Below are 57,671 nucleotides of genomic sequence, written 5' to 3'. Positions count from 1 at the left end.
GAGCGATGGATTTTGCCAGTGAGGTTTTACCCACACCCGGTGGTCCCACAAAACAGAGAATCGGACCCTTCATCTTCCGCACAAGGCGCAAAACGGCCAGATACTCCAGAACACGTTCTTTCACCTTTTCCAGACCATAATGATCTTCATCCAGAATTGTCTCAGCAGCAGAAATATCCCGGCTGATCTTGGAACGCTTTTTCCATGGAATATCAATCAACCAGTCCAGGTAATTGCGTACGACAGTTGCTTCAGCACTCATCGCAGGCATCATTTTCAAACGTTTGAATTCAGCATCGGCTTTTTCTTTAGCTTCTTTGCTCAGACCCACGCCCTGGATTTTCTCTTCCAGCTTTTGCAGATCTGATTCCGCATCTTCATCACCAAGCTCTTTCTGGATGGCTTTCATCTGCTCGGAGAGATAATACTCACGCTGGGATTTTTCCATCTGCCGTTTCACACGGCCGCGAATACGTTTATCTACCTGCAGCAGTTCCATCTCATCGTCCATATGAGCATACAAACGCTCAAGACGACCAATCACATCAGGCAGTTCAAGCAGTTCCTGCTTCTCTTCAACTTTGAGATTTAAATGCGCAGCAATGGTATCGGCCAGTTTATCAACTTCATCAACGGCAGATACGGAAACCATCACTTCAGGTGGTAATTTTTTATTCAGTTTAACATATGACTCAAACTTCTGGACCAATGAGCGCGACACAACATCCAGTTCCTGCTCATCTTCACTCTGAGATTGCATGACCGAGAAATGTGCGCGCAGATAATCTTCGCCGACCAGAATCTTTTCTACCCTGATACGCTCGCCGCCTTCAACCAGCACTTTAATCGTGCCATCAGGAAGTTTCAGTAACTGCAGGATATTACCGATGGTACCAACCCTATACAGGTCTTTTGCGGCCGGATCGTCATTGCCGGCATCCTTCTGGGCAACAAGTAAAATTTTCTTGCCGGAGGCCATGACCTCTTCCAGTGCTTTTACAGACTTCTCGCGACCGACAAATAGCGGCACAATCATATGTGGAAAAACAACGATATCTCTGAGCGGCAGGACAGGAAGTAGTGCTTCCACATTATCTTCACTCATCTTTTCCGCTTCATCTTTGGTCCATTCCGCCACCAAATACTCCTTCAACTACAATACAAAAAGATAGCGCAGCAATCGCGCCAGTCAGACAATTAATGTTTACGAGACAGATCAGGAAGCAGCTGCTTCTGTTTGAGGTTCCTGCTCACCCTGATCACCTGTAAGTACCAATACGGGTTTGCTCGCACCTTCAACAGCCTCGCGGTTAACCACGCATTTCTCAACATTGGTCATCGTCGGAATATCATACATGACATCCAGCATCACCGACTCCATGATCGCACGCAGACCACGTGCACCGGTCTTACGCAGTATTGCCTTCTCGGCAATCGCTTCCAGTGCATCATCGGTGAAAGAGAGCTCCACATCATCATATTTCATCAGTGCTGCATACTGTTTCACCAGCGCATTCTTGGGCTCGGTCAAAATGCGGAACAGGGCCTCTTTATCAAGCTGGCTCAAAGTTGCTACAGCCGGCAAACGACCAACCAGTTCCGGAATCAGACCGAACTTGATCAAATCTTCAGGTTCCACCTGACTGAGGATTGCGCCGATATCTTTCTCATCATCAGTCACGACTTCAGCACCAAAACCAATAGAACGCGGCTTACCTTTGACCTCGATCACTTTTTCAAGACCTGCGAATGCTCCACCGAGAATAAACAGGATATTGGTAGTATCCACAGGCATAAATTCCTGCTGCGGATGTTTACGTCCACCCTGAGGCGGTACAGCAGCAACCGTACCTTCAATCAGCTTGAGCAGCGCCTGCTGAACACCTTCACCGGACACATCACGAGTAATCGACGGACCTTCAGCTTTGCGTGAAAGTTTATCAACTTCATCAATATAGATAATACCACGCTGGGCTTTTTCCACATCGTAGTCAGCAGCCTGCAACAACTTGAGAATGATGTTTTCAACATCTTCACCCACATAACCGGCTTCAGTCAGCGTTGTTGCATCAGCCATGACAAACGGCACATCGAATACACGCGCCAGTGTCTGTGCCAGAAGTGTTTTACCGCAGCCTGTAGGCCCGAGCAGCAATACATTGGACTTGGAAATTTCCACATCCGAAGTTTCATTATGGGCGATACGCTTGTAATGATTGTAAACAGCAACTGAGAGCAGACGCTTTGATGACTCCTGTCCAATGACATATTCATCCAGAAAGGCTTTAATCTCGGAAGGTTTTGGCAGCCCGCCCGCTTCTTCTTTAGCGCCCTCTTTCTGATCACCTGCAGAAAGCTCTTCAACGATAATTTCGTTGCACAACTCAATACATTCATCGCAGATAAATACAGTCGGACCGGCAATCAGCTTCTTAACGTCGTGCTGCGATTTCCCACAGAACGAGCAATATAAAGTATTGTCCCCACCATCTTTACTCTGCGTTGTCATCAGCACCTCCAGTCACTACTTCCGCACGGGAAGAAAGCACCTTATCCACGATACCGTAGTCTTTTGCTTCATCAGCGGTCAAGAAATAATCCCTTTCCACATCATCGGCGAGCTTCTCCAGTGGTTGCCCGGTATTCTCGGCCATCATCGCATTCAGACTGTCTTTCAACTTCAGAATTTCACGCGCATGGATTTCAATATCGGTAGCCTGCCCCTGAAAACCACCCAGCGGCTGATGGATCATGACACGTGCATTGGGCAGCGCATAACGCTTACCTTTGGTGCCGGCAGCAAGCAGATGTGCTCCCATACTGGCAGCCTGCCCCACGCATAGCGTCGACACATCGCAACGGATATATTGCATCGTATCATAGATCGCCATTCCGGCAGTCACCAGACCACCGGGGCTATTGATATATATATAAATATCCTTGTCAGGACCTTCTGACTCAAGGAACAAGAGTTGGGCAATAATCAGATTCGACATATGATCATCAACCTGACCATTGAGGAAAATGATCCGCTCTTTTAACAAGCGTGAATAGATATCGTAGGAGCGCTCACCGCGCGCAGTTTGCTCGACTACAACAGGAACCAGATTCATGTACTCTCCTTTTTAGACCATCTACTGATCAGTTCAAGACCCTTTGCGGCTCACCATAAAGATTTATGTCGCAAAAGTCATACCAGAGCGTATCCGGGTATTACTGTTCTTGCTCGCCCTGCCACTCTGACAACGGTTTACTGACTGCACCTGTTTTAGCCTGATCAACAATATACTGTACGCATTTGCGCTCCAGCAATCCGTCTTTCATGGATGCAACCTGCTCCTGCTGGCTCTTGATCCACGTTTTGAACTGATCACGCTGCTCTTCAGGATACTGCTGCGACTGACGATCGATCTCTGCATCCAGTTCGGCATCTTCAACATTCAGGTCAGACAATGCACGCACCTGCTGCAGCAGAAGCGACAATTTAAGACCACGCTCGGAACGACTGCGGATTTCCTTGTTAAAGCCTTCGTCCTTCAGCATTTCATCAGGAACTTCAACACCCTGCTGTTTCATATTCTGCAATACACGCTTGGTAGTTTCCTGCATGTCCTGCTGAACCAGCGTTTCCGGCAATTCCATATCATTTGCAGCAATCAATGCATCAAGAGCCGCATCACGTGTGGTAGAGAAGGAAGCCTGTTCAGCTTCCTCAGTCAGACGGTTCTGTGCATCTGCTCGCAGGGCAGCACCATCATCAAAACCAACCATCTTCGCCAGATCATCTTCGTTTTCAGCCGTGACCGGTTTACCAACAGATTTCACATTGGTTGCAAAACTTGCGTCTTTGCCTGCCAGATGTGCGGCCTGATAATTTTCAGGGAAACTTACTTCTACAGTCACATCATCGCCGGCTTTTTTACCGATCAGCTGCTCTTCAAAGCCTGGAATGAAACGACCCTCGCCGAGCACCAGCGGTACGTCTTCGCCTTTACCGCCGTCAAACTCTTCACCATCGATGGAACCGACAAAGTCGATGTGCAACTGATCACCATTTTCAGACACACGCTCAGCTTCAGCTTCAAACTTCACCTGCGACTTCATCAAACGCTCGATCACCTGATCGATATCTGATTCTTCTACATTTACAGTAGTTTCATCAAACGCAAGTTCGGAGAGATCATTCAGCTTCACTTCCGGCATCGTTGTCACCTTCATGGTGAACTCAAAACCTTCAGATGGCTGAGTGGCTGGAATATCAAGCATTGGCTGAACAGCAGGATTCAGGCCGGAAGATTCAATAGCAGCAACATAATGGGACTGGATCAGCTCGGAAACCGTATCTTCATGCAGTTTGGCGCCAAACTGTTTCTTAATCACATGTGTCGGAGTTTTACCCGGACGGAAACCTGGCAGCTTGGCCTGTGCAACCAGCTTGTTCATCTGTGCTGCGTAAATACGATCATATTCACCCTGAGCTACAGTCACATGTACCTGGTGTTCATTGCTGCCAAGGGCTTTCACTTCAGTCTGAATCATTTGTTTCTCCATCGGGACACTATGAGATGTATGGTACGAGAGGGGGGAGTCGAACCCCCACACCAAAGGTACTGGAACCTAAATCCAGCGCGTCTACCAGTTCCGCCACCCTCGCATATGGTTGGAATATCATCATATTCCACGCAACCTTCCTAACAGGCTGCCAATAAAAAGGAGCAAGGCTATGCCTCACCCCTCGCAAAACGGAGGCGAATGATGCCATCGCCCAAACTGAAATCAAGAACTGCCTCATGAATAATCATTCATAAACAGATGCCTTTGGAAATATGTATTGATCCGGTGTACATTTCGCGGCGAAAAAATCTTCCTAATCAATCATAAACACCCTGGAGTTTTATATGCAGGTTTCACCTCTCACCGCACTGTCACCACTGGATGGCCGTTACGCCGGAAAAACAGCCGACCTTCGCCCTATATTCAGTGAGTACGGCCTGATCAAGGCACGCGTAACTGTTGAAGTACGCTGGTTGCAGATGCTGGCCGCCAATGCCGACATCTCTGAAGTGCCTGCTTTCTCCGCTGCAGCCGATGCATTCCTTGATGCAATAGTCACAGACTTCTGTGAAGAAGATGCGAACCGGGTTAAAACGATCGAGGCAACCACCAACCACGATGTCAAAGCTGTCGAATACTTTCTAAAAGAGAAAGTCGCTGATAATACCGAATTGGCAGCCATCTCCGAATTCTTCCATTTCGCCTGCACATCTGAAGACATCAACAACCTCTCCTATGCCCTGATGCTCAAGGAAGCACGTGAAACGGTACTACTGCCTGCCATGCAGGGTATTGTGGATAGTCTGATTGCCGGAGCCAAAGCTCACGCAGAACAACCGCTACTGGCACGCACGCACGGACAAACTGCCAGCCCGACCACTATGGGCAAGGAGTGGGCCAATGTGGCTTACCGCATGCAGCGCACACTGGACCAGATCACCGCCGTTCCGTTCATGGGTAAAATCAATGGCGCAGTAGGCAACTACAATGCTCATCTGGCCGCCTATCCTGACCTGGACTGGGCCGCTATTGCTAAAGGTTTTGTAGAGTCTCTCGGCATCACCTGGAATCCATACACTATTCAGATTGAGCCTCACGATTACATTGCCGAGATCAATGATGCAGTCGCCCGCTTCAACACCATTCTGATCGATTTCAGCCGTGATATCTGGGGTTATATTTCACTCGGTTATTTCAAACAAAAGGTTATTGCAGGCGAAGTCGGTTCTTCCACCATGCCGCATAAAGTCAATCCTATCGACTTTGAAAATGCCGAGGGCAACCTGGGACTGGCCAATGCGGTACTGCGTCATCTGGCTGAAAAGCTGCCAATTTCACGCTGGCAGCGTGATCTGACCGATTCCACCGTGCTGCGTAATCTGGGTGTGGGCTTCGGTTATTCAATTCTGGCCTACAGCTCGGCGCAGAGAGGTTTCTCCAAACTGGAAATCAATGCTGATAAGATCAATGCCGATCTTGATGCAAGCTGGGAAGTACTCGGTGAAGCTGTACAGACAGTGATGCGCCGTTATGGGCTGGAAAATCCGTACGAACAGATGAAGGCATTAACGCGTGGCATCGGCGTCACACCAGAGCGTTTAAGAGAATTTATTGGAACGCTGGAAATTCCGGATGAAGCCAAACAGCAGCTGATGGAAATGACTCCTGCCACTTATATTGGCAATGCTGTAGAGCAGGCTAAAAACATCTAAAGGGTATAGCTCTAGCACTGAGTCTGGCAATGATGTCAGACTCAGTGTCTGCTTAAGCTTAAGGACGCAACTCTTCCGGAAGCACGAAAGTTATGTTTTCCTGCCCGACTGAAAGAAGCTCAGGATTGGAAAAACCATGCCCCTTCAACCAGTCGGCAACCTGCTCAACCAGCACTTCCGGTGCAGATGCGCCGGCGGTCAAGCCAATACGATCATCAGATTTAAACCAGCCGACCTCAATATCATCAGCCCCGTCAATCAAAAAGGCTTTTGCCCCGCAGCGCTCAGCCACTTCGCGTAAACGGTTGGAGTTAGAAGAGTTTTTTGAGCCGATGACCAGAACCACATCGGATTTTGACGCCAGCGCTTTGACTGCCGCCTGACGATTACTTGTGGCATAACAGATATCTTCTCGTTTCGGCCCCTGAACATTGGGGAAACGCGCCTGAAGTGCTGCAATCACATCCTTTGTATCATCCACACTGAGGGTGGTCTGAGTAACATAAGCAATTTTTTCAGGGTCTTTCACCTGCAACAGCTCCACGTCATCAGGCGTAGAAATTAATAGCACGGCGCCATCGGGAGCCTGTCCCATCGTACCTTCCACCTCAGGGTGTCCGGCATGTCCGATCAGAATCACCTGATCACCATTTTTATAATGCCTGAGTAATTCAAGATGTACTTTGGTTACCAGCGGGCAGGTGGCATCAATTACACGCAAGCTACGTTTTGCGGCATGTTGCCGCACTGCTTTACTCACACCGTGCGCGGAAAATATCAGCAGTGAATCATCCGGCGCATCATCCACTTCATTCACAAATACGGCACCCTTGGCCTTCAGTGACTCCACCACAAAGCGGTTATGCACGATTTCGTGGCGCACATAAACCGGTGCACCGTAGACCTCCAGCGCCTTCTCCACGATCTCAATGGCGCGGTCCACCCCCGCACAAAAACCTCTCGGCTCTGCCAATAGCACCTGATTTTTCATGCTTAACTCCCGCTTGCAGCGATTTGGAAACATTGTAGTCAAACTTCGCCTACAGGTTTCCTCAACTGTGGCGAAGGCTAGCATCGTTCCCTATGCTTGCGCATCCGTAAAGCCGATATGGGAATCTAGGAGTCATACATGTCCGAATACAAAATTAATCCAACAGATGCAGCACCCGCTGATATTGAACTGCAAACATGGCCTGAAGGCACATTAAAACTGGCTGACCTGAGCGGACAGTGGATTATCCTCTATTTTTATCCCAAGGATAGTACGTCCGGATGCACCACCGAATCGTGTGGGTTCCGTGATGCCCTGCCCGATTTTTCTGCAGCAGATGCAGCTATCGTCGGCGTCAGCCGCGATTCAGTAAAATCACATGCCAACTTTACCGCCAAACAGTCGCTGAACTTTCCGCTGATTTCAGATCCTGATGAGACTTTATGCAACGCTTTCGATGTCATGCAGCTTAAAAAGAATTATGGCAAAGAGTACCTGGGGGTTGAACGCTCCACCTTCATCATCAATCCTGAAGGTGATATTGCTTATGCTTGGCGCAAAGTGAGAGTACCCGGCCATGTCGAAGAGGTGTTGAACACCCTGAAGGAACTGCAAGGCGCATGAACCTGCTCGGCAAACGCATACTCATCGGTATCGGTGGCGGCATAGCCGTTTACCGTGTGGCCGAATTGACCCGTTTGCTGAAAAAATCCGGCATGGAAGTTCGCTGCGTCATGACACGGTCAGCCTGCGAATTTGTCTCCCCGCTGACCTTTGAAGCCTTGACCGGTGAAGAGGTTCACACCGAGCTGTTTGACCTGACCGGTGAAAGAGAGATGGGACATATTCAACTGGCCCGCTGGGCCGATGCAGTCATTATTGCACCGGCCACATCCAATCTGATTGCCCGCTTTGCCCACGGCATCGCTGATGACCTGCTCACCACTATCATGCAGGTATGTGACAAGCCGGTACTGCTCGCACCCGCCATGAACAGCTCCATGTGGGATGCAACTGCCACACAACACAATATCAACACACTGCTACAAAACGGCATTTCAGTTGTCGGACCGGAAGCCGGTGAACTGGCCTGTGGCGAATCAGGTGCTGGCCGCCTGAGCGAGCCACGCGCCATCATTTCAGCCCTGCTACCACTATTAACAAAGCAGAACCTGAACGGTCAGCATTGGGTCATTAATGCCGGCCCTACTGTTGAGGCGTGGGATGATGTGCGCCTGTTAACCAACAGGGCCAGCGGCATGCTCGGCGCCATGTTGGCTGATCTGGCAGTCATTAAAGGCGCAGAGGTTTCACTGATCGCTGGTCCCGGCACCCCGGAAACCCATCCCGACATTAAGCGCTTCGATGTTGAATCCGCCAAGCAGATGCATACAGCATGCAAACATGAAGCGGCAGAAGCTGATGTCTTCATTGCCACAGCAGCAGTATCCGATTTCAGATTTGACAAGGTATGCCAGGGCAAACTCAAGCGTGGTGATACAACCAGCATGAGTGTCAACATGATCGCCAATCCGGACATCGTGGCTGAGATTGCTGCCATGCAAAAGCGCCCGACCAAAGTGATTGCTTTTGCAGCCGAAGCATCAGATCACATCGAGCATGCCCGGGCCAAACTCGTCAAAAAAGGTGTTGATGCCATCATTGCCAATGACATCAGCAATATGGGTAGTGACAAGTCCAATGGCTGGTGGATCAGCGACACAGAAACCTTTGCCATCGAAAGTGTCACTAAATTCGAATTTGCCCAGAGTATTATCAACCATATTATGGAGAACTAGATGAGCCTTAATCCTGTCGTTCACATTCAAAAACTACCACACGGGGAAGGCATAGACCTTCCATTTTATGCCACCACTCATGCAGCGGGTGCAGATCTTCGCGCTGCCGTTGATGCGGATGTAATCATTCAACCGGGTGAAACCAGGCTGATTAAAACAGGTTTTGCCATGGCCCTGCCGGATAACTATGAAGCGCAGGTTCGCCCCCGCTCTGGTCTTGCCCTGAAAAACGGTATCACAGTACTCAACAGCCCAGGCACTGTTGATGCTGACTATCGCGGGGAAGTGGGCGTCATACTGATTAACCACGGTAAAGAAGCATTTACTGTCAGCCGCGGAGATCGTATCGCCCAGATGATTATTGCTCCGTTTGTACAGGCAGATTTCAGTGAAGTAAGTGAACTCTCGGAAACCGCGCGCGGTACCGGTGGCTTTGGAAGTTCCGGACAAAAATAAATAATCAGAACACACATCTGGCATGTATTGTGCTTTGCAGAAGTCATCAGTTCTGCTGTAATTGATATCTGCAAGGCGCAGGGAGGAAATCATGAGACATCTGATATGGCTGATTTCGACAATGATGATCGGGGTTCCCCTGGCATCTGCTGCGCCTGCCTCAGACTCAAGCGAAGACATCCCTGATGCCATGCAGCATATGGTGACCGCTCCTGTCATTGATTTTGCCAATCTGCGTGATCCTTTTGCCTCCTATCTGGAAAGCGTTGCAAGGCGTGGGCGCACGGCACTGATAGAAAACCAGCTTCGCCTGACTAATCGCAGCCGTGAAAAGCTGGAAGATTATGATCTCAGCACATTGAGCCTGGTCGCCATATTCAGCATGGGTGGTGAGCGCGTGGCCATGGTTCAGGACAGTACTGCCAAAGGTTTTATCGTGCGCCGTGGTAATTATCTTGGTAAAAACAATGGAAAAATCGAGAAAATCACTGACGACACTGTGTTTCTGGTTGAGCAGGTTTTAAACCCTGCCGGAGAAATCACTGATCGACAGGTCAGCCTGACCATGAAAGAAGTGAACGACTAAACGTTCTATGCCCAAGCGAATGAATGCTGCCCAGATCAGGCGGTTTTTTGAACATCTGCAATCCATAGACCCTGAACCTGTTACCGAACTGAACTATACCAATGAGTTCGAACTGCTGGCTGCTGTCATGCTCTCAGCTCAATCCACCGATGTCGGCGTCAACAAGGCCACAGCCAAACTCTATCCGGTTGCCAATACACCTGCGGCTATCCTGAAACTGGGCGAAGCGAAACTGAAAAAATATATCGCCACGCTCGGCCTGTATAATAGTAAAGCCAAACATCTGATCGGTGCCTGCGAGATTCTGGTTTCACAGCATGGCGGAGAGATACCACGCACACGCAAAGAACTGGAAGCACTGCCCGGCGTGGGCAGGAAAACTGCCAATGTCGTGCTCAACGTACTATTTGGTGAACCGACCATGGCCGTGGATACACACATCTTCCGCGTTGGTAACCGCACGGGACTGGCTCCGGGTAAAACACCGCTCGACGTAGAAAAGGGATTGTTAAAAGTGATCCCGAAAGAATTCATGCAGCATGCCCACCACTGGCTCATTCTGCATGGTCGCTACACCTGTATCGCCCGCAAACCTCGTTGCCCGACCTGCGCTGTCTCTGCTGAATGCCAGTGGCCCGAAAAATCCAGCGCGATTTAACTGGCCTAATCCAAACAAACTGACTGACTGTTTCCGCCCAAAATCGGACACTCAAGAATCAGGAGGTGGACGCTTCCATGGTGGAGTTGACTTCAATGATTCTCTGTACTCATCATCCTCTGCTATGATTTCTTTTCTTCTTAAAATCGGTGTCACTATCAAATAAAGCCATATAATGGCTGCTATTAACCAGCCACCATAAAACATTACTTCTCTTATTAATTGGTCAGCTATTATGCTGGATGAAAAGCAAATCAACACACAAAGGGCTCCAATCAAAATAAGTAGCCAGTCCCTAAAAGCATATTTTTTCATATTTATTTGCCAAACATCCTTTTCAAGTATTTATTTATCATTTGAGTGTCCGTTTTGGGCCCAGAGTGTGCGAAAACACAGGGCTGGGGTTAAGGCTGCATTTCAACCGAGCAACAAGGCCAAGATAGAGTGGTTTATTTGTGTTTGCTGATTCCTGTCGATCTAAAGAGGGATATGGGACTTTCCATACTCGATTAAGGCGGATTCTGGCAGATATGAGGGCTAAGAAGAGGCTCAGGCGCGGATCGCCTGTACCAATCCCCTGACGCCCATCATGTTGATGACTCGTTTCAGATTGTAAGCAAGCACATGCATACTCATTTCCGTACTGACTCGATCAATCGTCCTGGTCAGAAAGTGAGTTGCACCCATCCATGCTTTGATGGTTCCAAAGGGGTGCTCAACCGTTTGCCTTCGTATACGCATGGCATCGCCTTTCAGCTTTAGCCTGAGTTTCATTGCTTCCAGAATATTCTCATGCTCCCATCGTTTTATGCGTCGCGGTTGGGGTGATGTGGTGCATTGCTGTTTTACTGAACACACACTACAGGCGGCAAAGCTCCAATAGCAATGCAGATCCATACCGTTTTCATTGGTTGTGAAGTGCCATTGCAACCGCTCTCCGGATGGACAGAGATACTCATTAGTATCTGGTAGATAGCGGAAGTCCTGCTTGGTGAATCTGCCTGCCTTTCGGCCTTGCGATGTAATCGCTTCTGGGAGATATGTGATGATACCAACATCGTCGCACGCTTTGATCTCGATACTCTTGTAGTACCCACGGTCTGCAACTATCTCGAGCTTATCCGAACCCATACTCTGACGAGCCTTCTTTGCCATGGATGAAAGCTGTCCTCTGTCACTGCCATTGTTCGTGACCTCATGCTCCACAATCAGGTGGTTCTTAACATCAACTGCTGTCTGGACGTTATAGCCTACAATGCCAATGCCTCTGGTTTTCATGGAGCGGGCATCGGGATCAGTTAGAGATATTTGTTTATCTGGCTGTTTCAGCATCTCTGCATTCAGTTTCTTCAGCCGCTTCATCTCGTCTTTCAGCTTGGCAATCTTATCTTTCAGCCTGCCTGTATCGGCTTGGCGTATCCGTTCTTCCTGTCGATCTGCCGTATCAAGCTGACGCATATATTCGTCGATGCTTTTATCAATATCATCCATCCGACGTTTCATTTTGGCCTGGGTAAAGTTCTTGTCTCTGGCATTCACTGCTTTGAATTTACTGCCATCAATGGCAACCATCGATTCAGTGAGAAGCTTCAGCTTCCGGCATAACACCACAAACTCGCGGCAGACGTTTTGTATCGCCTTACCATTATCTTTGCGGAAGTCTGCTATCGTTTTGAAATCCGGCATCAGCCGACCGGTCAGCCACATCACCTCAACATTGCGATGACTTTCGCGCTCAAGGCGACGGCTTGATTGGGTTCGGTTCAGGTATCCGTAAACATACAGCTTCAACAACATCGCAGGATGATATGCGGGGCGGCCTGTTGCTTGCGGGTCGACGCCAGTAAAACCAAGCTCTCGCATATCTAACTCATCAACAAATACATCAATCACGCGAACTGGATTGTCTTCATTTACATAGTCATCAAGCAACTCAGGAAGCAGCGTGCTCTGACTTCGACTTTCTCCAACTACAAATCGTTTCATGAAAACACCCCACAAGACGTTGTGAGATAATTATACCATTAATGATCAGCGTTTTCACACACTCTGGGCCGCAAGCAGACGTTCGTCAGATCTGTTTTTCGGGTGAATCAGCTTTGGCTTGAGGTTCGGGTCGGGTTTCTTCTTTGACAATACGAATGTCTTCACCAAGCAGCATGTCGATAAACATCTGCCGCGTCTGCTTGGATGTATCATGAAACTGATTGAAAGGTGTATGACGATGCTGATCGGCAAGGTCCAGTTCAATACCCCAGATCGGTTTCGTGGAAGTGGGCAGCATGGAATAACGGGCATCACCTATCACAGGTTTGTCGCCTGGAACCAGAGCTACGTATCCATCTGAGAAAAATTCGAAACGTTTGATATCTTCAGCAAGCACGCTGCTTTCTGATAACTCTGGCAAATCTTCCAGCTCAAAGCGTTTAACCGACTCACCAATGTACTGTTTCTCTTGCCCCGGAAGTCCGACCCTCAGGGCATCAACATGGAAATAGCCTCCGGATTCGTAAACAGAACGCCACAACACCAGATTTCCCATTGTCGGTTTGATTTCGATTCGCTCCACCTGATGGCCGCGTGATTCTGCCAGCGCCATAGCCATAGCTTCTACCCGTTCATGTTGGGCAACTCCAACCATGAGATAGGAGATGGCAAAGCAGACGCCAAAGGCAGCATAACGCGGTGTACGTTTAACAGCAGCCAATACAATGGCTAAAATCAGAGCAATGGAAAATAGTGGATCCAGAATAGAGATGATATTCCAGGAAATTCGTTCATCGCTTAACGGCCAAAGCAGGGAGGTGCCATAAGAGGTACATGCGTCAATCAAACCCGAAGTAGCATACCCGGCAGTAGTGAACAGCAGGGCGCGTTTAAACGGCAGGTGTTTTTTCAGCACAGGCCACATCAGCAGTGCAGCAATCAGACCCCCGAACGGGATAAAAAATATCGAGTGGGTAAAGTGCCGGTGAAAATCAAGCTGAAGCAGAGGGTCCGTTTCAGCCAATGTGAATATCGCATCAATATCTGCCAGCAAACCAGCCAGGAAGCCGATCACCATTGCCAGACGGGTTTCGTGCTTGTTCGAGAAGCTCTGGGCCAAAACAGCACCGGCCAAGCCTTGCGTTACTATATCCATAGTTCGCAATCGTGCCGACTCTGATGAGCCAGCTCAAGCCCTGCTGCTCCATCACACCGCTCTATCTGTTTAATTGAGACACAAAACGATAGGATTCAGCCATGCAGGTTTTTCATACATGGGAAGAGGCCACGGCGGCCAGTGACATTAAAGGTGGTGCTATCACTGTCGGTAACTTTGATGGTGTACACATGGGCCATGAACAGGTGTTGGCTGAAACCAATGGTCACGCCAGTGCAGCTGACGGCCCTACCATTGTCGTAACATTCGAACCGCATCCGCGCGCAGTCCTCTATCCTGAAGAAGCACCGCGTCGTCTCTGCCATGTGCAGGAACGCATGCAATATCTGCAAGCAGCCGGTGTTGATGCAGTACTGTTGCTTGAGTTCACCAAAGAACTGGCCACCTGGTCTGCAGAAAAATTCTCCAAGACCCTGCACGATACATTTGCATTTAAACACATCCACGTCGGTTACGATTTTGCGTTTGGTCGCGACAGGCAAGGCCATGTTGATGATCTGCGCACATTAGGCGAAACACATGACTTTAATGTCACAGAAGCCGCGGCCTTTGAAATGCTCGGCGCAGTCGTCTCTTCCTCACGTATCCGCTCGGCAGTTGAAGCCGCCGATTTCGAGCTGGCCAGGAAATTATTGGGCCGCGATTACTCGATTGCCGGCACTGTACTGCACGGAGATAAACGCGGCAGGGAAATGAACTTCCCCACTGCCAACGTTGACGTCGCCGACCTTGCTCACCCGCCTGTCGGCATATATGCCGTTCGCGCCAATAGCCACGGCAAACAGTGGAATGGGGCTGCCTATCTCGGTTATCGTCCCACCTTCAACGGCCGCACCCTGCTCTTGGAAACCCATCTACTTGATGACTCTCCTGACCTGTACGATCAGTGCCTGAATGTCAGTTTTATCAAACGCATCAGGGAAGATCGCAAATTCACCGGCCACGCCGATCTGGCCCAACAGATCGCCAAAGACTGTGAGGCTGCAAGAGTCATACTTGACTGATATTTCAGCACTCCAAATTCAACTGGCAAAGCATCTCTCCAGCTACTGAACAGACGGGTGAGACAAAAGCGTATGTTTTGCCTATCATGCGCAACCTTTAAGCATTCCTTTGGAGTTTTGCCGTGGCTGACCAAGAAACTTTTGATTATCGACCAACCGTTTTTCTACCGAAAACAGACTTTCCAATGCGTGGCAACCTGCCGCAAAATGAACCGAAACGTCTGGCAAAGTGGGAAGATGAAGACCTGTATGCCCAGATTCGTGAAGCGCGCAAGGATGCACCGAAATTCATCCTGCATGATGGCCCTCCCTACGCCAATGGCAGCATCCATATCGGTCATGCAGTTAATAAAGTTCTCAAAGATATCGTTATTCGCTCACGCTCCATGCTGGGCTTTGATGCGCCCTACGTGCCTGGCTGGGATTGTCATGGCCTGCCAATCGAACTGAAAGTTGAAGAAAAATTCAAAAAGAAAAAGCGTAAGAAAGAAGATATCTCTGATTCTGAATTCCGCACTGAATGTCGTGAATATGCCAAAGGCCAGATTGATGTTCAGCGCGAAGAATTCAAACGCCTGGGTATCACCGGCGACTGGGAAAACCCCTATGTCACCATGGACTATAAATTTGAAGCTAATACCGTTCGCGAGATCGGTAAATTTCTCGGCAATGGTGGTCTGTATAAGGGTGCGAAACCTGTGCATTGGTGCGTCTCTTGCGCCACAGCCCTGGCTGAAGCAGAAGTGGAATATGAAGATCACACATCACACTCCATTTATGTAAAATTCACTGCCGGTGAAGACCTCTCTGATATCGCGGCAGAACTCACAGGTGATGTTTCCATCGTTATCTGGACCACAACACCCTGGACCATTCCGGCCAACCTTGCCGTCTCTGTTGGCCCTGACATCGAATACTCAGCCGTACAAATCACTGATGCAGGTGATAACGCTAATCTGAAAGCCGGAGAGATTCTGATCCTTGCTGAAGATCTGCGTGAAAGTGTTATGCAGGCGATCGGAGCCGAGGGCAATGTACTGACAACCTTTGCCGGCAACAGGATGGATCGCCGTCGTTTCCGTCATCCGTATCTGAATCAGGATGCTCCGATTCTGATCGGCGATCATGTAACACTTGAAGCTGGTACAGGCTCAGTTCATACGGCTCCCGGACATGGTCAGGAAGATTACGAAATCGGTATGAAATACGGTCTGAAAGCCTTTAATCCGGTGGGAGATACCGGTGTGTTTGAAGAAGCCACACCTGTCGTAGCCGGGCGCCATGTCTATCAGGCCAATGCGATTATGGTTGAGCACCTGCTTGCGTGCGGTGCCCTGCTGGAAACCTCTCAGGTTAAACACTCATATCCACATTGCTGGCGCTGCCATAAGCCACTGATTTTCCGTGCTACACCACAATGGTTTATCTCCATGGACGCCAATGGTCTGCGTGATAAAGCGCTGGAAGAAATCAAAAAAACCCTTTGGACACCCGAATGGGGAGAAAACCGTATTCGTTCCATGGTAGAGGGACGTCCGGACTGGTGCGTATCACGCCAACGCAACTGGGGTGTGCCAATCACCGCCATTCGCTGTGCCTGCGGTTCTCACAAGGTTACCAGCCCCGAGGTTGTTGAAGGCATCGCCAAACAGGTCGAGCAAGGCGGAGCTGATATCTGGTTTGCCAAAGATGTGAGCGCGTTCCTGCCGGCAGATGCATCTTGCCCTGACTGTGGTGGTTCCGACTTTGAAAAAGAAACCGACATCCTTGATGTCTGGTTTGATTCCGGCAGTACACATGCCTGTGTACTGGAACATCGGGATGATCTAGCAAGCCCTGCTGATCTATATCTGGAAGGCTCCGATCAGCATCGCGGCTGGTTTCAATCCTCATTACTGGAGAGTGTTGGCACACGTGGAGTTGCGCCGTTCAAGGGCGTACTCACGCACGGTTTCGTTGTGGATAAAAACGGCAACAAGATGTCCAAATCCAAGGGTAACGTCATTGCACCTCAGAAGATCATCCAGCAAATGGGCTCTGATATCCTGCGCCTGTGGATCGCATCGGCTGATTATTCAGCAGATATTCGCATCTCCGATGAAATACTGAAACAGTTGGCTGAAGCTTATCGCCGTATCCGTAACACGATTCGCTTCCTGCTGGGTAATCTGGATGGCTTTGATCCGCTTCGCGATGCTGTTCCTGTCACCGAACGCACGCCTCTGGATCAGTGGGCAAGCCACAGGCTTTCACAGGTTGAACATGCTGTACATGATGCCTATGAACATTATCAGTTCCACCGTATCCATCAGGAAGTCCATAACTTCTGTTCTGTTGATCTGGGTGGTTTCTATCTCGATATCATCAAGGACCGTCTCTACTGCGATGCGACTGACTCCAGTCGTCGCGCCTCAGCACGTGCAACGCTGTTTGATCTCTCCGATACCCTGATCAGACTGATTGCACCGATTGTGCCGTTTACCGCTGATGAGGCGTGGGACTATCTGCCGGGCTCTGATGATAAGAGTATCCACCTGCAGAATTTCCATCCCGTTGCCGACATCAAAGTGGATGAAAAAGCATGGGAGGCCTTCTTTGCGCAACGTGAGCAGGTGAATATCGCGCTGGATCAAGCCAAAAAAGAGAAGATCGTAGGCTCATCCATTGCAGCAACCGTTACCGTACCAAACCTGGATCAGGCATTCGCCGAATCTCTGGGGGAAACCTGGGAACAGTTGTTCATTGTCGCAAAAGTAGAAGCCGGTGATGTTATAACTGTAAAAGCGGCTGATGGTGTGAAATGCCCGCGCTGCTGGAATTTCGGTAAAGCTGCCGAGCCAACGCACGAGATACATAACGAACTATGCCCACGCTGCTTTGGAGTAGTTGTGGACTAGGCTATGCGGTCCATTAAAGTTTCCATTCGGTCTGGGAGGGGCGAATGGCTTTGCTGCATGGAAGCAGCAGTGATATCAGGATGATAAACAAAAGGCCCCGCTTTCGCGGGGCCTTTTTTATGATTCTCGATGCATGATATTAATCGTTCAGATCTTCCGGATCCCGAGATAAGGTCTTCTTGCCGGAGAACATGGCAGAAACCAGCGATCCCCCTTCTCTGATCTCGGTTCGCACAACAACCAGAATATGCAATAGAATCAGGAACATCAGAAAATATGAAGTGTAAATATGCACTGAACCAAATGGCCCCTTGAACGCCTTCAACTCTTTATAGGCCTCGGCATCAGTTCCTGTTTTGTCATAAGGTTTAATCGTGGATGGATCAACGCCATCAGCTGCAATCTGCTGCGCAAAGGATGCACCGAATGGAGGATAATAGATGTCGGTGCCTGCACGAATGATGCCGGTCACAGCCATAATAATCAGTGAAATCATAATCACCACAACGGCCAGTCGCCCCAGCGGGTTATGCCCGAGAAACTGCTGGGGTTCGCCACTTTTCAGACTGGCATGATAGCTGGAGAGTGTAGCGCCATAACCTTTACCGGGAACAATATTGCTCCAACGGGCAAAGCGGTTGCCGATAAAGCCCCACACGAGCCTGATAGCAAGGTTGATGACAAACACATAACCGATCAGCACATGAATCGTTTTCAGTGTAATTTTTGCTTCCAGACTGGTAATGCCCATATCTTTCTTGAACAGCATCATCAGGCCCATAAATATCAGCAGAATCACAGTCGTGAAATTTACCCAATGAAATATACGTGTTGGTGCATCCCACACCCGATACTGTTTTAATAACTTTTCTTTCACCATCAACTCCAATAACCACTATTTAATTAATGAGAAACGAAAAATAAACGGCCCATATTACAGCAAAATGAAATGGCCTCCCGAAGGAGGCCACGAGTATTATTTCGCTGCTGGTTTGTCTGCAGCTTCTTGAATTGCCTTGGCAGCTGCTTCTGCAGGTGTCATGTCTGCTGCAGGCTTCGCTGCTTCAGCAGGTTTGGCGTCGCCGATGGCCAGCAGTTCAACTTCGAAAACCAACACGGAATTAGGACCGATTTTTGGACCTGCACCACGCTCGCCATATGCCAGATCAGATGGCAGCACCAGTTTATATTTGGAGCCAACACTCATCAGTTGAACACCTTCCTGCCAACCCTTGATTACACCATTGAGCGGGAAGCTGATCGGTTCACCACGAGCAACAGATGAGTCAAATTCAGTACCATCAATCAGGGTACCTACGTAATGTACTGTCACCTTGTCGGTTGCAGCAGGTTTGGCACCTTCAGCTGCCTTGATAACACTGTACTGCAAACCGCTCGCAGTTACGCTCACGCCCTCTTTCTTGGCATTTTCAGCAAGGAATGCTTCACCTGCAGTTTTATTCTTTTCACCGAGAGCTTTCTGTTCAGCTGCTTTTTTCTCGGCCTGTTTTACAAAGAAAGCCTGTTTGACTTTGCTGGCATCTTCCATGCTCATTTTAGCTTCAGCGTTGTCCAGACGATCATTGATAGCAGCTATCATTGCTGCGCGATCCAGATCAGTCCCCAGAGTTTTCAATGATTGACCGATATCCATACCGATAGCATAACCCAGTTTGGCATCATCGGAATCCAGAGACAGAGCCGGTGCTTTTTTCTCTTCCTGCTGACCGCATGCCGCAAGCATTACGACACAGGCAAGAATAAATACTTTTTTCATTGTAACTCCCTTCATATTATTTCAATAACAGCCTTATAAAAGCCTAGATTCCGACATAAGACAAGGTAAATAGGTTCGCTTTGGCCTATTCCCACTCGATCGTGGCCGGGGGTTTACCCGACACATCGTATACCACGCGATTAATGCCGCGTACTTCATTGATAATACGATTTGATACTTTAGCCAGAAGTGCATGCGGCAGTTCCGCCCAGTGTGCAGTCATAAAGTCTTGCGTTTCAACTGCACGCAGGGCAACCACCCACTCATAGGTACGACCATCACCCATCACACCAACTGATTTCACAGGCAGGAACACTACAAAAGCCTGAGACGTTTTGTCATACCAGCCTGATGCACGCAGTTCATCAATAAAAATCGCATCGGCTCGGCGTAATAGATCAGCATACTCTTTCTTCACTTCACCCAGGATTCGAACACCCAATCCCGGCCCCGGGAATGGATGTCGATAAACCATTTCACGTGGCAGTCCCAGTGCCACACCAAGCTCACGCACTTCGTCTTTGAACAGATCACGCAGAGGTTCCAGCAACTTCAGATGCAGGGTGTCCGGCAATCCGCCCACATTATGATGGCTTTTGATTGTATGTGCTTTTTTGGTTTTCGAACCGGCAGATTCAATAACATCAGGATAGATGGTTCCCTGTGCCAGCCACTTGGCATTTGGCATTCTTTCGGCTTCATCCTGGAATACATGCACGAACTCACGGCCGATAATCTTGCGTTTGGCTTCCGGGTCGGAAACACCGGCCAACTCGCTCAAGAACTTCTCTGATGCATCGACATGATCCACTTTCACACCAAGGTTACCGGCGAACATCTCCATCACCTGCTCAGCTTCGTTCAAGCGCAACAGACCATTATCTACAAAGATACAGGTCAGCTGTGCACCAATCGCGCGCTGTAAAAGTGCTGCCGCAACCGAAGAATCGACGCCTCCGGAGAGGCCCAGAATCACTTCTTCATCACCCACCTGCTCACGGATATGGGCTACAGCTTCATCGATATAGTGCGGCATAGTCCATTCACGTGCACATCCGCAAATATCATGCACAAAACGGGAAAGCATGGCTTTGCCCTGATGTGTGTGGGTAACTTCAGGATGGAACTGCAGCGCATAGAAGTGACGATTCTCATCAGCCATGCCTGCAATCGGAGTGGATTCATTGCTGCAGATAACATGGAAGCCTTCCGGCAAACCGGAGACCTTATCACCGTGGCTCATCCATACATCGAGAACTCCACCTTCCTTGTCTTCGATACCGCGCAATAGAGGGGAGTCACCACAAGACTGAATCTCAGCGTAGCCAAATTCACGCACATGGCCGGTTTCAACCGCCCCGCCCAGCTGTGCAGCCATGGTCTGCATGCCGTAACAGATACCGAGTACAGGTATGCCCAACTCAAACACACAATCCGGCGCTTTGGGCGTTTCATCTTCATATACTGAGTTCGGGCCACCGGAAAGGACGATGCCTGATGGGTTAAAAGCGCGAATTTCCGCCTCTGTCATATCCCATGGATGCAGTTCGGAATAAACCTGAGCTTCACGTACACGACGCGCGATCAGCTGTGTGTATTGCGATCCAAAATCAAGAATTAATATTTTTTCCATTAGATAAAATCCTCAGACGCAGATGAACAGAGATGCACACAGATCAAGAGATCTGCAGAACATATACATCCATCATACTCATTCTCCACCAGTCATTTGTCTTCAAAGTCATAGACAGACATCAGTGAACATCTGCGTTCATCTGTGTCTTAAATATCAGGACTCGAAGCGGTAGTTCGGGGCTTCTTCAGTTATGGTCACATCATGCACATGAGACTCACGCAGTCCCGCACCTGTAATGCGAACGAACCTGGCACGTTTATGCATCTCATCAATACTGGCTGCACCGGTGTAACCCATCGCGGCACGTAAACCACCTACCAGTTGATGCAGAATATCATTAAGCTGACCTTTATAAGCCACACGACCTTCAATACCCTCTGGAACCAGTTTCATCGCTTCATCTACATCACCCTGGAAATAACGATCCTTACTGCCCTGCTTCATGGCACCGATTGAACCCATGCCACGGTATGCTTTATAGGTGCGGCCCTGATACAGGATCTTATCGCCGGGTGCCTCTTCAGTGCCGGCAAACATGGAACCGAACATGCAGGTTGATGCACCTGCCGCCATAGCCTTGGCAAAGTCTCCCGAGAACTTGATACCACCATCCGCAATCACCGGAACACCGGCAGCTCTGCCAGCCTCTGCACACTGCATCACTGCAGTCAGCTGCGGCACACCTACACCCGCAACAATACGCGTTGTGCAAATAGACCCCGGACCAATACCAACCTTCACTGCATCCGCACCAGCATCAGCCAGATCACGAACAGCTTCCGGAGTAGCGATATTGCCGCCAATCACCTGAATCTTGTCACCATACTCACGTTTGATTTCACGTACCTGATTAATCACACCCTGTGAATGACCATGTGCAGTATCAACAATAATTGCATCTATGCCCGCCGCATACAGTGCTTCAAAACGCTGCATTTCAGCATCACCAACACCAATCGCCGCTGCAGCCAGCAGACGACCGAGGTCATCGCGCACCGCATTCGGATTGGCAGAAGATTTTTCAATATCACGTACAGTAACCATGCCCTGCAGGCGACCTACAGCATCTACAACCGGTAATTTTTCAATGCGATGCAAGCGAAACAGATCCTTGCAGGTATCAAGATCAACGCCATGTTCAACTGACACCAGACGATCCTTTGGTGTCATCATATCCACAACCTTGCTGTTAGGATCACGTTCAAACCGGATGTCCCGGTTGGTAATGATGCCACAGACTTTGCCATCATTATCCAGCACAGGGAATCCAGAGAAACCATGTTCGGCAGCCAGAGCATGCATCTGCGCCAGTGTAGTATCAGGTGTTACGGTCAATGGTTCCTGCACCACACCTGCTTCGAAACGTTTTACGCGTCTGACTTCAGCAGCCTGTTCGACAGGGGTCATATTTTTATGGATAACGCCGATGCCACCTTCCTGAGCCAGCGCAATAGCAGTTCCGGATTCAGTCACTGTATCCATTGCTGCAGAAATCACAGGGATATTCAGGCGAATGTTTTTGGTAAGTTGTGCTGAGGTATCAACCCCTCGCGGCATTACGCTGCTTGCCTGAGGCACCAGCAACACATCATCAAAGGTCAGGCCTTCTCCAAGCAGTTGATCGTTCATGCAGTCTACCTCCAGCGTATCCTATATCAGGGAGGGCGGCATGATAGCGGAACAACCCGCTTCCCGAAAGACGCTTTACTATCTAGCCAGAATTAGTCCATAACCGTGTTGTCGTGCCCGTGTCAGAACAAGCACTTCAGCATTCCATATACATGTACTGATGGGAGCCCCCTCTTCAGAACTCGCTGCAAATAAATATTCGGCACAATGATCTCAGCGATCAAATCGTAAATGGCCTAGCCAGATACATCCGCCTGGAGAGTTCATGATATTAGTGAAACAGGCTAGGCATCATCCTCCTCAAACAGCTCCGGCTGTGCCTGCTCCTGCTCAGTAGCGCAATGCGGGCAATAGAGATAATCAGGGGCAATGCCATGATTACAAGATACGCATTTGGCAGAGTTATTGATCATTCGACCGACTTTGACTGATATGACAGCGGTTACCATCGCAAACATGCAGATACCAGACATGATCAAGCTCGCAGCGAGCATCTTGCCAGCCGCAGTTTGCGGCACAAAATCACCATAACCAACGGTACTCATGGTTACCAGCGACCACCACGTCCCTTCAAATGCATTGGAATACGTTTGTGGTTCAAGAATATAAATCAGATTACCGACCATCACAGAAATCAGACCAATCGTCCCCAATACACCCATAAGTAATTTAAGAGAACCCTTCAGGGATGCAAACAACGAACGAACAACCGGAAACGAAATAGCCACCCTGATCACACGTGCAAGGCGCAGTAAACGCACGAGAACAAAAGAATCGCCAACAATAAACAGAGGTAATACGGTGATTAAATCTACGATACCATTAAAACTCAGCAGATAATGTCTGCGGTTGCGAGCGGCATAAACTCTCAAAACATACTCAACCGCAAAAGCATAAAGGACCCAGCGCTCAAACTGGTGAATTTCCTCACCCCACTTTTCATTGTAAACATCGACTGTGTTAACCATGGAGCCAATCACTACGACCATGATCAGAGAAAGCATACCCCAATTGGTTACACGGCCAGCCAATGTCCTGGTATCAAAAAGAAGTTCATTGAGATATTTTCTAGGTACACTCAAATGCAGATGATGGTCAGATTCCAATTTCACATCTTTCATATACGCCCACTCTCACTGGTTTAGTCTTCGAACAACCAATGGGGATAGCAAGATAGCGGCCAGATTTAGTCACACATCAAGGCTGAGTAATAATTGATAAGCAAAGAGATCAATCTTGTACTGTTTAGGCAATTGACAACAACCTGACCCCACTTATAATGCGCCGCCCCTGCAGGACAGACCCCGATATTATGGCCTGTCAGAATGACCGTAAATATGGAGAAAAATAAATGAGTACTTGGACTGTTCGCCCTGGCGATGTTGAGCGCAAATGGTACATTGTTGATGCCACTGACCTTATTCTTGGCCGCCTGTCTACTCAGATCGCAACTGTTCTGCGCGGTAAACACCGTCCAGAGTACACACCACACGCTGATTGTGGTGACCACGTAATCGTGATCAATGCAGACAAAATTGCAGTAACCGGCAACAAAGAAGCCGATAAAATCTATTATCGCCACTCGGGTTATGCCGGTGGTATTAAAAGCATTACGCTTGAAAAACAGCGTGAAAAACATCCAGAGCGTATCATCGAAGCTGCCGTTAAAGGCATGATGCCAAAAGGCCCGTTGGGCCGCGCTATGCTGAAGAAGCTGAAAGTATATGCAGGTGGAGATCACCCGCACACTGCTCAGCAGCCTGAAGCAATGAAACTGAACTAAGCAAAAGCAGACAGAGGAACTAACGATGGCAGAAACAACTTATCGCGGCACTGGCCGCCGCAAGCGCAGCGTAGCCCGTGTAATCATTCAGCCTGGTAAGGGTGAAATTCAGGTTAACGGTCGCGAACTGGATAATTACTTCCCGGTCGAAATCATTCGTCAGCAGGCGATTTTGCCTTTGACTGAAACCCAGCTTACCGGTCGCATTGACGTTCGCGTGAATGTATTCGGCGGTGGTGTGTCCGGTCAGGCCGGTGCGATCCGTCACGGTATTGCACGTGCACTGATTGAATACGATTCAGGTCTTCGTCCTGCATTGAAAGCATTAGGCTTCCTGACTCGTGACTCACGTAAGGTTGAACGTAAGAAAGCTGGTCTGAAAAAAGCACGTCGTGCTCCGCAGTTCTCAAAACGTTAAGATTCTATCTGTTCATCAAAAAGGGAGGGCTTTGGCCCTCCCTTTTTTTATGTCTTTTCACATGAGATTTGCGGGTTAGCTTGAGCCTCGCTAAAACGAATGAAGCGACAGCCCAAAACCGGAGCAATCACGTGACTACCCCAGCTTACGAACCTGAACGATTCACCAGCCCAGAATATTTGGCAGTGATTGATGAAGAAACATCACCATCACAGTTCAATATCCCCGCCTCATGCCTGAAAGCGATTCAACTACAGGGAGAAGCCGGATTCCCGCATGAAATCTGCGGCCTTCTAGTCGGCAATATTTCAGACAACAGCTGGAACATCTGTGAAGTTCATCAGGTAGCCAACCTTAACGATGAACGCGCAGCCGACCGCTTTATGCTTGATCCTGCCGGCTATCAAGCTGTAGACAAAGCATTGCGCGGCTCAGGCATGGAGATTGTCGGTGTTTATCATTCACATCCAAACTGCCCTGCCAAACCATCTCCCACTGATCTGGAAAGTGCCTGGGATGGATTCGCATACCCGATTGTTAGTATCTGCGACGGCACAGCTGCCGACTTCAAGTGCTGGAGCCTGAATAGCGCAGCCACGGCTTTTCAGAACATTGCAGTTGTGGAACTGTAATATGTTCAGAACCCCAGGTATTTCTATCCTTGCAATACTCTGTGCCCTTGTTTTGTCTGCCTGCGGCAGCAGCATGCAAAAAACGGCAACAGAGCAAGTAAGCGAAAAAACAAGCTCAAGCCGTGCTGACATCATGCAGATGGATACCCAGTTCCTCTATCTGGCATCGCAGGATGCATTGAAAGAGGGCGACCACCAACTCGCTATTGAATTGCTTTCCGCACTGGTAGAAAAAGATGCAACGGCCATCACCCCTCGCATACAACTGGCCGCACTGCTGTTGCAATCAGGCAGACAAGCTGATGCCGAGCAACACGTCACAGATCTGTTAGTTGAGCCTGCCCTCTCAGCCGAACAGTTTGAACAACTCAAATTGACGCAGATCAAAATGCTTGTTGCAAAAAACAAGATGGATCTAGCCCTCACCGAACTCGACGGATTCCTCAAAACCCGCCCTGCCCATCTTGCAGCACGTGAAATTCAGGCCCGCATATTTGCCAATCAGGACCGTCTGGATGAAGCACTGACTGCGATGGATGCAGCCATTGCAGCAGAGGAGTTACCTGAATTTCGCCTGCTACAGGCTCAACTGTTATTAAAGAACAATGATTTGATGGCAGCCAGAGTTTCATTAAGACGCATGCTGAAGCTGGAACCGGCCAGTGATACGGCTGCCATTATGCTCAGTGGCATTGCATTGAAAGAAAACAAAGCCGATCAAGCTGAAGACATTCTGCGTCAGTTTTTGGCAAATTATCCCGAGGCAGTACGCATCAGCCATGTGTTGGGACAACTACTGCTCGAACAGAACCGTATTGCAGAAGCCATCCTGATTTACCGGGATGCTGAAGTGGCTTCAGGCGGTGGCAATCCCGACATTCTCAGATCACTGGGTATGCTCTACTTCCGCCATCAGGATTTCGGCAAGGCTGAAGAAACATTCAGCAAACTGGTTGAACTGGTTCCGACAGATCAATCCCGCTTCTACTATGCAACCAGTCTGGAAGCCCTGCTGAAGACTCAGAAAGCCAGGGAGATCTATGCCGCCATCGATATAAATGGTCCGATGGGTCGCGATGCGCAGATTCGTCTGGCCGGCATTGATTTTGGTGATGGTAAACTCAATCAGGCTGAAGCACGGCTACTTCATATTGTAAAAGAACAACCCGAGAATATGGAAGCATTCATGATGCTGACAGGCATCTGGCTGGCACAGAAACAATTCAAAAAAGTCATTTCAAAAACGCTGCCATTGCTCGCCAACAACAAGCTTCATCCGCAGATTCTATTTAACCGCGCAGTCGCTTACGAACACCTGAAGCAATATGAAGGTGTTGAGGCCATGCTCACCAGAGTGATCACGAAATTTCCCAAACATAGTGAAGCGTTGAATTTCCTGGGATATACCTATGCCATTCAGGGTATCAATCTGAATAAGGCTGAGTCCCTGATCAAACGCGCACTACAGAAGAAACCGGGGGATGGTTATTACCTGGACTCTCTGGCATGGGTCTATTTCCGCATGGGTAATTATGCCAAAGCGCTGGAAACCCAGAAAATGGCACTCCAGAGTATTTCTGATGATGCAGTCATGTTCGAACACTATGGCGACATACTATGGAAAAATGGTGAATTTGATCCGGCACGCAAAGCATGGCAAAAAGCCATCGATCTGGACTCAGAAAACCACAACGATTTGAAAAACAAAATTGCCGACGGACCTGGACTCAATCAGTGAGAGCATTGATGCGACGCCTGTATGCACCCGCACTGTTACTGCTGCTGGGCCTGCTTGTCGCCGGCTGCGCAAAAAAAATCGATACTGAGACAGCCACCGGTATCGGCCCCTACCCTGAGTTCTCCGGTCGTTTGATTGTTATTGAACCCAAACGCCGCTGGCAGGTTTCGGTAAACTGGCAATCATCATCTCCCGAAAAAGGCTGGTTACGGCTGACACATGCAGTGAGCGGCACTGTGGTGGATTTCCGCTGGTCGCACGACTTCATGGAAGTCAGAGACAACAACAACGGCTACTGGAAAAACATAAGCCAACAACAACTGGGCAAGCAGGGCATCGTGCTGCCACCGCAACAACTGGCCAGTGTACTGCTTGATGAAATGCCCTCGCACTTCAAAAAGAAAAACGGCAACACATGGGAAAGCACAGCATCGGGCAGCCTGATCCGGCTTGAGTGGAAGGCTGAAAAACAACAGCTGATCATGACCGATATGTTGCATGGCCGTCGTGCAACACTGATTATTCAACCATCATGATTCATCTCGCTGCCCCCGCCAAGATCAACCTGCATCTCTACGTCACAGCCATACGGCCAGATGGCATGCACGAACTGGATACCAGCTTTGCCTTTACCGAAGCATCTGACCTGCTGAGTATCGAAAGATCAGAGCTCATCCAGGTTGGCTGTTCAAATGAACAGCTCAGCGGTGAAAAGAATCTGGTGTTCAAAATTCTGCGAGCCTTCAAAGAGCAATACGCAGTTGAGCAGGGCCTGAGCGTTTTTATTGAAAAGAATATCCCCGAGCAGGCAGGGCTTGGCGGCGGTTCATCCGATGCAGCAACCGCACTGTTAGCCGCCAATAAACTATGGGGCATCCATGCAAGCATGGATCAGCTGATCGCTTTCGCTACTCCATTTGGCGCCGATATCCCATGCTTCCTGTTTGGCCAGGCCAGCATTGCACATGGCATTGGTGAAAAACTACAGGAATACCCGCAAAAACTGCCTGCCAAACAACTACTGCTGGCCTGGCCTGGAACGGGTCTATCCACAGCGGAAGTATTTCATCACTTTGATCAATCTGTTGCGAGTGGCGATCACACGTTGACCAGTCCAAAGGGGGTGGATACCATCCGCCGCGACTCAGGCAGCCTTGGAGAAAATGATCTTGAAGGCAGTGCTTGCAGCTTGAGTCCTGAGGTTTCGCAACTATTGCAACACCTGCGAAATCACTCGGAAAAAGCATGGATGAGTGGAAGCGGCTCAACCTGTGTAGCCCTGTTTGACGATCTACGTCAGGCCAATGCAATGGCTGATACGTTGAAACAGCTGGGTCTTGCGACCTGGACACATGTTGGAAATATTCACAGTCGGCATCCATTGCAGGCGGAACATATTGGGACGTAGCCAAGCGGTAAGGCAGCGGGTTTTGATCCCGTCATGCGCAGGTTCGAATCCTGCCGTCCCAGCCAGTTTGTTGAACAGATGCTGATCAATGCTATCCGGCTATTTAGTCAGCACGTAAAAGCAAAATCCGGTTTGTCGAACAGGCGGACCGGGCGTTACACGGAGGTGTAATTCATGTATCACGAAAAACTTCGGCTCTTTTCGGGCACCTCCAATCCACCTTTGGCTCAAAGTATCTGTGACCATATTGATCATCCGATGGGTGATCTCTACTTCCAGCGTTTTTCAGACGGCGAAATTTTTCTTCAGGTTCGTGAAACCATTCGAGGGCTGGATGCATTTTTCATCCAGAGCACCAGCAAACCATGTAATGCCAATCTGATGGAGCTGCTGATTTTCATTGATGCAGCCAAGCGTGCATCAGCCCGCAATATCTGCGTTGTCATCCCCTACTTCGGTTATGCGCGCCAGGATCGTAAAAGTGCGGGCCGCACTCCGATTTCAGCCAAACTGGTCGCCGATCTGATTTCACGTGCCGGTGCAACCCGCGTACTGACTCTCGATCTGCATGCCACCCAGATTCAGGGTTTCTTCGATATCCCGGTTGATAACATTTTCGCTATCCCGCTCTTCTCTAAAGACATTGAAGAGAAAAATAACCTCGATGATATTATGATTGTCTCACCCGATGTTGGTGGTGTGGTGCGTGCACGTGCTCTGGCTAACCGCCTGCATGTGGATATGGCTATCGTGGATAAGCGACGCCCTGCCCCGAATGTGGCAAAAGTGATGAATATCATCGGTGATGTTGCCGGCAAACACTGTATCCTGATTGATGATATGGTGGATACCGCAGGTACTCTGTGCGGTGCTGCCGAAGCACTGCTTGAACAGGGGGCCACGAAAGTGTCCGCATACTGTTCACATGGTGTTCTCTCAGGCCCTGCTGCGGAAAGACTGGCTGATTCCTGTCTGAATGAGCTGGTGATCACCGACAGCATCCTGCAACCGGACAGAATCATGGATACCGGCAAGGTGCGCATCATTTCTATCGCACCCCTCATGGGTGAGGCCGTAACGCGCATCTATGATGCCCGTTCTATTTCCAGCCTCTACGAGTAATCAAGGGCTCATAGCCCTCTCATGGCTTCTGCATCACTAATACATATTGATACAGCGGCCATTGCAGCCCACTATGACCGCCTTCACAGCATGGGCGGTGATATTGCGAACGGTTTTGATCGTCCCGCCTACTCGAATGAAGAGAGCATGGTGATGCAGTATTTCGCAGAACAGGCTGAACTCTCCTCCTTAAACCATCACTACGATAGCGTTGGCAATCTTGTTATTGAAAGTACGGGTGCATTCGATCACTGGATTGAAACAGGTTCGCATGTAGATACTGTACCCGGTGGCGGCAATTTTGATGGCCTTGCCGGTGTTGTCGCTGGCTTTGTCGCTCTGCACAGCATCATCAAATCAAACAGAGAACTTCATCGTGGTCTGCGCTTACGTATCTGGCGTGCAGAAGAGTCCGCCGCATTCGGCATTGCCTCTATCGGCTCACTCGCTGCATTCGGACAACTTCCAGCTTCATCTCTTGGCATGGATTACCGGAGCAAAACCCTGCGTCAAGCCATGTCCGATCATGATGTTGATCCGGCAGTCATAGAAACCAACACGCCATCGATCACAACCGAAGAGAAAGAGCACATCACCGCCTATATCGAATTACATATTGAACAGGGTAAAGTCCTGGAAACAGAGCAGTGTGAAATCGGCATTGTCACAGCCATTCGCGGCTCGAAACGCAGCTGGGTGAAGCTGACAGGAACGTTTGATCATTCAGGTGCTACCCCCATGGGTTACAACTACAGACAGGACTGTAACCTTGCCATGGCCTATATGCATGTTCGCCTTGATACACTGCTGAGCGAATTCAACACTGCAGGTGCCGATCTGGTACAAACCATTGGCATCATCAATGGTGCTGATCATTTAACTGCTGAACTGCGCAACAATGCCGTCAGCAAAGTCAGCGGTGTTTCCTGTTTCTCTTTTGAAGTGCGCGGCTGTGAAGCCGAACAGGTCTCTGACTACTCGCAACAGGCTGAAAAACTGATGCAGCAAACGGCTGCAGAATTCGGTATTTCAGTCGAGTTCGACACCTTCTCGGAACAGGGCGGTATCGCTCAACTGGATGCGTCCCTGCAAAGCTTACTGGCAGTGCATTGCGACAAGCTCGAACTCTCACATATCAACCTGCCCAGCGGTGCCTGGCACGATGCAGGCACGGTAGCGCAGCAGATCCGTGCAGATGGTTCCCATATTCCCACTGCCATGATCTTCATCCCCTGCAAAGCTGGCATCAGCCACTCCCCGCTCGAACACGCCACAGACAAACAGATTGCCAACGGAACATCCCTGCTCGCCAACACTATGCTTCATCTGGCTGCTCAGGATTAACAATCCTCCACTGCCCCCTATTCAGGATACAATCGATATAAGGTCGACTAGATTTACAACTAAAATACTCTGAAAAAGTCCATTCAAAGCAGATTAACTATTCAAATTCAATTGGCCTTTGGGGCTTTGTATTTACATGAAGTGTAAAAATATCCGGTCTCGCATAATGCCCTGTAACATCAAGAGCACGTTTTGCCGCACTGGCAAGTTTTGGATCTATATCAGCATAGAGTAAGCCCTTTTCCTGGTGCATTGGACCTGCCACGATCTCACCACCCGGTGCGATCACGACAGAATCCCCCGGATTAATCCATTCTTCTGAAGAGGGATATAGAGCATCTCTATTTGGAAAGTCAGCAGGAATATCATTGTTTGCCAGAATAACGCCGCTGCTTATAACCCAGCAACGCCCCTCACGGGCAATATGCTGCATTGTTCCAATCCAGCCATCGCCACTGTCATAAGTGGGTGCAATATACACTTCTACCCCTTGAGCATAGAGAATGTATCTCGTTAGAGGCATATAATTTTCCCAGCACAACAATGTACCTATCATTCCACAGGGAGTATCAAGTACATTCAAACCAGTAGCATCTCCAAAGCCCCATACCATACGTTCCGGGTTGGTTGGCATTAACTTGCGATGGCGATTAATAACATCTCCTTCTGGTCCAATTATGATTACAGTGTTGTACAGAGTAGCCTTACTTAAACTCCCGTCTCGTTCATTCAGACCACATACGATTGTTATTGCGTGTTTCTTCGCCATTTCGTAAAGCGGAACCAGTTGATCGGACTTCAGTTCAACAGCATTATCCAACAAACGAGTATGTAGAGACTCACTTAAACCCCAATCCCCACCAGGTCGGAGTCGCCATATCCAAGCAGGATAACCTGCAATAAACGCCTCCGGGAAGATCACCATCTCTGCACCATGGGTTACTGCCTGGTCAATCATACGAACAGCCTTTTCAATTGTCTTTTCACGATCTAGCAGTACAGAAGATTCTTGAACGATTGCAATTTTAGGCATGGCAGATACTCCTACTGACTAAATAGCACAATATAACCTACTTGTATAGTCGGTTACTCCGATTGAAGGTCCAGATTCTCAATATTGGAAACAGTAAGCTCCGTCCATCATACCCATGCCATGATGCGTTACTCGAATGTTCTAATTTGTCAGAAACAGGTATGAAGAGAGGAATTATCAATTGCATTCGCCTGCACAATGAGTGCAATGTTCTGCTGATTCGATTGCTGTAAATAAAACAGAGGTGAACAATGGATAAAACATTGGCATTAAAACTGATCGTTGTTTGTATTATCTGCCTCAGCTCTATAACCGGTCTGGTATTTTTATGGCAGTGGCTCAGCTCATGATCTATTGAAATGAATCAGCGTTGCAGCCAAGGCATGGGCAGCCGGGAAAAGTCATGCGATACTTAAGATATTGGACTTTTATGATCGCATGCCTAGAGTGCGCGCCCGCGTTGGGAACCATAGCTTTCTAACGCCGCCGTGACGGGATAACCCGACGGTGCATTTTTGGAGGAAATCATGACTGATTTTGTTGTTGAAGCTGAGCTTCGCGAAGAAACTGGCCGGGCTGCTACACGTCGCCTGCGTCGCGCTGGTAAAATGCCAGGTATTATTTACGGTGGTGACAAGCCTGACCTTGCTATCACTATGGACTACAACACTGTAAGCAAGCTGCTCAACGAAGAAGCTTTCCACACTTCCATGCTTGAAGTGAAGGTTAAAGGCTCTCGTGGCAAAAACACAGTGCTGCTGAAAGACTCCCAGTGGGATCCGATTCTGGATACCGCTACTCACCTCGATTTCTTCCGTGTATCCGGTGCAGATGCCATCACCATGGATGTTCCTGTTCTGGCTGTTAACTTTGAGAAATGCCCTGGCGTTGCCAAGGGCGGTCTGGTTGCACTGATTCGTCACACACTTGAAGTTTCCTGCCGTGCAGACTCTATCCCTGAGCACATCGAAGTTGATTGTTCTGAACTGGATATGGGCGATACCGTTCATATTGAAGACATCACTTTGCCAGAAGGCGTTGAAGTCTTCCATGATGTGAACTTCACCGTACTGAACCTTGCACCGCCTAAACAAGCCAGCGGTGGTGATGCTACTGGTGATGAGCTTAGCGAAGAAGCGGAAGCAGAAACAACACCTGACAGCGAGTAAATCAGCAGATGAAACTGCTTGTAGGGCTGGGTAATCCCGGCAACAAGTATGAGAAAACACGCCATAACATCGGCTTTCGTTTTCTCGATCTGTTAGCAAAACATGAGGGGCTGCGCTTTGACGCGGCCCCTCGTTTTCATGCGGAAAGCGCGACCTGGGAAACCAGTGCCGGACGAATTCTGCTGGTCAAACCTCAAACATTCATGAATCACAGTGGTGATGCAGTCGCAGCCCTGGCACGTTATTATCAGGTAGATGAGCAGGATATCTTTGTTGTTTACGATGACCTTGACCTGCCCAGCGGCAAGTTACGCATTAAAAAAGGTGGTGGGCACGGCGGACACAATGGCCTGCGTTCGATCAATACTCACCTGCCAACAGCAGATTATGTTCGCATAAAAATCGGTATCGGTCGTCCTGTTCATGGTGATGTATCAGCCTGGGTACTCGGCAAAGCTGATGAAGGTGACCGGGCAGATGAGAACAGGGTACTGGCAGCCCTGCTGGATGAAACCGGACGTCTGTTATCCGGTGAAACAGACAAAGCGGCCAATCGTATTCACTTAACACTTCAGGAGTCTTAATCATGGCTTTAAGTATCGGTATCGTCGGTCTGCCCAATGTTGGCAAATCCACCCTGTTTAATGCATTAAATGGTGGAGGCGCAGAGGCAGCCAACTACCCTTTCTGCACCATTGATCCCAATGTCGGCATTGTACCTGTGCCGGATAAACGTATTGACGCTCTCTCTGCCATCGTGAATCCACAAGCTGTTCAGCATGCTATTGTTGAATTTGTTGATATCGCAGGGCTAGTAGCAGGAGCTGCCAGCGGTGAAGGGCTCGGCAATAAGTTCCTCGCCAATATCCGTGAATGTGCTGCCATTGCGCATGTGGTGCGCTGCTTCGATGATGAGAATGTAACACATGTGGCGGGAAAAATTGACCCGCTATCCGATATCGAAATCATCGACACCGAGTTGATGCTCAAAGACATGGATGGTATCCAGAAGGGTTTGGTTCGCATTGAAAAACTGGCCCGCACTGGTGATAAGGATGCCAAAGCTCAGGTTGAGGTATTCAAAAAGGTGAGCCAGGGACTTGAAGATGGTATTCCTGTCCGCCGTCAGGGCCTGAGTTCCGATGATATGGATAAAGTGAAAGGGCTCTGCCTGCTGACTGCCAAGCCTGTTCTTTATGTCACCAATGTCGATGATGCATCGCTACCGGATGGCAATGCGTATGTTGAACAGGTTCGCGCCTTTGCTGCAGAAGAAGGTGCCGGTGTCGCTGTTGTTTCTGCACAGATCGAAGCCGAGCTGGTTGAAATGGATGAGGAATCACAGACAGAGTTCCTTGCTGATCTTGGCCTCTCAGAGCCAGGTCTGAATACTGTTATCCGGGAGGCATACACACTGCTGGATCTGATCTCCTATTTCACTGCTGGTGTAAAAGAAGTACGTGCATGGACCATCCATCGCGGTGATACAGCTCCGAAAGCGGCGGCCGTGATCCATAATGATTTCGAAAAGGGATTCATCCGTGCTGAAACCATCGCATTTGAAGACTTTGTCTCATTCGGCGGTGAAGCCAAATCCAAGGAAGCAGGCAAAATGCGACTCGAAGGTAAGGATTACGTGGTTAAAGACGGCGATGTGATGCACTTCCGCTTTAACGTATAATGGACTAAGATCTGTCTAATTTCAGAATAACTAACAGTAAGAGGGAGACCCATCGTGGATATTACTAAAATTCCAGCCGGCTCAAATCCGCCTGAAGATATCAATGTCGTGATCGAAGTGCCGCAGCACGGCGATCCGATTAAATATGAACTGGATAAAGATTCAGGCGCCGTATTTGTGGACCGCTTCATGCACACAGCTATGCACTATCCGTGTAACTACGGTTTTGTTCCAAATACGCTCTCAGATGATGGTGACCCGGTAGATGTGCTGGTGGTATCACAGTTTCCTCTGATTCCAGGCTGCGTTATTAACTGTCGTCCGGTTGGCGTTTTACAGATGGAAGATGAAGCGGGCATGGATGCCAAAGTTCTGGCAGTTCCTTCTTCCAAACTGAAGCCGGTTTATTGCAACGTGCAAGGGCCTGAAGACCTGCCCGGATTCCTGACTGACCAGATCAGGCATTTCTTTGAGCACTATAAAGATCTGGAAAGTAACAAGTGGGTGAAAGTAACAGGCTGGGGTGATGCGGAAGCAGCAAAAAAAGAAGTGATGGATTCAGTAGAAGCATATAAAGCTGAAGCTTGACGCACAGGACATGAATCATCAGAAAGGTGGCTGAGCAATCAGCCACCTTTTTTTTTGGAGTGAATATAGAAACACACAGGGAGAATTAGTATGGGAGAAAACATGATTCCGATCATTTTTGGCGGGATAGGCTTAATCATTGCAATGTTTCTTTATCAGTCGGTGAAAAAATATCCGGCAGGTGAAGGTAAAGTTCTTGAAATAGCAGAGGCCATCCATCATGGAGCCATGGTGTTCATGAAGCGTGAATATTCTATTCTGGTCGCTTTCATTATCATTGTTGCAGCAATACTGGCATTCACTCTGGGGCAAAACACTACAATCTCATTTTTACTCGGTGCCATCTGCTCGGCACTTGCAGGTTACATCGGCATGTTCTCGGCAACTCAAGCCAATGTACGTACTGCCACGGCAGCTCAGACTCACGGAGCCGCAACTGCCCTGACCATCGCCTTCTATGGTGGCTCCATCATGGGGCTGGTCGTTGCATCTCTTGGCCTGCTGGGCCTTGGTACGCTTTACCTATTGTTCGGCGGCAACCCCGAAACTGCCCATGCCATTCACGGCTTTGGCATGGGCGCATCATCAGTCGCGCTGTTCTCCCGCGTGGGCGGTGGCATCTTCACCAAAAGCGCCGATGTCGGTGCCGATCTGGTGGGTAAAATCGAAGTCGGTATTCCTGAAGATGATCCACGCAATCCCGGTGTGATTGCCGATAATGTGGGTGATAATGTGGGTGATGTAGCCGGCATGGGCTCAGACATTTTTGAGTCCTACTGTGGCGCGATCATTGCCACGATTGCCATGGCCTCAACCATGGCCGCAGACATTCTTGATCCGCTGGGTCAACAGCAGTCATTGATGTTCCTGCCTCTGGCTCTGGCATCAGTTGGCCTGATCTGCTCTATTCTCGGCATTGCTCTGGTTAAAGCATCGGCAAACAGGGATCCTCAGCTCGCGCTGCGTATCGGCACTATCGGCGCATCGGTTATCTTTATCATTGCCGCATTCTTCCTTGTCAGCTTTATTCAGGTCTCAACCTCGGTGTGGGGCGCAGTCGTAGCTGGCGCTATTGGAGGCATTATTATCGGTATCGTCACAGAGTATTATACCGGTGGGAAACCGGTTCGTGATATCGCTCAGTCAGGTGAAACCGGCCCTGCCACAGTGATGATATCAGGCCTTGCTATTGGCATGGAATCTGTGGTTATCCCGGTATTAACCATTGCCGCAATTATTTTTGCATCCACCATGCTGGCCGGTATCTATGGGGTTGGTATCGCCGCTGTCGGTATGCTGGCAACTGTAGGCATCACCATGGCTATCGATGCCTATGGTCCGGTTGCTGATAATGCCGGCGGTATAGCCGAAATGGCAGGTATGGGTGAGGACACACGCAAGATTACCGATTCACTGGATGAACTGGGCAACACCACTGCAGCAATCGGCAAAGGTTTTGCCATCGGTGCAGCTGCGCTCGCAGCGCTGGCTATTATTGCTGCTTTTGTGGAAACCATCTCACTGCATAATAAGGGTTTCTCACTCAGCCTAAGTGAACCACTGGTTCTGATCGGTCTGTTTATCGGCGGCATTTTCCCTTTCCTTGTAGCTTCGCTGACCATGACCGCTGTGGGTGATGCCGCATTTGAAATGATTAAGGAGATTCGCCGCCAATTCCGTGAAATTCCTGGATTAATGGAGGGTACTGGCAAACCCGATCATGCTTCATGCATTAATATTGCTACCACCGCAGCTTTGAAGAAGATGGTGCTACCCGGTGTGCTGGCAGTTGCATCCCCGGTTGTCGTTGGTTTCGGATTAGGAGCACAGGCTTTGGGTGGCATGCTGGCCGGTGCGCTGGTCTGTTGCGTACTGATGGCTTTGATGATGGCCAATGCAGGCGGGGCCTGGGATAATGCCAAGAAGCATGTGGAAAAAGGTAACCTTGGTGGCAAAGGTTCTGATGTACACGCTGCAGTCGTTGTCGGAGACACTGTGGGTGATCCGTTCAAAGATACCTCCGGCCCATCCATGAACATTCTTATTAATGTGATGGCCATCGTATCTTTGGTGATCGCTCCTCTGCTATAATAGCGGCAACTAAGCCTGAATAAGAGGAGTCGACATCATGAGTGATGATCTGAAAGAAAATGTTATGGATACCAACATCTGGCTACGTCTGGTGTTTATGCTGGTGTTTGCCGTCATCTTCGGTGCAACACGTCTGGTTCTGGTAGTTGTCATTGCAGCACAGTTTCTCTGGGTACTGTTTACCGGCAAGAGAAACGACAAATTGCTTGCCTTTGGTAGTCAGTTGGCCACGTTCATTTACCAGATTTATCGTTATCTGAGCTTCAATACAGAAAAACGTCCGTTTCCATTTGATGATTTCCCAACTGCTGAAGCACTGCTCGATGACAGTGTAGAGGAGCCAGTAAAAGAAACAGCTGAACCCGCCCCGGAGAATGAGGCTCCGGCAGAAGCAGCTGAACCTGAAGCTGGCGATGATACAATAGAAGAAACCAGCAATACTGAAGAAACATCCCCAGAGACAGATGTTGAAGCAGCAGAGAAAAACAAAGCTGAATAAATCAGACCGGTGATATCAGTTATAAGGGGGATATCACCGACAATCTCCGGACATTAGACCAGTCTGTCAAATGAAGTTCCGCTTGTTGATCCCCCGCTGGCAGGACAGGGAACCCGAAGGGCAGGCTGGTTTCGGGGAGCCCTTCTTTCGTTCTTTCTTGGGCAGCAAGAAAGGACAAGTGTATTCATACACTTGATAACTACCGGTAATTGATCACAAACATCTTCCATCAGGGGGCTACCGGACTTCCGCGATGAAGCTAAGAATTAACCGCCCAATTCACGTGTTGCAGCTTCAATATCGGTTTTGAGCTGTTCAAGCAGATCGTTGCGCTTAATCGCTGTCACCTGATCCGCCGGAATATAGGGGAGGAAACGAAATGTGATTGTGCCCGGCTTTTTAATAAAACCGCGTTTCGGCCACAGGGCTCCGGCATTATGCGCCATGGGCAGGATTCCTGACTTTGCCTTTTGCGCCAGAATGATACCTCCGGGCTGGTAGTTGCCTGTGGTGCCAACGGCAGAGCGTGTACCTTCCGGAAATATTACCACCCAGCGTTTCTTGGTAAGCATGGCTGTACCATCGCTGATCACCTGTTTGATCGCCTCACGCGGAGAGCCGCGGCGAATGCCGATCGTACCCATCAATGCCAGCGCCCAGCCAAAGAATGGTACATTGAACAACTCCCGCTTGAGTATCCAGGTATAGGGAGGCACCAGAATCGGCATGGCTACCGTTTCTGCCGCCGACTGATGCTTGGCCACCACCACACAAGCGTGATCGGGCATATGCTCTTTTCCCTCGATAACAATGCGAATACCACACAGCACTCTGAGCAACAGGAAAATAGTCCGGGACCAGGTTTTAGCCCAGAACCAGGAAGCCGAAAAACCAAAAGGGCGAAACAGGATAACCATCAGTGAAAACAATGGTGTCAGAATCATAAAACTGGCATTAAACAAGGCCGATCGGATAACCAACATCAGGCTTGTTCTCCCAAAATCAGATTTACGGCTTCTTCCAGATTAGCGCTGTACCGGATGTCCGGCTGTATAAGTTGCGCTTTCTGAAGAATAGTCTCTGCATCGCCATAACCACTCTGCACCAGCATAGCAGGCACACTTGCGGCATGAGCCGCCGCCACATCGCGAACGGAGTCTCCGATAAATAAAACCTGCCCGGCCCTTGCAAGCAAACCAAGTGCATCCAGAGTCTCAAGCACCATACCCGGCTTTGGTTTGCGACAGAGACAATTATCATCAGGCCCGTGCGGGCAATAACTGACATGCGAGATGAAACCGCCAGCTTGTTCTATAGCCAGCATCATTTTCCCATGAATTTCGTTGAAAGCCTGCTGATCCATCATGCCTCGACCAAGGCCGGACTGATTACTGACTATGGTCACTTTGATTCCCGCCGTATGCAATCGCGCAATCGCCTCTAACGAACCAGGAATCGGCTGCCACTGATCTGCAGCAAGAATATAATCCGGCGAATCAAAATTGATCACACCATCACGATCCAGCAATACTGCTACAGGTAGAATAGTATTCTCTTCAGCCATAACGGTGTGAAATCGTTCAGAGTTGCTCTATTCCTGAGAACCGAACCAGCGCTCAACATCAAGGGCTGCCTTACAGCCTTCACCGGCTGATGTTACGGCCTGACGGTAAACAGGGTCGGCAACATCACCGGCAGCAAATACACCCTCAACCGAGGTGGCAGTGCTCTTACCCTGAGTCATCAAATAACCTGTTGCGTCCATCTCAAGCTGGCCGCCCAGGAAATCGGTATTGGGTTTATGTCCAATGGCAATAAAAACACCATGCACACTCAATTCACGCTTGGAGCCATCAACAGTGGAGTTCAAACGAATACCGGTCACACCTGAATCATCACCGAGAATCTCATCGGTAGTGCTGTTCCACGCCACATCAATATTGTCTGTCGCCAACAGTTTATCCTGCATGATTTTCTCGGCACGCAATGCATCGCGACGATGAATCAGGGTAACCTTGTTACACAGATTGGCCAGATAGAGTGCTTCTTCAACAGCCGTATCACCACCACCGACTACTGCCACATCTTTACCACGATAGAAAAATCCATCGCAGGTAGCGCAAGCGGATACACCACGACCTGCAAATTCTTCTTCGCTTGGCAGTCCCAGATATTGAGCCGAAGCGCCTGTCGCGATGATCAGTGCATCACAAGTGTAAGTGCCATCGTCACCCTTCAATGTGAACGGGCGCTTCGAGAAGTCAGTTTCATTGATATGATCCCAGATCATTTCTGTACCGAAACGCTCAGCCTGAGCTTTGAAATCTTCCATCATTTCCGGCCCCTGAACACCATCCTTATAACCCGGATAGTTATCCACATCTGTCGTGGTCGTCAGCTGACCACCAGCCTGATGTCCCTGAATCAATACCGGACTCAGATTAGCGCGTGCGGCATAAATCGCAGCCGAGTAACCGGCAGGGCCCGAACCAAGGATAATAAGGCGATGATGAGTAGCTTCAGACATGTAAATCTCCAGTGATGAAATACGAAATAAAAGAGTTCAGGGAGCCTAGCGCCACGCCATACAATGGCAACGCCATTCAGGCGTGTCAGATCAGGAACATTGTCGCAAGGCCCAGGAAACTGAAAAAACCGACCACATCGGTGACTGTGGTAAGTATCGTACCTGATGCAAGCGCCGGATCGATCTTAAGCCGCTGCAATGTCAATGGAATCATGGCCCCTGCCAGTGCAGCCGCAAACAGGTTGATTAACATGGCTGCAGCAATAATCCAGCCCAGCCTGATCCCCAGTTCAGGGAACCACAATGATGCAATCGTACCGATAACCAGTGCAAAGGTGACACCCGAAACCATACCCACGGACACCTCTTTGATAAGCGTACGGCGGGCATTGGAAAAGGTCACACGTCCAAGTGCAATACCACGTACAATCACTGTCAGCGTCTGGGTACCGGCAATACCGCCCATGCTTGCGACAATCGGCATCAGTACTGCCAGTGCCACGACCTGGGCAATGGTTGCCTCAAACTGGGAGATTACAATGGATGCGGCTATGGCGGTCATAAGATTCACTGCCAGCCATATGCCACGCCTGCGTGCGGTAACGCCGACAGCCTCGGCAAGATCATCTTCATCAGAGAGAGCTGCCAGTCGATACATATCCTCGGTAGCCTCTTCCTGAATAACATCAATCACGTCATCAGCGGTAATACGTCCAACCAACTCACCGCGTTCATCCACAACAGGCAGGGCAAGCACATCATATTTATCGAAGATTCGAGCCACTTCTTCCTGATCCTGCCCGGCAAGAGCACGCGGAAAATCCGATTGGGCCAGATCATGCACAATGACTTCCGGCTCGGAAAACAACAAGGCATGGAGAGATAACACGCCAACGAGAAGGTCATCATCATCCACCACATATACGTAGTTCAGATTCTCAATCTCTTTGCCGAAACGACGCAATACCTGCAGCACTTTTTCAACAGGCCAGTCATCCCGCACCTTGAACAGCTCGGCCTGCATCAGACCACCGGCAGACTCCTCATCATGCCCCATCAACGGTTCAAGTTCGCGGCGTTCTGATGGCTCCAGCCGATCCATTACCTCATCAGCAATTTCCTTATCAACAGCCTGCAGAATATCGGCCGCATCATCGGAATCGAGATGTTCAACCATATCCTCAACTTCATCGGCCCTGAATTCTGCCAGCAGGTCTTCCTGCATGCCTTCCGGCAACTCCAGCAGGGCATCACCAAGCAATTCATCGGGAATATGGTTGATCAGAGTCTGGCGCTCGCTGTCTTTATGGCAGGCCAGTAGCAACTCACCCAGTTCCGAGCCATGCATGGATGCCAGAAGCTCTTCAAGGCGAACCTCATCCCATTTAGCAAGGTGAAGGGCTTCTTTACTGCTCAGCTGCAACTGCTTGTCATCATGATTCTGCACTTTGCCCCCCTTATGGTGAGATGAGTAATCAGGGCAACACTACACCACAGCTGATAGGCTTGAAATGATGACTTATTAACACAGTCAAAACCTCAGCTTCTATACAAAACAGGGTTGCCAACATACGTTTCACAAAGAACAAGCAGGGAGTACAGCAATGAGCAGGACACCATTGATTTTAATCGTCGGTGATGAAAAATTTACCTGCAAGATGCTAAAGCATCAGATTCAGTCGCTGGATTGCGATACCCTGATTGCCTCAAACTGCGCTGATACTTTAATTCTGCTTGAGCAACACACTCCTGAGCTCATATTGATCGATGCCATGATGCCTGGCAGCAACAGCATGGATGTTATCACTGCAGTGCGAAAAAACAGCTCTACCACAGACACATTCATCATGATGATTTCCGACTCAGAACAACAGATGATTGTTGCAGACTTCCTCGAATCCGGAGCAGATGACTTTCTGCTCACCCCCCTGGATACCGGGCTATTTAAATTTCGCATCAGCAATATCCTGACTATTGCTAAGCAGCACCAGCAAGTATTACTGCTTCAGAGACAACTTACCGAGTGCCAGCTGAAACTGCAGCGGGCTGAAACAGGCCGCGCTGAATTCTGTCAGACACTCGCCCATGATCTAAACAATGTACTGACCGGTATTTTGATGGGTGGTGAAGTGATGCTGATGAATAATCACTCTGAGGAAACGACTGCAGGCATCAATGAAATAATGGAAGCTGCCAGAGAAATTGCTGCATTGATTCAGCAGCGTAAAGAGAATCATTTAGCCTGAACATGCAAAGTTATGGCTGCCAGTTTGCCTTTGCGGCAGCATGCGCCACCCCATGAACAGCACAGTCAACACAGAGCAAACAAGTAATTCCCAAATCACTTCTGATCAACTAACAGGCCTTGCCTGGAAGCTGGCCGAACTGGCACGCTCAAACCGGATATCTGTATGGATCTGCCCTGATCTGCGCAGCTACCGTCAACTGGCTGAAGAGATCTCTTTTTTTCTGCAGGACAGCCCTGAACTGCTGTGGCGTTTCCCTGCCTGGGAAGTATTGCCTTATGACCGGGTTTCACCTCACCATTCCATTGTCGGCGAACGTTTCTCCACCCTTGGTCGACTGCTTTCCACTCCCAACCCCAAAGGACTACTGCTCACATCGCTGCCTGCATGGCTGCAACGTATTGCTCCACCTGAATCGGTCGCAACGCATGTCTGGCAACTGAAGCAGGGACAACAGTTTGATATCAGTAATCTGAAATCGCGACTGGCTGAGGCCGGCATGATGCCTGCCGACAGAGTACTGGCTCAGGGTGAATTTGCTGCGCGTGGTGGTCTGCTGGACATCTGGCCTGCTACAGAAGTTTCGCCTCTACGCATCGATATGTTTGGTGATGATATCGAATCCATATTGCGTTTCGATCCTGAAACCCAACGTTCTTCCGAGGAACTGGAATCATTCACTTCAGTTCCGGTACGTGAAGTGATTCTCGACAAACCCGGTCAGGAAAGGTTTATTGCAGCGTTCCGAGCCCGTTTCCCGCAGTTGCGCAAACATCCGATGCTCACAGCAGTACAGGCAGGCAGACCCCACCCAGGCATTGAAGCATTGCTCCCGCTGGCTTATAAACAGACAGCCCGCCTTAGTGATTATCTGCCCGACTCAGTAGATGTTTACAGTGTTGAAAACATTGAGATGCAGAGAGAAACATTCACCGGACAGGTACGCGCCCAGTTTGAGATGGTAAGGGCATCATCCGAGCCCAGCATCAGTCCTCAGGAACTATATGCAGTTGAAACGCCAGTGAACTCAAACCTGCTCCCGCAGTCTGCCATAGAGGCAGCCCCTTCGATCACTGACTTCTCAGACTCAAAACAGCCTCTGCATAAGCTGCGTGAATTGCTTCAGAAAAAACTGGCAGACGGCTGGAGTGTTTCGTTTGTTGCGCATGGCCTTGGCCAGCAGGAACGCATGCTCGAAGCAAGCCAAACACTGTCTGATAACATCAACGAAGCCCATCCATGCCAACAGGATTTGCCTCAGCTGAGTAACTGCATCGGATTCCTTGATACCGGTTTTGCCATCACGGATCGTAAACTTTTGTTACTCACAGGGCGTGAACTATTGGGCCAGCGTCTGCCGCGTAAACGCAGTCGCAGTACCACGGTATTGCGCAGCGATATCTTCACCAGTCTGGCAGAACTGAAAGCCGGTGACGCAGTTGTACACGAAGATCATGGTGTTGGTCGCTATCAGGGCCTGGAAACCATGAGCGATGATGCTGATGGGGAGCAATTCGCTGATTTTATTAAAATTGAATATGCAGATAAAGCATGTGTCTACGTGCCGGTCGAAGAACTCTCACGCCTGCACCGTTATAGCGGAGATGATTCACCTCAGCTGAACAAGCTGGGATCGGAAAAATGGAAGCGTACACGGGAACGGGTCAAACGTGATCTGTTGGCCATGGCACATGAACTGATTGATGTCGAAGCAGAACGTACCGGAGCCCGCCGTCCTGCCTGCAAAATAGAAGGCCCTCTACAGGATTCCTACGAAGAGTTCGTGGCCCGTTTTCCATTTGAAGAGACCGATGATCAGGCGGATGCCATTGATGCCATCATGGTCGATCTTGCCCATGATAAACCGATGGATCGTGTGATCTGCGGCGATGTGGGCTTCGGTAAAACTGAAGTTGCCATGCGCGCCGCATTTGTTATTGCCGAATCCGGTCGCCAGGTTGCGATACTTGCGCCTACCACTGTGCTGGCCAATCAGCATTTTGCCAGTTTCTCCGAGCGTTTTGCAGGCTCAGGCCTGAAGGTCGCCATGATCTCCAGATTGCAGGGTAAAAAGGATACCGATCAGATCTGCAGGGAGCTGGCCGGTGGTGACATCAGGGTAATAGTCGGCACGCATCGCCTGCTCTCGGATCAATTCGAGTTTGCTAATCTAGGTATGGTCATCGTTGATGAAGAGCAGCGTTTCGGCGTCAAGCACAAACAGAAGCTGAAAGCCTTACATGCCAACGTTGATCTGCTAACGCTGACTGCCACACCGATTCCACGCACCCTGCACCAAACCCTCTCGGGCCTTCGTTCCGTGTCGATCATCAGCACACCGCCGGCAGAGCGCGAAGCGATACGTACCATGGTTTCAAGCTTTGATCCGCATCTTGCGGCTGAAGCCATTCGTCGCGAACTCTATCGTGGCGGACAGGTTTATTATCTCCACAACCATGTGCAGAGCATCAACCGTATCGCCGAGCGTATTCGTGAAGATGTACCTGAAGCAGAGATTGGTATCGCACATGGTCAGATGACTCCGGCAGAGCTGGATCGTCAGATGCTGGCCTTTTATGAAGGACGCCTGCATGTGCTTGTCTGCACCACCATTATAGAATCGGGTCTTGATGTACCCAATGCCAACACCTTGATTGTTGAGCGTGCCGATCTGTTGGGACTCTCACAGCTGCACCAGATCCGGGGGCGCGTGGGTCGCAGTCACAGACAGGCTTATGCCTATATGTTTACACCGGATGCACGCGCCATGACTGCTGTTGCACGTGAACGCCTGCAAGCGATAGCCGAACATACAGAGCTTGGCGCCGGTTTCCTGCTTGCACGTCAGGACATGGAGATTCGAGGAGCTGGCAATCTGCTCGGAGCTGAGCAGAGTGGTAAGATCGAAGAGATCGGGCTGGACCTGTACATGGAGATGCTCAGCGAGGCTGTCTCGGAAGCGCGTGGAGAACGCGCTAAACCGAAACAGAACAGCGATATACATCTGGGAATGAATGCCATCCTGCCGCCGGATTATGTGCCGCAACCGGGTGAACGCCTGAACCTCTACCGTCGAATTTCCAGAGTCGTCGATGATGCCCAGATTACCCTGCTGTTTGAAGAGATGACCGACCGCTTTGGCCGTATGCCGGATGAAGCCAAGTTCTGTCTGGAACAGCAACGTATTCGCTGGCGTGCATCTGAACTGGCGCTGGCTTCCGTCAAAACAGGCTCACTGGGCTTGAAAATCAACTTTACAGCTGAATCACAAATTGATCCGGGTAAAATGATTTTACGCGTGCAACAGGAGCCACACCGGTTCCGCTTAACCCCCGACGGCAACCTGACTCTGTTGCACGACACGGAAGATCACCGCCAGCGACTTAAAAGCTGCATTGCCTTTCTTGATGACTTACTCAAGGATTCACAACCATGACAGATATGACCCGCCCGACCCTCAAACAACCCGGCCTGCTATTTATGGATATGGACTCCACACTCATCCAGTGCGAATGCATTGATGAAATTGCTGATTTTCTCGGTATCAAGCAGCAAATTTCCGAAATCACAGAACGTGCCATGCGCGGCGAACTCGATTTCTCGGAATCGCTAACGGAGCGCGTACAACTGCTGGCCGGACTCGATGCTTCGGTACTTGAACGTGTCTATCTGGAGCGTATTAAACTGACAGATGGTGCAGAAAATCTGATCACTACCGTGCAGAATCATGGCTGGAAGGTGGGGCTGGTATCCGGCGGATTCACCTATTTCACTGACAAGTTCAAAGAGCGTCTGAAACTCGACTTTACCCGCTCCAATACACTGGAAATCCACAATGGCAAACTGACCGGATCAGTACTGGGCTCCATTGTGGATGCGCAAACCAAACGCCACTGTCTGCTGGAGCAGGCTGAAATTCACAGCATCCCCATTTCCCAAACCGTAGCCCTTGGTGATGGTGCCAATGACCTGCCGATGATACATGCCGCAGGTCTGGGTATCGCATTCCACGCCAAGCCGAAAGTACAGGCAGAAGCACCATTTGCTATTAACGAAGGACCACTTGATCAAACGCTGAAATTATTCAGCCACTAAATCTATCGCCTATGGGTCTATCCCCTCCCCGGTTCCAAACCTCTCGACGGCACTCAAATCCACAAACTGAGTAGTGCCTTTGATATTTCTGCATATCGGCACTAAACTTGCTCTTCTGTTTTAGTTGGAAAACAGGGAGTTTTATTTTGAATCTAGCCAGGATCGGCCTGATATTACTGTTTGCACTTTTGCAACCTGGATTCGCCATAGCCGGAGAAATATACGGCACACTCCCCTCTGGCAATGATGAAGCTGTTATTTCATTGCATGCGCTGCAACAACAGCTTGTCGTCAAAGTTCAGAAAAAATCCGTTGTATTACACCAGAAAGGCAGAATGTTTTCGCCTGCATTGACTGTTATTCCGGTCGGTAGCCGGGTGGATATGACCAATGATGATGTTGTTTATCACAATGTCTTCTCTTTCTCGAAAGCCAAAACATTTGATCTCGGCCTCTACCCCTACGGAGGTCATAAAAGTGTCCTTTTCGACAAAACCGGAGAAGTAAAAATATTCTGCGCCGTACACCCGAACATGCACGCCGTAGTGCTGGTCATGGATACACCCTGGTTCAAGAGAAGCACAGGAAAAAAAGAGTTCCGCTTCTCTGATATACCTGCTGGTCAATATGAAATACACCTGTGGCGGAAAAACCAGCCTTTGCTGATCAGCTCGAAGTTTAAAGTCACTCAAACAGGTCGGACCAGCATCGACCTTACAGATCAAAAAGCAGGTGCATCGAATTGAATATACGAACGCCATTTCCTGCCCTTGCCCTGTTGCTTGCGCTACTGATGCCAGCAGCCCAAGCTAGCGCCGGCAACATTGAAACAGGTTTATCCGGTGCCCCGGCGCTGAGCCTGCTACCAGCATTACCAGTGCCAGCCGACAATCCGCAGACAGCTGAAAAAATTGCACTGGGCAAAAAACTGTTCTTTGACCCCATCCTTTCCGGTGATAACTCTATCAGCTGTGCCACTTGCCACGACCCCGGGAAAGGCTGGGGTGATAAGCTTCCGCGTGCCTTTGGCGTGCCGGGTGAAGAGTTGGGCCGCAACACACCGCATCTGTTTAATACCGCCTGGCAGCAACGCTGGTTCTGGGACGGGCGTGCAGTAAGCCTGGAAGAGCAGTCACTCGGCCCCATTCAGGCCGCCGGTGAAATGTCTCAGGAATTGCATGAACTGGTCAGTGAGCTGAATCAAAATGCTGAATATCGTCAGATGTTCAGTGACGCCTTTGCTCAGGCAGCTATTTCTCCGGATACCATTGGAAAAGCTATTGCCGCGTTTGAACGCACAATCATTTCAAGCAACTCCCCTTTCGAAAAATACCTGAAGGGCGATTCACAGGCGCTCAATGCAAGTGCCAAACGCGGCACGCAACTATTCAAGGGCAAAGCGCGTTGCGTGCTCTGTCACAATGGCCCGAACCTGACTGATAATGGTTTTCATAATATTGGTGTGGCAGCAGCAGGTCCTGCCGGCAAAGATGCAGGGCGATATGCGATCCTGCCTTTACCCAGCCAGCGTGGTTCATTTAAAACCCCGGGACTTCACTCGGTGGCACTGACCGCGCCATTCATGCACAACGGCAGCATTGCTACGCTCAAACAGGTTATTCTTTTTTATAATCGTGGTGGCGATGTGAAAGAGAATATCGACCCTCAAATAGTACCTCTGCAATTGACGCAGCTTGAGCGCGATGATCTGCTCGCCTTCCTGCACGCTTTGACCGGCATCGAAGAGACGGAATAAAACGGATGAGCTTAAGAGCCAAGCTGCTGTTATTCCTCTTCCCCAGCCTGCTATTGCTGTTCATAGGACTCTATTATGCAGTCAGTGTTGCTGTTGATCATGAAGAGCGACTGTCTGTTGCCACTTTTGCTGAGAAACATCTGCAAGTCATCAATGACTTGCAGCAGGAACGCTTCGAACATCTGGCAACAAAATCCGAGCACGTAGCCAGTCTTCCGATTTTCAAGGCTGCCTTGGCCGAACGTTCAGTAGGCCATATCAAAACTGTCACTGACAATCTTCTCAAGCTGCCTGACAGCCCCCTCATGATCATCAGTGATGCGCAGGGGCAAACCCTGATGCAAAGCACACAACTCACCGGTCAGAACGATAAGGTGAAAGCGTTCCCGAGCATTGTATGTGCATTGAAAGGAAAAGAGTGTCGTAATGTGTCCCGCATTGGCGATAAAGTTTATAATATGGTCTCCAAACCGGTGAGTTCAGGTCCAAACATCTGGGGAGTACTAACCACGGGTTTTATCTATTCAGACCTGTTTCTGGAATCGCTGAAAGAGGCAACCGAATACTGTGATATTACTGTCACCGACAACAACGGTAGCATCAATGCCAGCACGCTGCCGCCAGAACACTTTGCAGCGATTGAAGCACAGATCAGGTCCCACGACCTTGCAGGCATGCAGATCCTTCAAAAGGATTTAACCCCGCATATTCTTGATCTGAAAGGAGAAAAATTTCTAAGCCTCTCCAGAGTGGTTGTGAATGAACGCGGGCAGCCCATTGCCCATCTGATCGTACATCAATCTTTGCAAGGGCTGGAAGCGATACTCGCCAATGTACAGCAGCGCTTCATCCTGATGGGTAGTGTGATTTTACTGTTTTTACTGTTAGGCGATCTGTTGATAGCCAGAGGATTGGTAAAACCAATCGAGCAACTGGAGAAAGCAGCAGGTGAGATTGGTGTCGATGACAGGCGGCTCAATATGGAGATGCCGGCCAGTAAAGAAGCCAGACTATTGGCGCAGGCAATCAATGGCATGCTGCTCGAACTATATCGAAAAACCGGAGAGTTGCGTAACTCAGAAACGCAATACCGCAATATGATCAATAGTGCCCACGATGCCATTATCAGTGCCGATGCCGATATGAACATCCTCGTCTGGAACAAGCAGGCTGAATCTCTGTTCGGTTATGGCGAATCCGAGATATTAGGCCAGCATGTAAACACCATCATTCCATCTCAGCATCACGCCCTGCACCATCACATGAACAACACACAACCAGACGGCGCCATGATGCAGAGCATGACCCGACGGATGCTTGGAACTCATAAGAATGGCAACGAAATCCCCATCGAAATCAACCTGTCCAAATCAACCGATAACGACAACAATCCTGTTTTCACCACAATCATCCGCGATCTTTCCAATCAGGTTGAAGCCGAATCACAACAGCGCATGTTGACCAATGCCATTGAACAATCCTCGGATATGATCGTAATTACCGATATAGATGCGACCATTCTCTATGTTAATCCGGCTTTTGAGCGGACGACAGGTTATAAACTGAATGAGGTGATTGGCAAATCAACCAAACTGCTCAAATCGGGTGAACAATCACCAGCCTTTTATGCAGAGATGTGGGAAACTATTCAGGCAGGCAAAGTCTGGAATGGCCGCGTAATCAACCGCCGCAAAAATGGGCAACTCTATCCGGAAGAGATGGTCATTTCTCCGGTTAGGGATGAATCCGGAGTAACCCGACAATATGTCGCCATTAAACGTGATGTTGGCGAACAGGAAAAACTGAAAATTCAGATCGAGCACACGCAACGACTGGAAAGTCTTGGCGTATTGGCTGGAGGCATCGCCCATGACTTCAACAATATTCTGACAGCTATCATGGGCAACGCGGCAATGGCCGAGAGCAAGATGGATGTTCAGTCTCCAGCTATCGATCACGTCGAGAGCATCGTTCATGCCAGTCATCGTGCTGCAGATCTATGCAAACAGATGCTTGCCTACTCCGGCAAGGGACAGTTTATCGTCAAACCGATTGACCTTTCGGAACTGGTTGAGCAGATGAGCAAACTGCTGGAAGTATCAATCAGTAAAAACATTTTGCTGAATTATAATCTGAACGAAAACCTGCCTGCCATCAACGCTGATGTGTCCCAGATGCAGCAGATTATCATGAATCTGATTACCAATGCCTCGGAAGCGATTGGCAAAGAGAAAAAAGGCACCATCTCTATCACGACTAAAACATTTCAGGCTGATGAAACTTACTTGAATGACACCTTACTGGGTGCAAAAATAGAGCCGGGTGACTATGTCTATTTGGAAGTTTCCGATAACGGTTGCGGCATGAATGAAGCCACGCTTAAAAAGATCTTTGACCCGTTCTTCACCACCAAATTCTCCGGCCGCGGTTTGGGCATGAGCGCTGTACTCGGTATCGTGCGTGGCCATAAAGGCTCCATGAAGTTAAGCAGTGAACCCGGCATAGGCACCAGTTTCAAAATCCTGTTCCCCTGTGTCGACATAGCTGCCGAGACACTGAACAACCTGGAAACCCCATCTGATGAATGGCAGGCATCAGGCACGATTCTTGTCGTCGATGATGAGGAAACCATCCTTGAAGTCGCTACAGCGATGCTCTCCGATATGGGCTTTAGCACCTTGACTGCCATCGATGGTATTGAAGGTGTGGAAATGTATAAACGACATGCCGATGAAATCACCGGTGTTTTGCTGGATATGACCATGCCTCGCATGAATGGAGAAGAAGCCTTCAGTGAAATCCTTAAATGTGATCCGAATGCGAAAGTGATCCTTTCAAGCGGTTACAATGAGCAGGAAGCTACCAATCGATTTGCAGGCAAAGGACTCGTCGGGTTTATACAGAAGCCTTACACTCCCGATATGCTGGCAAGCAAATTGCGCGAAGCACTGAATCTTTAATGACTGTTTATACTGACTGATCTTTGCAGAGGTATGACAGCTCCTGTTTTGAAAAACCAGCCTTTTCACGCGCAACCATATTATATGGCCCCATCAAACCTTTCGGATAATACTCGCCAAGCAATGCTGTAAATGTTGCAACAGGCTCCACTCCTCTCTGATCACAACAGTAACGAAACCAGCGATTACCTATCTCCACGTGGCCGATTTCATCACGAAGAATGATATCAAGCAGACTGACTGCATTTTCATCACCGGCCTGTGATAGTTTCTCCTGAATACCCGGCGTAACATCCAATCCACGGGCTTCAAGCACCCGTGGCACCAGCGCCATGCGAATCAGTACATCATGCGCTGTTTTTTCGCACATCTCCCATAAACCGCCATGGGCAGGATAATCACCATAGTCCGCACCCATATGTCGCATATGCGCACGAATCAGTTCAAAATGGTACACCTCTTCTTCAGCCACGCGCAGCCAGTCGCTATAAAACTGCTCGGGCATATCGGCAAATCTCTGCACCGCATCCAGTGCCAGATTGATGGCATTAAATTCAATATGAGCGATGGCATGCATCATCACAGCTCGCCCTTCCTGTGTGGCAAAACCACGCTTCTTCACTTTACTTGCACGTGCCAACGTTGGTTTGTCAGGCCTGCCCGGCTGGATATCAGAGGCTGCTTTAGCGCGCGTATCAAGCTCCAGCTTTCCAGTTTTCCACATCACTGTAAGCTTCCGGACCTGTTTCAGCTTGGCATCTACCGAAGCCTGCAACAGGCATGCCCGCGCCAACATCCTCATTTCATTCATTACTTGAGCATCTCCCATCAATTCTCCAGCATTATGACATGTCAAAAACTATACCTGATTCCAGCCACTCATCGCATCTCTCTACGATGACACAGCGTACTACGGCTCTGGCCGCCCTGATTCAGGCAGTCTATCTCGTCGATAGCATTGCACGCAAAGGTATAGCAGACCCGGAAGACTCTCGCGTACTGATTGAAAGTATTTTTTCGCAAGGAACACATGACCCGGCCATGCTTTATGGCGGTCTGAACAAACTGCAAACTGGCCTGCGCGTCAGTAGCCAGATTCTGGGCGGCAATGATTTCCCACAAAGCAAAGCACTGATGACCTACTGCGCCGGCCTGCTCAGTATCGAAAAACGTCTATCGAAACATGCAGAGATGCGTAATCATTTAGCCGACGGTATAACCCGCATCGAAAAACAGAAACAGTATTTCGGTGATGCCATGCATAACAATATCATTGCAGCCATGGCAGATCTGTATGGTGAAACCATCAGTACGATGAATCCTCGCATTATCGTGCGTGGCAAAACTGAACATCTGAGTCAGGCAGACAATACGCGGCGGGTTCGCAGCCTGTTAATGGCCGGATTGCGGGCAGCCCATATCTGGCATGCACATGGCGGAGGCCATTTAACACTGTTATTGAGAAGAAAGGCAATACAGCGAGAACTCGGAAAGCTGTTGAAAACAGCTTCTGAGTAAAGCGGGCTACGCCTCCAGTACAAGTTTTGCAAAGAGCGTAATATTTACGCCATTTCAATCCGCACTGCAGGTTCCATATAGCGGTTTCTCTGCTACACTACGTTTAAGTTAAAGAGGAGGAGCTCATGAAAATCGGTTTATTAATATTAGCATTATTTGCATTTGCCCTGCCAGCCAGTGCTGGCCTGAGCAGTATAGAAGACAGGGCTGAAGCAGTTGAAGCTCAAACAGAGGGCAATAACAGCTACCACGCGCATCTGGCACGCAAGTTTGCCTTCATCGCAGTAGATGAAAAAGGCCAGCATGATCTGGCAGCGGCCAAAGAATTCATTAATATGGCTGAAGAGCATGCGGCTCAGGCCGGAGGTTCAAAATGATTAAACGACTGATCCTAATCACCTCCACACTTTCTCTTGCTGCATGTGCAGGCCATAGCATGGATACTGAACGCAGTGAACTGGCTGAAGCCCGTGATGCAATTGCAGCATCCAAAGCAGCAGGCGCTGAGCGCTGCGCGCCAAAACTGCAGGCCGAAGCTGTAGCAGCCTTTTACTGGGCAGCTCATGAGTACACCGAGCACGATATCCATCCGGACGAAAATGCAGAACTGACTGAAAGAGCTGTTGCCAAAGCCAAGGCCGCAAAAGCTGCAGCCGGCAAAAATTGTGCTCCACCGCCTAAACCAAAGCCTAAACCTGTTGAGATCATTAAACTTGATGGCATCAACTTCCCGCATGACAGTGCTGAATTGACTCCGGCTTCCATTGCCATTCTCGATAATGCCGTTGCCACACTTAAGCGTCGTGCCAAGATCAACGTTGAAGTTGCCGCGCATACCGATAGTTCGGGTAAAGACAGCTATAATCAGGCTCTATCTGAGCGTCGTGCTGCCAGTGTGATGAACTATCTGGCATCGAAGGGCATTGCTGCCAACAGGCTGACCTCGAAGGGTTATGGTGAAACACAGCCGATCACGAGCAATGAAACCAGTGATGGTCGTGCACAAAACCGTCGCGTTGAACTTCGTGTCATGAACTAAACAGTCATTCAAAGACTGTCTAACAGATACGGGTCGCTTCATGCGGCCCGTATTTTTTTGTCTGCATTATTTCCTGCGCAGAGCTCGCCTTGCACTCATCTCACCCTGCTCTAGAGTGCCGCTCCCAACAGGAGTACCCCCATGTTTCAGCTTTATTACAACCACGCAGCCAAAGCCAAAGACGATGTATTATCTGGGCTGACCGTTGCGCTGGCACTGGTGCCGGAGGCTGTTGCCTTTGCATTCGTTGCCGGAGTTAACCCACTGGTTGGTTTGTACGGGGCATTCCTGATGGGCCTGGTCACATCGCTGGTTGGTGGCCGGCCTGGTATGATTTCCGGTGCGACCGGTGCCATGGCCGTGGTGATGGTGGCACTGGTCGCCCAGCATGGTGTTGAATACCTGTTTGCCACAATTGTCATCACCGGCATCATTCAAATGACCTTTGGTGGCCTGAAATTCGGTAAATATATCCGTATGGTTCCCTACCCTGTCATGCTCGGCTTCGTGAACGGTCTGGCCATTGTAATCTTCCTGGCCCAGATGCAGCAATTTCAGGTCAAAGGGGCAGATGGCAGCATGCACTGGTTATCCGGCCCACCGCTATTCACCATGCTGGGGCTGGTCGCACTGACCATGGCGATTATGTTCTTTTTACCTAAAATCACCCGCGCATTTCCCGGTGGCTTAGCAGCCATTATCACCGTCAGCCTGCTGGTCATTTTTGGCGGCCTGGATACAAAATCTGTGGGCGATATTGCTGATATCAGCGGAGGCTTCCCTACTTTCCATATTCCTGATCTGCCGATGAATCTGGAAACATTGTATATCATCCTGCCCTACGCTTTCATTCTTGCCGGTGTTGGTCTGATAGAGTCATTGCTGACCATGACTGTGGTGGATGAAATGACCGGCACTCGCGGTCAGGGTAACCGTGTATCCATCGGTCAGGGCCTTGCCAATACCGTGAACGGTTTCTTCGGTGGTATGGGTGGCTGCGCGATGATCGGTCAGACCATGATCAACGTATCTTCCGGTGGCCTGCGTAATCTCTCGGGCATTTCCGCCGCACTGTTCCTGCTGAGTTTCATCGTATTCGCCTCTGACCTGATTGCCATGGTTCCTGTCGCTGCACTGGTCGGCCTGATGTTCATGGTGGTGATTGGTACCTTTGAATGGGGCAGCTTCAACCTGCTGAACAAAATCCCGCGTGAAGACTCTTTTGTTGGCGTGCTAGTAGCAGTAGTGACTGTATTCACAGATCTGGCCATGGCTGTCATTGTCGGTGTGATTGCCACAGCACTTGTATTTGCCTGGAAACAGGCACGTCACGTCTATGCTGAAACACAGATCAACGAGGAAGGCAGCAAGATTTATATCCTGCACGGCCCGCTGTTTTTCGCATCGATCCACCGTTTCAATGAGTTATTTGATATTGAGAATGATCCGGACGATGTGATTATTGATTTCGCCTATTCCCGCGTAGCTGATCATTCAGCCATTGAGAGCATTGATAGTCTGGCTGGGAAATACACCAAAGCAGGTAAAACCCTGCATCTGCGTCACCTGAGTATTGAGTGTAAGGCACTGCTGGAAAATGCTGGAGACCTGGTAGAGATAAACATCAAGGAAGACCCTCACTACCACGTCGCGGATGATAAATTAGCCTAGGGTAAACTCTAACATGCAAGACTGATTCTGGAGCTACTTCAATTATTTCCCATTTGAATTAAAGTAGCCATATGGATTTCTTTAAAAACATCTCAGCAGCAGCTCTGATCATTGACCCTGAACACGGTAACATTCTGGATGCCAACAATGCTGCTCTTCGGTTTTATGGATACTCTCTAGAAGAAATTCAGTCACTCAGTATTCAAGACATTAACACATTCCCCCTCCCAAAGATCAGAGCTGCAATGCAACAGGCAAAAGATGAAAGCCGTGATCATTTTTTCTTCAAACACCGACTTGCAAATGGTGAATCCCGAAATGTAGAGGTCTTTAGTGGCCCGATTGAGTATCGGGGGAGGAATGCACTGTACTCAATTATCCATGACATCAGCCAGGGTGTAAAAGCAGAAGAGTTATTAAACCAGAGCGAGGATCGATATCGGGCACTGGTTGAAAATTCAGATGATGTTATCAGTCGCTTTGATCGACAACTGAAATACCTCTATCTCAACCCGGCGGGTGCAACACTGACCGGCAAACGGCAGGAAGAGTTTATAGGTAAAACTCAAAGAGAAATGGGGTTTCCTGACGAACTGTGTGATTTATTTGAAGCAGTCATGAATAAAGCTTTTGAAACAGGGCAATCATCCAGACATGAATTCACCATGCCAGGCATCCATGGGCCGGTGACCCTGGATTGGTTACTCAACCCTGAATTTGCCAGTGACGGTTCTGTAATTTCTGTAGTTAACCATTTACGTGATGTCACTGCACATCGTCAGGCTAAACAAGCTATAGAAATCGAACAGCAACGCGCACAAACATATCTGAATATTGCCAGTGTTATGATGATTGCCATTGATTGCGGACAAACTGTCACGCTGGCCAACCCCAAAACCTGCGAAATCCTTGGTTATACAGAAGATGAAATCGTTGGCAAAAAGTGGTTTGACCACTTCATTCCACAAAACAATATCAAGCAGACCCAAAAGATATTCGAGCAGTTAATGACTGGTGATGAAAAACTGGTCGAATATTATACCAGCCCGATCATTACCAAGACTGGAGATGAACGGATCATCGAATGGCACAACAGCGTCATCAGGGATGAGTCAGGAGCAGTGAACGGTGTACTATGCTCCGGAAATGACGTAACAGACCTGAAAAAAATGGAGGCGCAATTTAATCAGGCACAAAAAATGGAGGCAATAGGCACACTGGTTGGCGGGATTGCCCATGATTTCAATAATATGCTCGCAGCAATTTCAGGGAATATTACGTTAATTGAAATGGATCTGGATGCCCACCCAAAACTGGCTCACGAGTTATCTCAGGTAAATGAGTTATGCTTTAATGCAGCAGATCACTGCTGTCCGGTTAAGGAATTAGCAGCAAGAAAACAGGCCTGAATTCCCAACGATTATGGTAAATTTGTAGTTATCCAGACAGCAAATTCACAGAACGGAGAACTCAGGCCATGAAGCACATTAA

At 49.3% G+C, this 57,671-nt stretch carries 52 protein-coding genes and 2 tRNA genes (1 of these 54 running past the window's edge); 34 read left to right on the top strand and 20 right to left on the bottom strand.

The features are described 5' to 3' along the window. The 5 genes from lon to MMIC_RS03415 all read right to left on the bottom strand — a co-directional run. A protein-coding gene (gene lon, locus MMIC_RS03435) for an endopeptidase La (protein WP_171966448.1) crosses the window boundary here: on the bottom strand, nucleotides 1–1,105 show its 5' portion. Its footprint begins 1,298 nt before the window's first position; the window shows 1,105 of its 2,403 coding nt (coding positions 1–1,105); the start codon lies at nucleotides 1,103–1,105; its stop codon lies beyond the left edge, outside the window. 111 nt (nucleotides 1,106–1,216) lie between these two features. Beyond that, complete coding sequence (gene clpX / locus MMIC_RS03430; RefSeq protein WP_072659061.1) at nucleotides 1,217–2,509, bottom strand: ATP-dependent Clp protease ATP-binding subunit ClpX; 1,293 nt, start codon at nucleotides 2,507–2,509, stop codon at nucleotides 1,217–1,219. Next, the gene (gene clpP / locus MMIC_RS03425; protein WP_072659060.1) at nucleotides 2,493–3,113 is read right to left on the bottom strand and encodes an ATP-dependent Clp endopeptidase proteolytic subunit ClpP; all 621 of its coding nucleotides are present in this window, start codon (nucleotides 3,111–3,113) and stop codon (nucleotides 2,493–2,495) included. The genes clpX and clpP overlap by 17 nt, the downstream gene beginning before the upstream one ends. Nucleotides 3,114–3,213: 100 nt before the next feature. Then, nucleotides 3,214–4,551, bottom strand: coding sequence for a trigger factor (gene tig / locus MMIC_RS03420; protein ID WP_227819327.1), 1,338 nt, complete (start codon nucleotides 4,549–4,551; stop codon nucleotides 3,214–3,216). A gap of 19 nt (nucleotides 4,552–4,570) precedes the next feature. Then, nucleotides 4,571–4,654: transfer RNA gene (locus tag MMIC_RS03415), tRNA-Leu, on the bottom strand. A gap of 244 nt (nucleotides 4,655–4,898) precedes the next feature. On the opposite strand from MMIC_RS03415, the gene purB reads away from it, so the two are divergent. Further along, the gene (purB, locus tag MMIC_RS03410) at nucleotides 4,899–6,266 is read left to right on the top strand and encodes an adenylosuccinate lyase (RefSeq protein WP_072659058.1); all 1,368 of its coding nucleotides are present in this window, start codon (nucleotides 4,899–4,901) and stop codon (nucleotides 6,264–6,266) included. 58 nt (nucleotides 6,267–6,324) lie between these two features. Here the strand turns inward: purB and ispH are convergent, their stop codons facing one another. Continuing rightward, nucleotides 6,325–7,257: a 4-hydroxy-3-methylbut-2-enyl diphosphate reductase gene (gene ispH / locus MMIC_RS03405; protein WP_072659057.1), complete on the bottom strand. Its 933-nt coding sequence runs from the start codon at nucleotides 7,255–7,257 to the stop codon at nucleotides 6,325–6,327. Between the two features lie 138 nt (nucleotides 7,258–7,395). On the opposite strand from ispH, the gene MMIC_RS03400 reads away from it, so the two are divergent. From MMIC_RS03400 to nth, 5 genes are all read left to right on the top strand, one after another. Further along, nucleotides 7,396–7,881 (top strand): peroxiredoxin, encoded by a 486-nt coding sequence (locus tag MMIC_RS03400; protein WP_072659056.1) that lies wholly within the window; start codon nucleotides 7,396–7,398, stop codon nucleotides 7,879–7,881. Further along, on the top strand, nucleotides 7,878–9,056 hold the full coding sequence (gene coaBC, locus MMIC_RS03395) for a bifunctional phosphopantothenoylcysteine decarboxylase/phosphopantothenate--cysteine ligase CoaBC (RefSeq protein WP_072659055.1): 1,179 nt from the start codon (nucleotides 7,878–7,880) through the stop codon (nucleotides 9,054–9,056). The genes MMIC_RS03400 and coaBC overlap by 4 nt, the downstream gene beginning before the upstream one ends. After that, on the top strand, nucleotides 9,057–9,512 hold the full coding sequence (gene dut, locus MMIC_RS12555) for a dUTP diphosphatase (protein ID WP_072659054.1): 456 nt from the start codon (nucleotides 9,057–9,059) through the stop codon (nucleotides 9,510–9,512). A 91-nt stretch (nucleotides 9,513–9,603) separates the two neighbouring features. Next, nucleotides 9,604–10,098: a pilus assembly protein PilP gene (locus MMIC_RS03385; protein WP_072659053.1), complete on the top strand. Its 495-nt coding sequence runs from the start codon at nucleotides 9,604–9,606 to the stop codon at nucleotides 10,096–10,098. A gap of 19 nt (nucleotides 10,099–10,117) precedes the next feature. Further along, entirely contained in the window at nucleotides 10,118–10,756 is a 639-nt protein-coding gene (nth, locus tag MMIC_RS03380) for an endonuclease III (RefSeq protein WP_072659052.1), read from the top strand. A gap of 51 nt (nucleotides 10,757–10,807) precedes the next feature. On the opposite strand, the gene MMIC_RS12550 is transcribed toward nth, so the two are convergent. From MMIC_RS12550 to MMIC_RS03370, 3 genes are all read right to left on the bottom strand, one after another. Then, nucleotides 10,808–11,071 (bottom strand): hypothetical protein, encoded by a 264-nt coding sequence (locus MMIC_RS12550; RefSeq protein ID WP_143144865.1) that lies wholly within the window; start codon nucleotides 11,069–11,071, stop codon nucleotides 10,808–10,810. Nucleotides 11,072–11,305: 234 nt separating this feature from the next. Beyond that, entirely contained in the window at nucleotides 11,306–12,742 is a 1,437-nt protein-coding gene (locus MMIC_RS03375) for an IS1182 family transposase (RefSeq protein WP_072659051.1), read from the bottom strand. 85 nt (nucleotides 12,743–12,827) lie between these two features. Then, entirely contained in the window at nucleotides 12,828–13,898 is a 1,071-nt protein-coding gene (locus MMIC_RS03370) for a metal-dependent hydrolase (RefSeq protein WP_072659050.1), read from the bottom strand. A 101-nt stretch (nucleotides 13,899–13,999) separates the two neighbouring features. On the opposite strand from MMIC_RS03370, the gene MMIC_RS03365 reads away from it, so the two are divergent. Further along, entirely contained in the window at nucleotides 14,000–14,923 is a 924-nt protein-coding gene (locus MMIC_RS03365) for a bifunctional riboflavin kinase/FAD synthetase (RefSeq protein WP_072659049.1), read from the top strand. Nucleotides 14,924–15,045: 122 nt separating this feature from the next. Beyond that, nucleotides 15,046–17,820: an isoleucine--tRNA ligase gene (ileS, locus tag MMIC_RS03360; RefSeq protein WP_072659048.1), complete on the top strand. Its 2,775-nt coding sequence runs from the start codon at nucleotides 15,046–15,048 to the stop codon at nucleotides 17,818–17,820. Nucleotides 17,821–17,959: 139 nt separating this feature from the next. On the opposite strand, the gene MMIC_RS03355 is transcribed toward ileS, so the two are convergent. From MMIC_RS03355 to MMIC_RS03335, 5 genes are all read right to left on the bottom strand, one after another. Continuing rightward, nucleotides 17,960–18,700, bottom strand: a complete 741-nt coding sequence (locus tag MMIC_RS03355; RefSeq protein ID WP_072659046.1) for a cytochrome b/b6 domain-containing protein — start codon at nucleotides 18,698–18,700, stop codon at nucleotides 17,960–17,962. Between the two features lie 96 nt (nucleotides 18,701–18,796). Then, the gene (locus MMIC_RS03350; RefSeq protein ID WP_072659044.1) at nucleotides 18,797–19,597 is read right to left on the bottom strand and encodes an FKBP-type peptidyl-prolyl cis-trans isomerase; all 801 of its coding nucleotides are present in this window, start codon (nucleotides 19,595–19,597) and stop codon (nucleotides 18,797–18,799) included. Nucleotides 19,598–19,682: 85 nt separating this feature from the next. Further along, nucleotides 19,683–21,230, bottom strand: a complete 1,548-nt coding sequence (gene guaA / locus MMIC_RS03345) for a glutamine-hydrolyzing GMP synthase (protein WP_072659043.1) — start codon at nucleotides 21,228–21,230, stop codon at nucleotides 19,683–19,685. A 156-nt stretch (nucleotides 21,231–21,386) separates the two neighbouring features. Beyond that, nucleotides 21,387–22,862 carry an IMP dehydrogenase gene (gene guaB, locus MMIC_RS03340; protein ID WP_072659042.1) on the bottom strand — a complete coding sequence of 492 codons (1,476 nt, stop codon included), beginning with the start codon at nucleotides 22,860–22,862 and terminating at the stop codon, nucleotides 21,387–21,389. A 284-nt stretch (nucleotides 22,863–23,146) separates the two neighbouring features. Continuing rightward, nucleotides 23,147–23,983: an ion transporter gene (locus MMIC_RS03335; protein ID WP_072659041.1), complete on the bottom strand. Its 837-nt coding sequence runs from the start codon at nucleotides 23,981–23,983 to the stop codon at nucleotides 23,147–23,149. Nucleotides 23,984–24,213: 230 nt separating this feature from the next. Between MMIC_RS03335 and rplM the strand changes: the two genes are divergently transcribed. From rplM to MMIC_RS03290, 9 genes are all read left to right on the top strand, one after another. Continuing rightward, nucleotides 24,214–24,645 (top strand): 50S ribosomal protein L13, encoded by a 432-nt coding sequence (gene rplM, locus MMIC_RS03330; RefSeq protein WP_072659040.1) that lies wholly within the window; start codon nucleotides 24,214–24,216, stop codon nucleotides 24,643–24,645. Between the two features lie 25 nt (nucleotides 24,646–24,670). Beyond that, entirely contained in the window at nucleotides 24,671–25,063 is a 393-nt protein-coding gene (rpsI, locus tag MMIC_RS03325) for a 30S ribosomal protein S9 (protein WP_072659039.1), read from the top strand. Between the two features lie 131 nt (nucleotides 25,064–25,194). Then, nucleotides 25,195–25,695, top strand: coding sequence for a M67 family metallopeptidase (locus tag MMIC_RS03320; RefSeq protein ID WP_083530417.1), 501 nt, complete (start codon nucleotides 25,195–25,197; stop codon nucleotides 25,693–25,695). Between the two features lies 1 nt (nucleotide 25,696). Continuing rightward, on the top strand, nucleotides 25,697–27,433 hold the full coding sequence (locus MMIC_RS03315; RefSeq protein ID WP_072659038.1) for a tetratricopeptide repeat protein: 1,737 nt from the start codon (nucleotides 25,697–25,699) through the stop codon (nucleotides 27,431–27,433). Continuing rightward, nucleotides 27,430–27,969: a lipoprotein insertase outer membrane protein LolB gene (locus MMIC_RS03310; RefSeq protein WP_171966445.1), complete on the top strand. Its 540-nt coding sequence runs from the start codon at nucleotides 27,430–27,432 to the stop codon at nucleotides 27,967–27,969. The genes MMIC_RS03315 and MMIC_RS03310 overlap by 4 nt, the downstream gene beginning before the upstream one ends. After that, nucleotides 27,966–28,841, top strand: coding sequence for a 4-(cytidine 5'-diphospho)-2-C-methyl-D-erythritol kinase (ispE, locus tag MMIC_RS03305; protein WP_072659035.1), 876 nt, complete (start codon nucleotides 27,966–27,968; stop codon nucleotides 28,839–28,841). The genes MMIC_RS03310 and ispE overlap by 4 nt, the downstream gene beginning before the upstream one ends. Further along, a tRNA-Gln gene (locus MMIC_RS03300) sits at nucleotides 28,832–28,906 on the top strand. The genes ispE and MMIC_RS03300 overlap by 10 nt, the downstream gene beginning before the upstream one ends. A gap of 109 nt (nucleotides 28,907–29,015) precedes the next feature. Next, a complete protein-coding gene (locus MMIC_RS03295) occupies nucleotides 29,016–29,963 on the top strand; it encodes a ribose-phosphate pyrophosphokinase (RefSeq protein ID WP_072659033.1) in 948 nt (315 codons plus the stop codon). A 21-nt stretch (nucleotides 29,964–29,984) separates the two neighbouring features. Then, nucleotides 29,985–31,307 (top strand): hydantoinase/carbamoylase family amidase, encoded by a 1,323-nt coding sequence (locus MMIC_RS03290; RefSeq protein ID WP_072659031.1) that lies wholly within the window; start codon nucleotides 29,985–29,987, stop codon nucleotides 31,305–31,307. Nucleotides 31,308–31,404: 97 nt separating this feature from the next. On the opposite strand, the gene MMIC_RS03285 is transcribed toward MMIC_RS03290, so the two are convergent. Then, the gene (locus tag MMIC_RS03285) at nucleotides 31,405–32,340 is read right to left on the bottom strand and encodes a carbon-nitrogen hydrolase family protein (protein ID WP_072659030.1); all 936 of its coding nucleotides are present in this window, start codon (nucleotides 32,338–32,340) and stop codon (nucleotides 31,405–31,407) included. Between the two features lie 527 nt (nucleotides 32,341–32,867). Here MMIC_RS03285 and MMIC_RS03280 point away from each other — a divergent pair. The 6 genes from MMIC_RS03280 (at nucleotide 32,868) to MMIC_RS03255 (ending at nucleotide 38,368) form a co-directional block, all read left to right on the top strand. Further along, nucleotides 32,868–33,509, top strand: a complete 642-nt coding sequence (locus tag MMIC_RS03280; RefSeq protein ID WP_072659028.1) for a 50S ribosomal protein L25/general stress protein Ctc — start codon at nucleotides 32,868–32,870, stop codon at nucleotides 33,507–33,509. An 8-nt stretch (nucleotides 33,510–33,517) separates the two neighbouring features. Continuing rightward, nucleotides 33,518–34,093: an aminoacyl-tRNA hydrolase gene (gene pth, locus MMIC_RS03275; RefSeq protein WP_072659026.1), complete on the top strand. Its 576-nt coding sequence runs from the start codon at nucleotides 33,518–33,520 to the stop codon at nucleotides 34,091–34,093. A gap of 2 nt (nucleotides 34,094–34,095) precedes the next feature. After that, complete coding sequence (gene ychF / locus MMIC_RS03270) at nucleotides 34,096–35,190, top strand: redox-regulated ATPase YchF (protein WP_072659024.1); 1,095 nt, start codon at nucleotides 34,096–34,098, stop codon at nucleotides 35,188–35,190. Nucleotides 35,191–35,244: 54 nt separating this feature from the next. After that, the gene (ppa, locus tag MMIC_RS03265; RefSeq protein WP_072659022.1) at nucleotides 35,245–35,778 is read left to right on the top strand and encodes an inorganic diphosphatase; all 534 of its coding nucleotides are present in this window, start codon (nucleotides 35,245–35,247) and stop codon (nucleotides 35,776–35,778) included. A gap of 90 nt (nucleotides 35,779–35,868) precedes the next feature. Further along, nucleotides 35,869–37,869 carry a sodium-translocating pyrophosphatase gene (locus tag MMIC_RS03260; RefSeq protein WP_072659020.1) on the top strand — a complete coding sequence of 667 codons (2,001 nt, stop codon included), beginning with the start codon at nucleotides 35,869–35,871 and terminating at the stop codon, nucleotides 37,867–37,869. Nucleotides 37,870–37,906: 37 nt separating this feature from the next. Continuing rightward, a complete protein-coding gene (locus tag MMIC_RS03255) occupies nucleotides 37,907–38,368 on the top strand; it encodes a DUF4389 domain-containing protein (RefSeq protein WP_072659018.1) in 462 nt (153 codons plus the stop codon). Nucleotides 38,369–38,634: 266 nt separating this feature from the next. Here the strand turns inward: MMIC_RS03255 and MMIC_RS03250 are convergent, their stop codons facing one another. The 4 genes from MMIC_RS03250 to mgtE all read right to left on the bottom strand — a co-directional run bounded on the left by MMIC_RS03250 (nucleotide 38,635) and on the right by mgtE (nucleotide 42,342). Beyond that, complete coding sequence (locus MMIC_RS03250) at nucleotides 38,635–39,351, bottom strand: lysophospholipid acyltransferase family protein (protein ID WP_072659016.1); 717 nt, start codon at nucleotides 39,349–39,351, stop codon at nucleotides 38,635–38,637. Further along, a complete protein-coding gene (locus tag MMIC_RS03245) occupies nucleotides 39,351–39,932 on the bottom strand; it encodes a D-glycero-alpha-D-manno-heptose-1,7-bisphosphate 7-phosphatase (RefSeq protein ID WP_072659014.1) in 582 nt (193 codons plus the stop codon). Before MMIC_RS03245 ends, MMIC_RS03250 begins: the two co-directional genes overlap by 1 nt. 27 nt (nucleotides 39,933–39,959) lie before the next feature. After that, nucleotides 39,960–40,895 carry a thioredoxin-disulfide reductase gene (gene trxB, locus MMIC_RS03240; RefSeq protein WP_072659012.1) on the bottom strand — a complete coding sequence of 312 codons (936 nt, stop codon included), beginning with the start codon at nucleotides 40,893–40,895 and terminating at the stop codon, nucleotides 39,960–39,962. Between the two features lie 85 nt (nucleotides 40,896–40,980). Next, nucleotides 40,981–42,342, bottom strand: coding sequence for a magnesium transporter (gene mgtE, locus MMIC_RS03235; RefSeq protein WP_072659010.1), 1,362 nt, complete (start codon nucleotides 42,340–42,342; stop codon nucleotides 40,981–40,983). 157 nt (nucleotides 42,343–42,499) lie between these two features. On the opposite strand from mgtE, the gene MMIC_RS03230 reads away from it, so the two are divergent. From MMIC_RS03230 to MMIC_RS03205, 6 genes are all read left to right on the top strand, one after another. Then, nucleotides 42,500–43,141, top strand: a complete 642-nt coding sequence (locus tag MMIC_RS03230) for an ATP-binding response regulator (protein ID WP_072659008.1) — start codon at nucleotides 42,500–42,502, stop codon at nucleotides 43,139–43,141. Nucleotides 43,142–43,193: 52 nt separating this feature from the next. Beyond that, nucleotides 43,194–46,577: a transcription-repair coupling factor gene (gene mfd / locus MMIC_RS03225; protein WP_083530416.1), complete on the top strand. Its 3,384-nt coding sequence runs from the start codon at nucleotides 43,194–43,196 to the stop codon at nucleotides 46,575–46,577. Continuing rightward, nucleotides 46,574–47,236, top strand: coding sequence for a phosphoserine phosphatase SerB (gene serB, locus MMIC_RS03220; RefSeq protein ID WP_072659006.1), 663 nt, complete (start codon nucleotides 46,574–46,576; stop codon nucleotides 47,234–47,236). The genes mfd and serB overlap by 4 nt, the downstream gene beginning before the upstream one ends. A gap of 146 nt (nucleotides 47,237–47,382) precedes the next feature. Beyond that, on the top strand, nucleotides 47,383–47,982 hold the full coding sequence (locus tag MMIC_RS03215) for a cupredoxin domain-containing protein (protein WP_072659004.1): 600 nt from the start codon (nucleotides 47,383–47,385) through the stop codon (nucleotides 47,980–47,982). After that, nucleotides 47,979–48,992 (top strand): cytochrome-c peroxidase, encoded by a 1,014-nt coding sequence (locus tag MMIC_RS03210; RefSeq protein WP_227819326.1) that lies wholly within the window; start codon nucleotides 47,979–47,981, stop codon nucleotides 48,990–48,992. Before MMIC_RS03215 ends, MMIC_RS03210 begins: the two co-directional genes overlap by 4 nt. A gap of 5 nt (nucleotides 48,993–48,997) precedes the next feature. Beyond that, nucleotides 48,998–51,952: a PAS domain S-box protein gene (locus MMIC_RS03205; RefSeq protein ID WP_072659002.1), complete on the top strand. Its 2,955-nt coding sequence runs from the start codon at nucleotides 48,998–49,000 to the stop codon at nucleotides 51,950–51,952. Nucleotides 51,953–51,959: 7 nt separating this feature from the next. Here MMIC_RS03205 and MMIC_RS03200 read toward each other — a convergent pair whose 3' ends face one another. After that, nucleotides 51,960–52,763 (bottom strand): ferritin-like domain-containing protein, encoded by an 804-nt coding sequence (locus tag MMIC_RS03200; protein WP_083530421.1) that lies wholly within the window; start codon nucleotides 52,761–52,763, stop codon nucleotides 51,960–51,962. 38 nt (nucleotides 52,764–52,801) lie between these two features. On the opposite strand from MMIC_RS03200, the gene hflD reads away from it, so the two are divergent. From hflD to MMIC_RS03175, 5 genes are all read left to right on the top strand, one after another. Then, on the top strand, nucleotides 52,802–53,470 hold the full coding sequence (hflD, locus tag MMIC_RS03195; protein WP_083530415.1) for a high frequency lysogenization protein HflD: 669 nt from the start codon (nucleotides 52,802–52,804) through the stop codon (nucleotides 53,468–53,470). Between the two features lie 125 nt (nucleotides 53,471–53,595). Further along, on the top strand, nucleotides 53,596–53,847 hold the full coding sequence (locus tag MMIC_RS03190; protein ID WP_072658998.1) for a hypothetical protein: 252 nt from the start codon (nucleotides 53,596–53,598) through the stop codon (nucleotides 53,845–53,847). Then, nucleotides 53,844–54,509 (top strand): OmpA family protein, encoded by a 666-nt coding sequence (locus MMIC_RS03185; protein ID WP_072658996.1) that lies wholly within the window; start codon nucleotides 53,844–53,846, stop codon nucleotides 54,507–54,509. Before MMIC_RS03190 ends, MMIC_RS03185 begins: the two co-directional genes overlap by 4 nt. A gap of 141 nt (nucleotides 54,510–54,650) precedes the next feature. Then, complete coding sequence (locus MMIC_RS03180; protein ID WP_072658994.1) at nucleotides 54,651–56,180, top strand: SulP family inorganic anion transporter; 1,530 nt, start codon at nucleotides 54,651–54,653, stop codon at nucleotides 56,178–56,180. Between the two features lie 71 nt (nucleotides 56,181–56,251). Further along, nucleotides 56,252–57,589, top strand: a complete 1,338-nt coding sequence (locus tag MMIC_RS03175) for a PAS domain-containing protein (protein WP_072658992.1) — start codon at nucleotides 56,252–56,254, stop codon at nucleotides 57,587–57,589. Nucleotides 57,590–57,671 lie beyond the last annotated feature (82 nt).

The sequence above is a fragment of the Mariprofundus micogutta genome, from assembly GCF_001895085.1.
Classification (GTDB): Bacteria; Pseudomonadota; Zetaproteobacteria; order Mariprofundales; family Mariprofundaceae; genus Mariprofundus; species Mariprofundus micogutta.
Note: the sequence above shows the minus strand (reverse complement) of the source record. Positions and strands in the feature narration are given on the sequence as shown.

Bases quoted from the DNA above. Each gene is read 5' to 3' on its own strand.
- clpX (WP_072659061.1), bottom strand. From the start codon at position 2,509: ATGACAACGCAGAGTAAAGATGGTGGGGACAATACTTTATATTGCTCG.
- clpP (WP_072659060.1), bottom strand. From the start codon at position 3,113: ATGAATCTGGTTCCTGTTGTAGTCGAGCAAACTGCGCGCGGTGAGCGC.
- tig (WP_227819327.1), bottom strand. From the start codon at position 4,551: ATGGAGAAACAAATGATTCAGACTGAAGTGAAAGCCCTTGGCAGCAAT.
- purB (WP_072659058.1), top strand. From the start codon at position 4,899: ATGCAGGTTTCACCTCTCACCGCACTGTCACCACTGGATGGCCGTTAC.
- ispH (WP_072659057.1), bottom strand. From the start codon at position 7,257: ATGAAAAATCAGGTGCTATTGGCAGAGCCGAGAGGTTTTTGTGCGGGG.
- MMIC_RS03400 (WP_072659056.1), top strand. From the start codon at position 7,396: ATGTCCGAATACAAAATTAATCCAACAGATGCAGCACCCGCTGATATT.
- coaBC (WP_072659055.1), top strand. From the start codon at position 7,878: ATGAACCTGCTCGGCAAACGCATACTCATCGGTATCGGTGGCGGCATA.
- dut (WP_072659054.1), top strand. From the start codon at position 9,057: ATGAGCCTTAATCCTGTCGTTCACATTCAAAAACTACCACACGGGGAA.
- MMIC_RS03385 (WP_072659053.1), top strand. From the start codon at position 9,604: ATGAGACATCTGATATGGCTGATTTCGACAATGATGATCGGGGTTCCC.
- nth (WP_072659052.1), top strand. From the start codon at position 10,118: ATGAATGCTGCCCAGATCAGGCGGTTTTTTGAACATCTGCAATCCATA.
- MMIC_RS12550 (WP_143144865.1), bottom strand. From the start codon at position 11,071: ATGAAAAAATATGCTTTTAGGGACTGGCTACTTATTTTGATTGGAGCC.
- MMIC_RS03375 (WP_072659051.1), bottom strand. From the start codon at position 12,742: ATGAAACGATTTGTAGTTGGAGAAAGTCGAAGTCAGAGCACGCTGCTT.
- MMIC_RS03370 (WP_072659050.1), bottom strand. From the start codon at position 13,898: ATGGATATAGTAACGCAAGGCTTGGCCGGTGCTGTTTTGGCCCAGAGC.
- MMIC_RS03365 (WP_072659049.1), top strand. From the start codon at position 14,000: ATGCAGGTTTTTCATACATGGGAAGAGGCCACGGCGGCCAGTGACATT.
- MMIC_RS03355 (WP_072659046.1), bottom strand. From the start codon at position 18,700: ATGGTGAAAGAAAAGTTATTAAAACAGTATCGGGTGTGGGATGCACCA.
- MMIC_RS03350 (WP_072659044.1), bottom strand. From the start codon at position 19,597: ATGAAAAAAGTATTTATTCTTGCCTGTGTCGTAATGCTTGCGGCATGC.
- guaA (WP_072659043.1), bottom strand. From the start codon at position 21,230: ATGGAAAAAATATTAATTCTTGATTTTGGATCGCAATACACACAGCTG.
- guaB (WP_072659042.1), bottom strand. From the start codon at position 22,862: ATGAACGATCAACTGCTTGGAGAAGGCCTGACCTTTGATGATGTGTTG.
- MMIC_RS03335 (WP_072659041.1), bottom strand. From the start codon at position 23,983: ATGAAAGATGTGAAATTGGAATCTGACCATCATCTGCATTTGAGTGTA.
- rplM (WP_072659040.1), top strand. From the start codon at position 24,214: ATGAGTACTTGGACTGTTCGCCCTGGCGATGTTGAGCGCAAATGGTAC.
- rpsI (WP_072659039.1), top strand. From the start codon at position 24,671: ATGGCAGAAACAACTTATCGCGGCACTGGCCGCCGCAAGCGCAGCGTA.
- MMIC_RS03315 (WP_072659038.1), top strand. From the start codon at position 25,697: ATGTTCAGAACCCCAGGTATTTCTATCCTTGCAATACTCTGTGCCCTT.
- ispE (WP_072659035.1), top strand. From the start codon at position 27,966: ATGATTCATCTCGCTGCCCCCGCCAAGATCAACCTGCATCTCTACGTC.
- MMIC_RS03295 (WP_072659033.1), top strand. From the start codon at position 29,016: ATGTATCACGAAAAACTTCGGCTCTTTTCGGGCACCTCCAATCCACCT.
- MMIC_RS03290 (WP_072659031.1), top strand. From the start codon at position 29,985: ATGGCTTCTGCATCACTAATACATATTGATACAGCGGCCATTGCAGCC.
- MMIC_RS03285 (WP_072659030.1), bottom strand. From the start codon at position 32,340: ATGCCTAAAATTGCAATCGTTCAAGAATCTTCTGTACTGCTAGATCGT.
- MMIC_RS03280 (WP_072659028.1), top strand. From the start codon at position 32,868: ATGACTGATTTTGTTGTTGAAGCTGAGCTTCGCGAAGAAACTGGCCGG.
- pth (WP_072659026.1), top strand. From the start codon at position 33,518: ATGAAACTGCTTGTAGGGCTGGGTAATCCCGGCAACAAGTATGAGAAA.
- ychF (WP_072659024.1), top strand. From the start codon at position 34,096: ATGGCTTTAAGTATCGGTATCGTCGGTCTGCCCAATGTTGGCAAATCC.
- MMIC_RS03260 (WP_072659020.1), top strand. From the start codon at position 35,869: ATGGGAGAAAACATGATTCCGATCATTTTTGGCGGGATAGGCTTAATC.
- MMIC_RS03255 (WP_072659018.1), top strand. From the start codon at position 37,907: ATGAGTGATGATCTGAAAGAAAATGTTATGGATACCAACATCTGGCTA.
- MMIC_RS03250 (WP_072659016.1), bottom strand. From the start codon at position 39,351: ATGTTGGTTATCCGATCGGCCTTGTTTAATGCCAGTTTTATGATTCTG.
- MMIC_RS03245 (WP_072659014.1), bottom strand. From the start codon at position 39,932: ATGGCTGAAGAGAATACTATTCTACCTGTAGCAGTATTGCTGGATCGT.
- trxB (WP_072659012.1), bottom strand. From the start codon at position 40,895: ATGTCTGAAGCTACTCATCATCGCCTTATTATCCTTGGTTCGGGCCCT.
- MMIC_RS03230 (WP_072659008.1), top strand. From the start codon at position 42,500: ATGAGCAGGACACCATTGATTTTAATCGTCGGTGATGAAAAATTTACC.
- mfd (WP_083530416.1), top strand. From the start codon at position 43,194: ATGAACAGCACAGTCAACACAGAGCAAACAAGTAATTCCCAAATCACT.
- serB (WP_072659006.1), top strand. From the start codon at position 46,574: ATGACAGATATGACCCGCCCGACCCTCAAACAACCCGGCCTGCTATTT.
- MMIC_RS03205 (WP_072659002.1), top strand. From the start codon at position 48,998: ATGAGCTTAAGAGCCAAGCTGCTGTTATTCCTCTTCCCCAGCCTGCTA.
- MMIC_RS03200 (WP_083530421.1), bottom strand. From the start codon at position 52,763: ATGAATGAAATGAGGATGTTGGCGCGGGCATGCCTGTTGCAGGCTTCG.
- hflD (WP_083530415.1), top strand. From the start codon at position 52,802: ATGTCAAAAACTATACCTGATTCCAGCCACTCATCGCATCTCTCTACG.
- MMIC_RS03190 (WP_072658998.1), top strand. From the start codon at position 53,596: ATGAAAATCGGTTTATTAATATTAGCATTATTTGCATTTGCCCTGCCA.
- MMIC_RS03185 (WP_072658996.1), top strand. From the start codon at position 53,844: ATGATTAAACGACTGATCCTAATCACCTCCACACTTTCTCTTGCTGCA.
- MMIC_RS03180 (WP_072658994.1), top strand. From the start codon at position 54,651: ATGTTTCAGCTTTATTACAACCACGCAGCCAAAGCCAAAGACGATGTA.
- MMIC_RS03175 (WP_072658992.1), top strand. From the start codon at position 56,252: ATGGATTTCTTTAAAAACATCTCAGCAGCAGCTCTGATCATTGACCCT.